The following is a 56,024-nucleotide window of genomic DNA, read 5'->3' on the forward strand; positions in this document are numbered from 1 at the left end:
CGGGCCGCACCCTCGGCCGACCGGGCCCGCCGCGGCAGCCTCCCGGGCCGCGCCTTCACCGACCGGCGCCGGAGCCCTCACCCGATCGGGGGCGGGGCGCCTCAGTCTCCCGGCCGGCGCCTTCACCTGACCGGCGCCGCCCCAGCCTCCCGGGCTGGAGTCTTCGGGCCCCGGCCGGCGCCTCAGTTGACCGGGTTCGGCGCCTCAGCCTCTGGGCCGCGCCTTCACCCGATCGGGTCCGGCGCGCCAGCCGCCCGGGCTGGAGCCTTCAGCCCCGAGCCGGCGCCTCGGCCGACCGGAGTCGGCGCCCCCAGCCTCCAGGGCCGCGCCCTCAGCCGCAGAGCCAGACCCTCCAGCCTCCCGGGCTGGAGCCCGCACCCGACCAGTTCGCAACTCTGAGCTTCCCGGGCCGCACCCTCGGCCGACCGGGCCCGCCGCGGCAGCCTCCCGGGCCGCGCCTTCACCGACCGGCGCCGGAGCCCTCACCCGATCGGGGGCGGGGTGCCTCAGTCTCCCGGCCGGCGCCTTCACCTGACCGGCGCCGCCGCCCCAGCCTCCCGGGCTGGAGCCCTCACTCAACCAGTTCGGAACTCTGAGCCTCCGACCGAGGCCGGTGTCTCGGTCGGTGGGGTGGGCTTCAGGTGGAGGAAGTTGCGCATCATCGTCAGGCCGCCCGTCGTCATCACCGACTCCGGGTGGAACTGCACCCCCTCCACGGGCAGTGTCCGGTGCCGCAGGCCCATCACATAGCCGTGGTCCGCGGCGACGGCCGTGGTGACCAGCTCGTCCGGGAGCGGGTCGGCGACCAGGAGCGAGTGGTAGCGGGTCGCCTCCACGGTGTGCCCGAGGCCCTGGAACAGCCCCGCGCCGTCGTGCCGTACGGTGCTGGTCCGCCCGTGCATCACCTGCTCGGCCACCTCGATCCGCCCGCCGTACGCGAGCCCGATGGCCTGGTGCCCCAGGCACACCCCGAGCACCGGTACCCGTCCCGCGAACTCGTGCACCAGCTCCACGTGCCCGGAGTCGGCGGGATGCCCGGGGCCGGGCCCGAGGACCACGGCGTCCGGTTCGAGCCCCGCCAGGTCGGCGGGCGTCCGGGTCAGGGAGCGGACGACCCGGGTCTCCGCTCCCAGCGTGCGCAGGTACTGGTCGATGATGTGCACGAAACTGTCGTACGCGTCGATCAGCAGAACCTTCATGGGCGCCTCTCCTCTCACAGCAGCTCCTCCCCGGTCAGCGCCCAGTAGGCCGCGCCCATCTTCGCCAGCGTCTCCCGCCACTCGGCCTCCGGATCGGACTGGGCGACCATGCCGGCCGAACTCTGCGTGGAGTACGTCGTGCCGTCGTGCACGATCGTGCGGATGCACAGGGCCAGCTCGGCCCAGCCGCGCACGTCGATCAGCCCCACCGCGCCCGCGTAGGCGCCGCGCCGCTCGTCCTCCAGGCCGTCGATGACCTCCATGGCGCGCACCTTGGGCGCCCCGGTCATCGTGCCGGCGGGGAACGTCGCACGCACCGCCCGCCACACGTCCACGTCCGGCTCCAGCTGCCCGGAGACCGTCGACACCAGGTGGAAGACGTGCGAGAAGCTCTCCACCTCCATGAGCCGCTCCACCGGCTGGGTGCTGGGGCGGCTGACCCGGCCGATGTCGTTGCGGCACAGGTCGACCAGCATGATGTGCTCGGCCTGTTCCTTGACGGACTCCCGCATCTCCTTGACGCGGCGCCGGTTCTCCTCCTCGTCGCGGCAGCGCCGGGCGGTGCCCGCGATGGGCCGCATCACGATCTCGTCGCCCGCCACGCCGTCGGGTTCGATCCGGAAGAACAGCTCCGGGCTCGCCCCGATCAGGGTGTCTCCGGCCCGCGGGATCACGTACATGTACGGCGACGGGTTCCGGTCGCGCAGCCGCCGGTAGACGTCGAGCGGCTCCAGGTCCGTGGTGACGTCGACGCGGTGCCCGATCTGGATCTGGTACAGGTCGCCGACCCGGAGGTGCTCCAGGCAGCGGTCCGCCCAGCCCAGGAACGTCTCCCGGTCGACACTGTCCCGCACCGAGCGGGGCGCGGGCGCACCGGGAGCCTCCCCGGCGACGGCCCCGTCCCCGGCCGCGGCGGCGGCAGCGGCGGCGGCAGCGGCCACGTCGGCACCCGGCCCGGCCTCCGCGAACTGCGGGGCGTGCGCGCGCAGATGACGCGGTGCGCCGCCCGTGACGTCGTACCAGACGGTGTCCCGGAAGAGCGACAGCGTGATGTCCGGGCCGTGCGGCTCCTCGGTCCGCTCCGGCAGCGTCTCCATGTGCCACGCGGACTCGTACGCGAAGGTGGCCAGGAAGCCGAACGCGTAGCCCCGCGCGGGCCCCTCGCCGGTCACCGCGAAGACCCGCTGGGCCCGGCCGAGCGCCGTCCAGAGCATGTCCTGGCCGGTGAAGCGCAGCCGGTACGGGCCTGGTTCCGGGCCTGGTTCCGCGCCGGGTTCCGGGCCCGGTGCCCTGTCCGGGACGAGTCCCGCCGCCCCGGCGGCCCGGGCCAGCGCCGCCGCCACCGCCGGCACCCCGTCGATGTCGAGGTACCGGTCGTACACGCGGATCTCGGCGAGCCGCCCGACGCCGACGACGGCCGAGCGCCGGTCCTCGCCGGTACCGGCCAGGCTCTCCAGGAGGAACACCTCGCCCGAGGGGCGGCCACCGGTCAGCCCGGTGTAGAGCGCGAGCGGTTCGTGCCGGGGGAGAGGGGCGGAGCTGACGCGTACGTCGATGGTTTCCATTCCGGTCAAGACGAACTCCCCACCTTTGTTCTGTCGGCTGTGACGAGAGAGAGTCAATCAACCGGCCGGTGAACGGAGCCAGACCAATTCCGTGGAACCGATGCGGTCCATTTCTGAATTGCTTGACCGGGTGCGTGGGCCGGATATGTAGTGGGCGCACATTCGACGCACGTACGGAAGGCACACGCATGGCCACCGAAGTTATGGAAAAGCCCGAACGGCACACCGTCGATTCCGCCGCGGCCGCGGATTCCGCCGCGGCCGCCGACTCCTGGCGCGCGTTCCCCGCCGCCCAGCAGCCCGACTGGCCCGACCCGGCCGCGCTGCGCGACGTCACCGACCGCCTCGCCACGGCCGCCCCGCTGGTCACCGCCGACGAGTGCGACGCCCTGCGCGGGCGCATGGCGGCCGTCGCCCGCGGCGAGGCGATCCTGCTGCAGGGCGGCGACTGCGCCGAGACCTTCGCGCAGGTGACCGCCGACTCGGTACGGCGCAAACTGAAGACGCTGCTGCAGATGGCGGTCGTGCTCACCCACGCCACCGCGCTGCCGGTCGTCAAGGTCGGCCGGATGGCGGGGCAGTACGCCAAACCGAGATCGAGTCCGGTCGAACGGCAGGGCGGGCTCACCCTGCCGTCGTACCGCGGCGACGCGGTCAACGGCCTGGAGTTCACCGCCGAGGCCCGCACCCCCGACCCGGACCGGCTGCGCACCCTGTACGAGGCGTCGGCGCGCACCCTCGGCCTGGTCCGCTCCCTGACCACCGGCGGCTTCGCCGGCCTGAGCCAGGTCCACGCCTGGAACCGCGGGTTCGTGGCCAGCTCACAGGCGGGCCGGCGGTACGAGGCGCTCGCCGACGAGATAGGCCGCAGCCTGGCCTTCATGCGCGCGTGCGGCATCGACACCCGGGAGCTGGGCACCGCCGACTTCTACGTCAGCCACGAAGGGCTGCTCCTGGACTACGAGGCCGCCCTCGTCCGCACCGACCCGGCGACCGGCCGCGCCTACGCGGGCAGCGGACACCTGCTGTGGATCGGGGAGCGCACCCGCCAACTGGACGGCGCCCACATCGAGTTCTTCTCCCGCCTCAGCAACCCGATCGCCGTGAAACTCGGCCCGGCCGCCACCGCCGACGACGCGCTGAAACTCATCGACCGCCTCGACCCGCGGCGCGAGCCGGGCCGCCTCACGTTCGTGGTGCGCGCGGGCGCCGACCGGGTCCGGGACGTGCTGCCGGTCCTGGTCGAGAAGGTCGGCGCCGAGGGGGCGCGGGTGTGCTGGGTCAGCGACCCGATGCACGGCAACACCACCACGGCGCCCAGCGGTCACAAGACCCGCCGCTTCGAGACGGTGCTGGACGAGGTGCGCGGCTTCGTGGAGGTCCACCGCGCCCTCGGCACCCACCCGGGCGGCATCCACGTCGAGCTGACCGGCGACGACGTCACGGAGTGCGTCGGCGGCGGCAACCCGCTGCTGGCCGAGGACCTGCCGGCCCGGTACGAGACGGCCTGCGACCCGCGCCTGAACCACACACAGTCGCTGGACCTGGCCTTCCTGCTCGCGGAGATGTACCGCGACCGGTGACGGCGGACGCGCCGGGGCGCCGGATCACGGCAGCCCGGCTCCCCCTCGGGGCGCCTCAAGGGCCCGGGCCACCAGCTCGTACGGCGGGGCCTGCTCCAGGTAGAAGTGCTCCCCGGGCAGCGTCCGGAACCGGAACGGACCCCGGGTGACCTCCCGCCAGGCCGCCGACTGGACCGCGGTCACCCGGGGGTCCGAGGCGCCGACCAGCGCGGTGACCGGGCAGTCGAGGGGCTCGGCGGGACCGCGGCCGTACCCGGCGAGCATCCGGAAGTCCGCGCCGATGTAGGGCAGGACCAGATCCACGAACCCCCGGTTGCGCAGCAACCGCGGGTCGGTGCCGCCCAGTTCCAGCAGCGTCCGGACGACCGCGGCCTCGTCCCAGGTGGTCGCCGCCGCGAGGTCCGGCACGTGCAGCTGCGGGGCGCGGGCCCCCGAGGCGAACAGATGGTCCACGGTGCGGCCCGCCGCCCGAAGCGCCCTCGCCGTCTCGTAGGCGACGGTCGCGCCCATGCTGTGCCCGAACAGGGCCAGCGGCCGGGAGTCGTCCATGGCCAGCAGCTCCGCCGCGATCTCCCGTGCCATCGGCGCGAGTTCGGTGGCGTACGGCTCACCGAACCGCTCGGCCCGCCCCGGATAGCACACCGCGTGCACCTCCACCGTGCCGAGCGCCTTGCCCCAGCCGCGGAAGAAGTACGGCGATCCGCCCGCGTGCGGGAAGCACACCAGGCGCCGCTCGGCGAACGGTCTCGGTTCCACCACTTGTGTCCACAGCATCCTGCCCCCAGGGGTCGTCGCTCGCTCACGCACTCACCGGTGCCCCGGCCATGGTCGTGCGCCGCGCTGACACCCCGCTGACACAGCGTCCCCCGCCCGCTCTGTCAGCCGCCTGTCAGGGCCGCTCGTCAGCATGGACGGTACGGGCCTCCTGCCGTCAGCGGCAGGACCCCTGTCCCTCCCCCGACCCACCCCAGGAGCGTCATGCCGCCGGCCACCTCGACGTACCCCTCCATCACCGAGGCCATCATGATGCCGCGCCTCGTCCGGCTCGGCTCCAACCTCTACGGGGCCGTCTTCACCCTGATGAAGCTGCTGCCCGCCCACTACATCCTGCAACGCGCCAGGGACCGGGGCGAGCTGGGGCCCGACACGGTCATCGTGGAGACCACCTCCGGCACCTTCGGGCTGGCCCTCGCCATGCAGGCCGCCCTGCTGCGCCGCAAGCTGATCCTGGTCAGCGACCCGGCGATCGACGCCAACCTGTACCGCAGGCTCACCGACCTCGGCGCCCGCGTCGAGATCTGCCAGGAGCCCTCGCCGGTCGGCGGCTACCAGACGGCCCGGCTGAACCGGCTCGCCGAGGTCCGCGCCGAACTCCCCGACACCTTCTGCCCCGAGCAGTACAGCAACCCCGACAACCCGCGCTCCTACGGCGCCGTCGCCGACCAGCTGCAGCGCACCCTCGGCACGGTCGACTGCCTCGTCGGGCCCGTCGGTTCGGGCGGCTCCATGTGCGGCACCACCCGCGGCCTGCGGGTCCGCACCCCGCACACCGTCGCCATCGGCGTCGACACGCACCGCAGCGTCCTGTTCGGCCAGGAGGACGGCCCGCGCGAGCTGCGCGGCCTCGGCAACAGCCTGTGGCCGTCCAACCTCGACCACAACGTCTTCGACGAGGTCCACTGGCTGTCCGCCGCCGAGGCCTACGCCAGCACCCGCGCGCTGCACACCCGGCACGCCCTGTTCCAGGGCCCGACCAGCGGCGCCGCCTACCAGGTCGCCCGCTGGTGGGCCGAACGCAACCCCGACCGCACCTGCGTCGTGATGCTCCCCGACGAGGGCTACCGCTACCAGGCCACCGTCTACGACGACGCCTGGCTCGCCGCCAACGGCCACGCGACGGCGGACCGCCCGGCCGAGCCGCTGCGGGTCACCGAGCCCCAGGCCGCCGGAGAGCGCTGGTCCCGGCTCGTCTGGCGCCGCCGCGGGTACGACGCGGTGCCGGGCGTCGTCGCGCGCCCCACCGGGGACCAGGCGCCGGCGGACGGAGTGCTGTCATGACCGCCCAGGACTCCCGGGCCGAAGACACCGGCCGCCTCACCCGCACCCTCGCCCCGCGCACCCGCCGCATCGTCTACGGCGAGCAGGGGCCCGAGGAGGTCCGCCGCGAGCTGGAACCCATCACCACGGTCGACCTCGCGCACATCGTGATGCTCGTGCGCAGCGGGCTGCTGCCGGGCACCGCCGGAGCACAACTGCTCACAGCCGTACGCGCGTTGCGCGACAGCGGCTTCCGCGCGCTGGACGGTCTCGACGCGCCGCGGGGCGCCTACCTCATGTACGAGGGGCACCTCTCCGGCACACTCGGCGCGGACGTCGGCGGCAAGCTGCACACCGCCCGGTCCCGCAACGACCTCAAGGCCACCGTCACCGCGATGCGGCTGCGCGAGGAACTCACCGAGCTGCACGGGCAGTTGATGCGCCAGCAGGGCGTGCTGCTCGCACGGGCCCGGGCGCACGCCGATGTCGTGATGCCCCTCTACACCCACTTCCAGCCCGCGATGCCGGTCAGCTACGGCTACTACCTGGCGGGCATCGCCGCCGCCCTGGACCGCGACCTCGCGGCGCTGGCGCACACCGTCGACGAACTCGGCCGCTGCCCGCTGGGCGCGGGCGCCGTCGCCGGCACCGACCTGCCCATCAACCCGGAGCACACGGCCGCCCTGCTCGGCTTCACCGCACCGCCGCTGCACGCCACCGACGCCGTCGCCGCCCGCGACACCCTGCTGCGCGGACTCGCCGTGGTCGCGTCGGCCGCGGTCACCCTCAGCCGGCTCGCCACCGACCTGCAACTGTGGAGCACCCAGGAGTTCGGCTTCGTCGACTTCCCGGAACGGCTCGTCGGGGGCAGCTCCGCGATGCCGCAGAAACGCAACGCGTTCCTGCTGGAGCACGTCAAGGCCAAGGCGGCGATCGCCGTCGGCGCGTGGACGGCGGCGGCCTCCGCCATGAAGTCGACCCCGTTCACCAACTCCATCGAGGTCGGCACCGAGGCCGTCTCCGCCGCCTGGCCCGCCCTGGCCGCCGTACGGGACCAGGTCCTGCTCGGCCAGGTGCTGGTGTCCGGCGCGCGTCCGGTCGCCGAGCGGATGGCGGACCGCGCGCGGGAGGGCTTCGTGACGGCCACCGTGGTCGCCAACCGGATGGTCGCGCAGGGCGTGCCGTTCCGCACGGCGCACCATGTCGTCGGCGCGGCCGTGCGCCGCGCGGTGGAGTCCGGCGAGACCGAACTCACCGGCCTCGACGGCACCGGACTGCCGGGCCTGGACGAGGTCGTCGCGGACCTCGACCGCGGCGGCGGCCCCGGGGAGTGCGCCAAGGTGGTGGACGCCCTGCGCGGCCGGCTGGCCGAGCACGCCCGGTGGGCCGCCGCCCACCGGGCCCGCCTGCGCGAGGCCGCCCGCCGGCTGGACGACGAGGCGGCGGCCGTCGTGGCGCGGCACGCGCCCGGAGGCGCGGGGTGAGCGGCGGCTGGTTCGTGTATCTGTACGGCGCCCTCGCGGGAGCGGGGCGCCGTCCGAGGGAGAGGCGTGCGATGAACGGCAGATGGATGGCGTTCCTGGAGAGCAACACCACCGGCACCGGGCGGGAGTTCTGCGCCGCCGCCCGCGCCCGCGGTCTGCGGCCCGTCCTGCTCGCCCGTGACCCGGGACGGTATCCGTACGCGGCCGAGGACGAGATCGACACCCGGACCCTGGACACCGCGGACCCGGAGGCGGTGCTGCGCGCCCTGACCGGCCTCGCCGACGACGGCGGCCTCGCCGGGGTCACCTCCAGCTCCGAGTACTACGTCGCGGCGGCCGCACGGGCCGCGGCCCGGCTCGGCCTGCCCGGGCCGGACGGCGACGCGGTGGAGGCCTGCCGCGCCAAGGACGTCCAGCGCGCCCGGCACCGTGCGGCGGGCGTGCCGGTGCCGAGGTCCGAGACCGTGACCGACCCCGAGGCGGCCGTCGCCGCCGCACGGTCCATCGGCCACCCCGTCGTGCTCAAGCCGGTGAGCGGCTCCGGCTCGGTCGGCGTACGGCTGTGCCGCGACGCCGACGACACCCGCGCCTGGGCCCACCGGCTCCTTCACGACACCGCGGACGCCCGCGTCCTGGTGGAGGAGGCGGTGTCCGGACCGGAGTTCTCGGTCGAGACCCTCGACGGCGAGGTCGTCACCGTGGTCGCCAAACACATCGGTCCCGCCCCCTACTTCGTGGAGACCGGCCACGACATCCCCGCCGTCCTGCCCGAGCGCACGGCCGAGGCACTGCGGGAGACGGCCGTGCGCGCCGTCACCGCGCTCGGTCTCGGCTGGGGCGCCGCCCACACCGAACTGCGCTGGTCCAGCGGCGGCCCGGTCGTCATCGAGGTCAACCCGCGTCTCGCGGGCGGCATGATCCCGGTCGCCGTCCGGGCCGCCCTGGGCGTCGACCTCGTGGACGCGGTGGTGGCCCGGGCCGCCGGTCTGCCCGCCGCGGACCCGGTTCCCGGTACGGGGCACGCCGCCGTCCGCTTCGTACGGGCCACGGGTGAGGGCCGGGTGAGCCGGGTGCGGGGACTGTCCGCGGCGGCCGCGGCCCCCGGGGTCCTGACCGCGCGGGCGACCACCGCAGTCGGCCGGGAGGTCAGGATCACGCACTCCTTCCAGGACCGCCTGGCCAGCGTGGTGGCCGCGGCCCCCGACGCACCCAGGGCGGCCCGCCGTGCCCTGGCGGCCGCGGACCTCGTCGAGATCGACCTGGACCCGGCTCCCGCCGCCCCGCACCCCACACCAGAGAGGACCCCCGTCCGATGACCGAGACCACCGTCCCCGGCGGGGGCCCCGGGAAACACACCGGCCTCTCCACCCCTCACGTCGAGACCCCGCCCGAGTCCACCGCCACCGTCCCGCGCCGGGACGCCTCCCGGGGCGAGACCCCCGCCCCCGGTGGGCGCCCCGAGGAGCGCACCGCGTTCTCGGCCCCCCGAGCCGGGACCCCGTCCGGGCGGGCTCCGGCCGAGTCCACGGCCGGCGTCCCGCGCCGGGACGCCTCCCGGGGCGAGACCCCCGCCCCCGGTGGGCGCCCCGAGGAGCACACCGGCCTCTCGGGCCCCGTCGAGTTCTCCGCCACGCTCCCGCGCTGGCGCGCCCCCCACGGCGGCGGCCCCGGCACCGCCACCCACCGCGCGTCCCTGCCCCCCGGCCTGACCCACGCCCTGGAGCGCACCGCGCACACCCTCGGCACCGACCTGCCGGCTCTGCTGCTCGCCGCGCACGCCCGTGTCCTGGCCACCCTCGCCTCCGAACAGGGCGTCGTCTCCGGCCACGTACCGGCCGGGCAGGGGAGTGCACCGTACGCCCTGCGCCTCACCGTCGTCCCGTCCACCTGGGCCGAACTGGTCGACGCCGTCGGCAGCGCGCCGCACACGACGGGACCCCACGACGCCGTGCTCGACCTGTCCGGGCTCGCGACCGGCGCGCCCGGCGCGGGCCCGGGCGCCGTGGTGCGGTTCTCCTGGGTGCGCGGCAGCCAGGGACTCACCCTGCACCTGACGCACGACCTCGGCGCCTTCGACGGCGACCACGCCGAGCGGCTCGCCGGCTACCAGCTGGCCGCCCTGCGCCTGCTCGCCGAGGACCCGTCCGCCCGCCACGACCGGCAGAGCCTGCTCTCGCCCGAGGAGACCGCGACGCAGCTCTACGCGCTCGCCGGGCCGCGCGTCGACGCGCCCGCCCACACCTTCGTCGACCTGTTCCGGCAGCGGGCACGGCAGTGCCCGGACGCCCCCGCCGCCGCCCACGGCGTTCGGACCTGGACATACCGGGAGCTGGACGCACGCTCCGACCGCGTCGCCCGTGCCCTGGCGGCGGCGGGTGCCGGGGCCGAGGACGTGGTCGCGGTCGTCATGGACCGCACCCTCGACTGGATCGCGAGCGCCATCGGCGTCCTCAAGGCGGGCGCCGTGTACCTCCCCGTGCCCCCGGACCTTCCGGCGGAGCGGGTGGCCGTCCAGCTGGACGAGGCCGTCTGCGTGCTGGCCCTCACCGACCAGCGCGGCGAGGCCCTCGTCCGCAAGGCCTGCGCCGAACTCGACCACGGGCCGGCCGTCCTGACCGCGCGGCACATCGAGGACGCCCCCGGGCACCCCCTCCCGGAGCCGCCCACCCTCACCCAGGCCGCGTACATCTACTTCACGTCCGGCTCCACCGGCACCCCCAAGGGCGCCCTGTGCGAGCACGCGGGCCTGGTCAACCACCTCCACGCGAAGACCGACGACATGGGGCTCGGCGCGGGACCCGGCCAGGTCGTGGCGCAGACCGCGTCCCTGGGCTTCGACATCTCCCTGTGGCAGTTCGCGGCGCCCCTGCTGGCCGGCGCCACCGTGCGCATCATCGACACCGACGTCCTGCTCGACGTCTCGGGCTTCCTGGACGAGCTGGTCGCCGGCGGCGTCACCGTGGCGCAGACCGTGCCCGCCTATCTCGACGTCCTGCTGCGCCATCTGGAGCGGCACCCGCGCGATCCGGGCCCCCTGCACACCCTGTCCGTCACCGGCGAGGTCCTCGGCCACGAGCTGGTGCGCCGCTGGTTCGCCGCCCAGCCGGGCATCCGCCTCGTCAACGCCTACGGCGCCACCGAGGTCTGCGACGACACCATGCACGAGGTCCTCGACGGCGTCCCCGAGCACGGCTTCGTCCCGCTGGGCCGGTCGCTCAGGAACGTCAACACCTACGTCCTCGACCACAACCTCCAGCTCGTCCCCCTCGGCACGACCGGCGAGATCGCGTTCTCCGGCGTCTGCGTGGGCCGCGGCTACATCAACGACGAGGACCGCACCCGGCAGGCCTTCGTCCCCGACCCGTTCCGCGCCGACACGCGCATGTACCGCACCGGCGACTTCGGCAGGTGGCTGCCCGACGGACGCCTCCAGTTCCTGGGCCGGCACGACGAACAGGTGAAGATCCGCGGCTACCGCATCGAACTCGGCGAGATCGAGCACCGGCTGGCTGCCATGCCGGGCGTGCGGGAGGCGGCGGTCGTCACCGACGGCGACCTGGGCGCCACCCGCGTGCTCACCGCCTTCTTCACCACCGACGGGACGGACCCGGACCTGCCCGACGCGGCCCGGGCCCGCGACTTCCTCGCGGCCCTGCTGCCGGACTACATGGTGCCGACCTACTGCCACCGGCTCGAACGCCTCCCGCTCACCCCCCACGGAAAGGTCGACAAGGCGGCGCTGAGCGAACTCGCCGGCACGCTCGGCCACGGCGGCGCCGCCCGCACCGCCCCGGCGACGGCCGACGAGCGACGTCTCGCCGTGGCCTGGGCCGAGGTGCTCGGCGTCCCGCTGGAACGCATCGGCACCGACGACAGCTTCTTCGCGCTCGGCGGCACCTCCCTGGCCGCCGCCCGTCTCCTCGCCCACCTCGGCCGCCACCTGACCGTCGCCGACCTGGTCGCCCACCCGGTCCTCGCCGACCTCGCCCGCGTCCTGACCCGCCGCCGCGACGGCGAGCCGGGCCGGGCGCGGCGGAGCAGGCTGCTGCATCCGCTGCTGGAGGTGCGCAGCCCGCACCACACCCTGGTGTGCTTCCCGTACGCCGCCGGGAACGCGGTCAACTTCCGGGCGCTCGCGGAGGAGCTGAAGTACGACGGCATCGCCGTGTACGGCGCCGAGCCGCCCGGCCACGACTTCGCCGACCCCGACGAACCCCTGGAGGACGTGCCCGAGCTGGCCCGCCGCGCCCGGGACGAGATCCTCGCCCACGTCACCGGCCCCGTCCTGCTGTGGGGCCACTGCGCGGGCGCCGCGACCGCCCTGGAGACCGCCCGGCTCCTGGAGGAGGCGGGCCGGCCGGTCGAACGGGTCTTCCTCGGCGCCCAACTGCTCCCCACCGCCACCCAGTTGACATCGGAGCTGGCCGATCTCGCGGCGGTGGACCGGCCCACCCTGCTGGGCCGGCTCCGCGGCGGCCGGGCGTTCGTGGAACTGGACGCCTACCAGCCGGAGCGGGCCGCGGTCGCCGACCGCGCCTACCGGCACGACCTCGACACCTCCCACCGGCACCTCATCCGCCTCCAGGAACAACCGGCACCGCGCCGCCTGGCCGCCCCCGTGGACGTCGTCGTGGCCCGCGACGACCCGCAGACCGCGGACGCGGCACGCGCGGCCGGCGCCTGGCGGTCCCTCGCCGAGCACGTCACCCTGCACCAACTGAACGACGGAGGCCACTACTTCGTCGGCACCCGGCCCGCGCTCAGCGCGGCGCGCGTACGGGCGGCGCTCACCCCCGACCCCGTACCCGGGCGCCTGCCCGACCTACGAGAAAGGACGCACACGTGACCACGATCGACCACCGCCGGGTGGCCGCCACCGGCGTCAGCACCGCCTTCGGCACCTTCGGTGAACTGCTGCAGGGCGTGCTGCCCGAGGACGACGGGGACTTCCTGGTCACCCTGCCGGTCGCCCGCTGGTCCACCGCCCGCTTCGAACTCACCCCGGACGAACCGGAGGTGACCGTCGGCCCCGCGCACAAGAAGAAGGCGCTGCGGCTGGCCCGGATGATCCTTGACGACAGCGGATCACCCGGCGGCGGGGTGCTGCACATCGACAGCACCCTGCCCGAGGGCAAGGGACTGGCCAGCTCCTCCGCCGACCTGGTGGCCACGGCCCGCGCCGTCGCCAACGCCCTCGGCGTACCCATGCCGCACCGCCGCATCGAGACGTACCTGGCGCGCATCGAACCCACCGACGGCGTCCTGTACGCGGCGATCGTCGCCTTCCACCACCGCAGCGTGCGGCTGCGCGCCCAGCTGGGCTCGCTGCCCGCGATGACGGTCGTCGGCATCGACGAGGGCGGCGCCGTCGACACCGTGGCCTTCAACACCATACCGAAACCCTTCACCGCGGCCGACCGGCGGCAGTACGCCCGCCTCCTCGACCGCATCACGCACGCCGTGGCCCGCCACGACCTCACCGAGGTCGGCCGGGTCGCCACCGAGAGCGCCCGGATGAACCAAGTGCTGCGGCACAAACGCTCGTTGGAGCCGATGATCCGCATCTGCGAGGACATCGGCGGGCTCGGTGTCGTCATCGGCCACAGCGGCACCTCGCTGGGCATCCTGCTGGACACCGGCGCCCCCGGCCACGTCGGCCGGCTCGCCGCCGCCGCACAACGCTGCCAGGAACTCGAGGGCAACGTGACGATCTACCACACCCTCAGTTTCCACTGATCCGAACGGGGGTCCACCAGGTGGTGGACCCCAGGTTCAACCGGTCGCTGCTGTCGGCGGCACACCCCCCGCGAAGAGCATGGATGCATGAAGAATCTTCCTGTACGCATGGCTCGTTGGAGCGCCGCCCACCCCTGGCGGGGCATCGTCGGCTGGCTGGTGTTCGTCGTCCTCTGCCTCGGCATCGGCATCTCCGTCGGCACCAACGCGGCGACCACCGAGGACTTCCGCATCGGTGAGGCGGGACGCGGCGAGGAGATCGCCGCCGAGGGAGGGCTCCAGCAGCGCCCCGTCGAACACGTCCTGATCACCGCCAAGCCCGGCAGCGCAACGTTCGACATCAGCGCCGCCGACGCGGCCGCCGCCGACGTCGCCGCCCGGATGCGGCATCTCCCCGAGGTCCGCTCCGTCGCCCGACCGGTGCACAACGCGAAGAACACCGCCGTCCGGGTCACGGTCACCCTGAAGGGCCCCGAGCTGGAGGGCAAGAAGCACGTCGACCCGCTGCTCGCCCAGACGGCCGCCGTGCAGAAGGCCAACCCGGGCCTGCGGATCGAGGAGACCGGATCGCCCTCCATCAGCAAGGGCGTCGACGGACTGCGCGGTGACGACCTCTCCCGCACCGAGGTGATCGCCCTGCCGGTCACCCTCATCACCCTGCTGCTGGTCTTCAGCTCGATCGCCATGGCGCTCGTACCGCTGCTGCTCGCCCTGTCCTCGATCGTGGCGGCCGTGGGCCTGTCGATGGTGGCCTCGCACCTCTTCCCCGACGCGGGCGTCGGCACCAACGTCATCCTGCTCATCGGCCTCGCCGTCGGCGTCGACTACACCCTCTTCTACCTCAAGCGTGAGCGGGAGGAACGGGCCCGCGCCGGCGGCAGGCTGAGCCCGCAGGCCGTGGTCGAACTCGCCGCCGCCACCTCCGGCCGTGCCGTCGTCCTCTCCGGTCTCGCCGTCGCCGTCTCCAGCGCCACCCTCTACCTCGCCGACGACGTCATCTTCTCCTCCATCGCCACCGGCGCGATCGTCGTCACCCTCGTCGCCGTCGTCAGCTCCCTGACCGTGCTGCCGGCACTGCTGGCCAAGATGGGCATGCGCGCCGAGCGCCGGGCCGAACGCCGGGCGGCCCGCGGGCTCGCCCCGAAGAAGCAGAAGACGTACAGGAACGGCCCCGGCCGGCTGACCGCCGCCGTGCTGCGCCCCGTCGCCAAGCGCCCCGCAGCCACCCTCACGGTCACGGTGCTCGCCCTGCTCGCCCTGGCCGCCCCGGTCCTCGGTCTGAAGCTCACCGACATGGGCCGCGAGACGCACTCCCGCTCCATCGTCGCCATGCAGGTCTACGACCGCCTCAACGCGTCCTTCCCCGACCTGAAGTCCATGCACCAGGTCGTCGTCCGCGCCGACGCCGACCGCTCGGCCGAGGTCACCGCCGCCCTGCGCGAACTCGCCGCGGACGTCAAGGACGACCCGCGCCTGAGCGGCACCTCCACCCTGACCACCTCGCCCGACAAGCGGATCAGCATGCTCCAGCTGCAGGTCCCGCACTACGTCAGCTCGGACGAGGCCCAGTCCTCGCTCAAGGACATCCGGGGCACCTTCGTCCCCGAGACGGTCGGCAAGATCAAGGGCGCCGAGACCGCCGTGACCGGTGACGTCGCCCGCTACACCGACTACCCGACCCACCAGGAACAGAAGCTGCCGCTCATCATCGGGGCCCTCCTCCTGGTCACCTTCGTCATGACCGTCTGGGCGTTCCGCTCCATCGTCCTCGGCCTGGTCGGCATCGTCCTCAACCTCCTGTCCGCCGCCGCCTCGCTCGGCATCCTGGTCATGGTCTTCCAGCACACCTGGGCCGAGAGCCTCGTGGACTTCACCTCCACCGGATCGATCGGGTCCCGCGTCCCGCTGTTCCTCTTCGTGATCCTGTTCGGCCTGTCGATGGACTACCAGGTCTTCGTGATCAGCCGGATCCGGGAGGCCGCCCTGCGCGGAGTCCCGACCCGCAAGGCCGTCATCGAGGGCATCGGCAGCTCGGCCGGCGTCGTCACCAGCGCCGCCGTGGTCATGGTCACCGTCTTCGCGAGCTTCGCGGCCCTGCACCTGATCGAGATGAAGCAGATCGGTTTCAGCCTCGCCGTCGCCGTCCTCCTGGACGCCTTCGTCATCCGCATGCTGGTCCTGCCGTCCCTGATGCTCCTGCTCGGCGAGGCCAACTGGTGGCCCTCCAAGGGAGTGCGCCGCGCCCGCACCACCACCGAACCGGCCGCCCGCCCCCTGGAGCCCGTCCGGTGACCGCCGCCGCCGATACGATTTCCCAACGCCCTTACAGATGAGGTGAATCAGCGTGTCCCAGTGGCAGCAGCAGCCGAGCGACCGGCTCACCCTGGACCGGATCCGTCGCTGGAACCTGGCGGGCTGGATCCTGCTCGGCCTGCTGCCGACGGCCGTCGCCGTGGCCGACCGGTCCCCGGCCCGCAAGTTCTGGCTGCTCGGCCTGCTCGCCCTGATCGCGCTGTGCCACACCGTCACTCTCGCCCGCCCGCACAACCGGGTCCTGAACCGCCGCGCCTACCTCGGCCTCCTCGCCCTCGTCCTGGGCGCCAGCTCCTACCTCCTCGACGGCGGGGCCGCCTTCTACGTGGTGTCCCTGCCGCAGTTCTGGCTCTTCACCCGGGTGCCCCGCGAGGCGGTCGCGTTCAGCGGAGCCGCCGCCGCCCTCACCGTGTTCGGCGGCACGCTCGGCCAGGGCTGGAGCCCCCAGTTCCTCACCGGCAACGCGGTGTTCACCGTCATCGCCTACGCCGCCGGGGTCGGCCTGGGCCTGTGGATGCACCGCTTCATCGGCCAGAGCAACGAGCGGCAGGAGCAGCTGACCGCCGAACTCGCCCTCACCCAGGAGGAACTGGCCGCCGCCTACCAGCGCCAGGGCGCGGCCGAGGAACGCGAGCGGATGGCCCGGGAGATCCACGACACGCTCGCCCAGGGCTTCGCCTCCATCGTCGTGCTCGCCGAGGCCGCCCGCGCCGCCGTCGGCGCCGACCCCGAACGCTGCGCCCAGCAGCTGGCCTCCATCGAGCAGACCGCACGCGAGAACCTCACCGAGGCCCGGATCCTCGTCGGCTCCGTCCCGGCGAGCGGCGTCGCGCCCGGCTCGGTCGCCACCACCCTGCGCCGGACCCTGGACCGCTTCGTCCAGGACACCGGCCTCACCGTCACCGCCGAACTGCCCGACATCGACCTGGACCAGCGCACCCGCGTCGCCCTGCTGCGCTGCACCCAGGAATCCCTCGCCAACGTACGGAAACACTCCGGCGCCTCCACCGTCGGGGTCGTCCTCACCGCGGTCCCGGGCGGCGTCGAACTGGAGATCACCGACGACGGCAACGGGTTCGTCGTCGAGGAGTCCCGCGGTTTCGGTCTCGACGGCATGCGCCGGCGCCTCGCCGAACTCGACGGTGAACTCACCGTCACCAGCTCCCTCGGGGACGGCACCCGCATCCTCGCCACTCTTCCCACACAGAGCCACGAACACGGCTGAGGACCGGCCCCGGCTCCCGCCGGGCCGTCGTGGCCGACCGACCGCGAAGGACACCAGATGACCGACACCGACAACCACCGGATCCGTGTGGTCGTGGTGGACGACCACGCCGTGATGCGCGCCGGGGTGGTCGCCCTGCTGACCGGCGAGCCCACCATCGAGATCGTCGGCGAGGCGAGCGACGGCCGCGAGGGCGTCGACCTCGTCCAGCGGCTCGCCCCCGACGTGGCCCTCCTCGACCTGCGCATGCCGGTGCTCGACGGTGTGGCCGCCACCACCGAGATCGTCGCCCTGCCGGCGCCGACCCGGGTGCTGATCCTCACCACCTACGACACGGACGTCGAGATCGAACGGGCGGTGGAGGCCGGCGCCGTCGGTTACCTGCTCAAGGACACCACCCGCGAACAGCTCGCGGACGCCATCCGCTCGGCGGCACGCGGCGAGACGGTCCTCGCGCCCAAGGTCGCCGAACGCCTCGTGGCCAGAATGCGCCGCCCGGAACCGGTCGCTCTCACCGCGCGCGAACGCGATGTGCTGCTCGCGGTCGCCGACGGACTGTCCAACGCCGAGATCGGCCGCCGCCTGGTCATCGGCGAGGCCACGGTGAAGACCCATCTGCTGCGGGTCTTCGCGAAACTCGACGTCAGCGACCGTACGCGGGCCGTCGTCGTCGCCCTCGAACGGGGCCTGCTCGCACGGTCCTGAGAACCCGTGTCTTATACACGCATACCTGTGATGTGGGTACAACTCCTTACGTGATCCACATCTCTCTCGCTTATGCTCCGCACGGGTGGCGCTGCGTGAGAGGGGATGCGAACGTGATGTGCCGACACAGATCCTCGCCGGAGGCGACCGAGAGCGCCGGGCAGCCGGAGGCACTGCTCGTCAGGAGCGGCAACCTCCCCGCACCCCGACTGGGCCGGCTCGTTCTCCTCGCCGCGCTGTTGTGCTACTTCAGCATCACCCTGCTCAACATCCTCAGCTCGCACGCCTCGGTGGTCGAGGTCAGCATCGCGGTGCTGTGCCTGCTCGGCATCATGGGGCTCCAGTTGCTGCACTCCAGACCCGGTGCGCATCTGGAGCCGGTGCCCCGGAAATCCGTCACACTCAGCGTCCAGGCGCTGCTCACCTACCTGCCCTTACTCGTCTTCCGGACGCAGTGGGGCTCGATGGCGGGATTCCTCGCCGGCTCCCTGCTGCTCCTCCTGCCCCCGGGCCGGGCCTGGCTGATGTACGCGGTGGTGGGCGCCTCGATGCTCATGCCGCCGCTCCTCGCCGGCCTGCCCCTGGTCGAGACGTTCTACTACGTCCAGTCCACCCTGCTGACCGGCCTCGTGGTCTTCGGCCTCACCCGGCTGGCCGACCTGATCCGCGTCCTGCACGAGACCCGCGGCGAACTGACCCGCGTCGCGGTCACCCAGGAACGCCTCCGCTTCGCCCGCGATCTGCACGACCTGCTCGGCTACAGCCTCTCCGCGATCACGCTCAAGGGCGAGCTGATCCACCGCCTGCTGCCCACGCACCCGACCCGCGCCAAGGCCGAGGTCGAGGAGGTGCTCACCATGTCCCGGCAGTCCCTGGCCGACGTGCGCAGCGTGGCCAGCGGATACCGGGACATGTCCCTTCAGGACGAGATCAGTTCGGCCCAGTCCGTGCTCAGCGCCGCCGATGTGCGCGTCGACGCGCGGGTGCGCGTCGGCGAGCTGGAGCAGGAACTGGACACGGTGTTCGCGACCGTCCTGCGCGAGGCGGTCACCAACGTCCTGCGCCACAGCCGCGCCACCTACTGCGAGATCACCGCCGAACGCACCGCGGAGAGGGTACGGCTCACCATCGTCAACGACGGTGTGGACAGCGGCTATCGGGACTCCTCCCCGCACAGCGGCAGCGGCCTCGGCAACCTGCAGACCCGGCTGAGCGCCGTCGGCGGCACACTCACCGTGCACCAGGGCGACGACGGAACGTTCCGTCTTGCCGCCCGGGTCCCCGAACAGAGGAGATCCGGCACCGCGCTGACCGGCGACGCGGACGACGGACAGTCGGCTGCGTGAATCCCGACCAGTCTGTTGAACCGGTGTAGTTGATAGGGTGACGAGCATAGATCGCTTTGCCAAATGGGGGTGGCGTTGCGGTGATTCGGATACTGCTCGCAGAGGACATGAACATGGTCCGGGGGGCGCTCGTCGCGCTGCTGAGCCTGGAAAACGATTTCGAGGTCGTGAGCGAGCTGGAGCGCGGGGACGAGATCCTCGACGCCGCACTCAAGGTCAAACCCGACATCGCCGTGATCGACATCGATCTGCCCGGCCTGGACGGCCTGAGCGCCGCCACTCAGATCCGTGAACGACTGCCCGGCTGCAGGACGTTGATGCTCACCAGTCTCGGCCGCCCCGGCACCCTGCGCCGCGCCCTCGCCGCTGAGGTCGACGGGTACCTGCTCAAGGACGAGTCGCCGGCCGAATTGGCCCACGCCATCAGGCGCGTGGTCGCCGGCCACCGGGTCATCGACTCCAAACTCGCGCTGGCCGCGTGGAGCGGTACGGAGAGCCCGCTCACGGAGCGGGAGACCGAGGTGCTGCGCCTGGCCGCGGAAGGGTCGGAGGCCAAGGAGATCGCCACCGCGCTCCACCTGTCCACCGGGACCGTGCGCAACTACCTGACGACGGTGGTCGCGAAGCTGAACGCCCGCAACAGAGTGGACGCGATCCGCATCGCCCGCGACGCGGGCTGGCTGGTGTAGCGGGCCGGACCCCGCCGCCGTCACCCGCCGCGGTACGCGCCGTCGTGCTCGGCGTCGTCCACCGGAGCCGCCATTCCGGCCGCCGCGAGATAGCGGATGATGCCCTCAGTCATCTGCGGCGGCAGCGGCAGTGAGGCCGACGCCTTGTCCGGGGTGACGGGCCAGGCCAGCATCGCCACCACCAGCGCCGCCTCCGGCCGGTGCAGCACGACCATGTGGCGTCCGCCGACCGCTTCCAGCGACAGACCCGAGTCGAGCCTGGTGAGGACGACCTGGCGCGGCAGCTGCACGGGACGCTGACCCGGCAGCCAGACCAGCGCGAGCGGGGCGTCGTGCGCCACCGGGAACACCGAGAGGAGCGGACCCCGCAGATCGTCGGCGCTGAGTGTCCGCACCACCAGATGGGAGAGCCTGCTCAGCGCCGGCAGCATCACCGCGCACAGGTCGACGTGCTGCTCGACGGCGTTGGCGAGGGACACGGGACCCAGTTCCATCCGCCGCAGCGCCTCCTGTACCGCGGTGCCGGGCCGCTTCACATAGTCGACCCCCCAGCGGCTCTTCAGCACCACCTGGTCGTTCTCGTCGTCGTGTTCCACGATCACGTCCTCGGACAGTGACCACAGATGGACCGTGACGGCGGCAGCGCGCGTGTCTTGCATGACCTACCCTTTTCCTGTCAGGAGAGCCTGGCGGGCCTGGCGCGCCGGCTACAGCGAGGCCAGAGTGCGCAGCGGAGCGTCGAGATGCGGCTCACCGGCCAGCACCCGGCAGTGCAGCTCCTGGATCCGCCGTGACGGCTCGATCCCCAACTCCCGCACGGATGTCTCCCGCAGCCGGCGGAAGGCCTCCAGCGCCTGCGACGGACGACCGCTGCGGCAGAGGGCCACCATGAGCTGCGCGTGCAGGTTCTCCTGCAGCGGGTGCAGGGTGGTCAGCGCGGTCAGCTCGCTCACCAGACGGGCGTGGCGCCCCAGACGCAGCTCGGCGTCGATGCGCGACTCCAGGGCGGCGAGCCGCATCTCGTCCAGCCGAAGGGCCTCGGCACGCAGCGTCCCCGACGCCCGTACGTCACCCAGCGCCTGCCCTCGCCACATCGCGAGACCCTCGGACAGCAGGCGCACACCCCGGTCGTCCTGACCGTCGGCGATCGCCTGATGACCCTGCTGCACCAGACGCTCGAACTCCCGCGCGTCGACCCGCACCTGAGGCATCTGGAGCAGGTACCCGCTGTGACCGCGGAGAATGATCCGCTTGGGATCGATCCGGGGCGTGAGCCGGGAGGCCGCGGGGGCGATGCGCTGCCGCAGCTGCTTCACGTACGTCTGCACGGCCGCGGACGGGCCGGTCGGCGGGCACCCCTCCCACAGCCCCTCCGCGATCGAGGCCATGCTCACCTCACGCCCGGTGTCGATCGCGAGCAGCGCGAGGAGCCTGCGCTGCTTCGCCGCGGTGGGGACGATGGACGCACCGCCGATGCACGCCGTGAACGGTCCCAGGAGCCCGATGTCCAGATGCGCCATGCCAGTTCCCTTCTCTCCGGATGGCGTGAGCCTGGCACGGGGGGTCGGGCGGCCGACAGTGACGGCCCCACGAGAAGGGGATGAATGTGAAAGCCCGTACATATGAGAACTTCACGTCCGACCGAGCTGCCCCCCGCCGGTCACCCCCGGAAACGTAGGCTGGCCGGTATGAAGATCCTCGGTCTGTGCGGGAGTCTGCGAGCCGGGTCGCTCAACGCGGCCGTGCTGCGCTCGGCGGCCGAACTGACGCTGCCGCCGCGCCGCCTCACCGTCGACCCGGGCCTGGACCGCCTGCCCTTCTTCAACGCCGACGTCGAGCGGACCGCGCTCCCCGAGGCCGTGGCGGAGCTGCGGGCCGCGGTCGGCGCGGCGGACGGCCTGCTCATCGTCACCCCGGAGTACGCCCACGGCACCTCGGGCGTGCTGAAGAACGCCCTGGAGTGGCTGGTCGGCGGCGGCCAGATCGTCGCCAAGCCGGTGGCCCTGGCCAGCGCGTCCCCCGCGCTCACCGGCGGCGACCGGGCCCGGGCCTGGCTGGCGGAGACGCTCACCGTGATGGGTGCCCAGGTCCTCCCGCAGGACCTGGGCATCCCGCAGGCCGCCCGGAAGATCACCGACGGCCGGGTCACCGACGAGCCGGCCCGTCAGGCCCTGGCCGCCCTCCTGGACGGCCTCGCCCGCGCCGCCGTCGAGGCCCGCGAGGCCGACGACAGCCTCGCCGCCTGACGGCAGACGGCGCGGTCTGTCACCGGCAGGTCTCTACTGGCAGGCCTCGCAGGACTCGGAATTCTCCAGGGAGCAGGCGATCACGTCGGGGAGTACGTCGTCTTCAGCCCGGACTTCCAGACGTAGGCGTACATGGAGGAGAGCTTGCCGATGGTCGGGGTCTCCATGAACAGGTTCAGCGACTGGGCCTGGTCGAGGAAGGGGGTGCGGGCGGCGGCCATGTCGATCAGGCCGCGCTGGGGGATCTCCCAGGCCGTGCGGTACAGGGCGCGGACGTCTTCCGGGATCCACGGGAAGTCCTGGACCAGGTAGGAGTTGACCTGGAGGAACTCACCTGATAGGGTTTCGCGCTTGAACAGGTTGGAGACCTGCGGCTCGATGCATTCGTACACCCCCGCGATGGACGCGATGGTCGAGGTGGGGGCGATCGCCAGCACCAGGGCGTTCCGCATGCCGACCGCGGCGATACGTTCCCTCAGCGCCTCCCACCGCCCGGGCCAGGTCAGCTCGGCGTCGTAGTGGTTGGGGTGGAGGACTCCGCGGGCGGTGCGGGTCTGTTCCCAGGCGGGCAGAGGGCCGTTGCGCTCGGCGAGGTCGGCGGAGGCCTCGTAGGCGGCGAGCATGATGCGCTCGGCGATCCGGGTGGACAGCGTCTTGGCTCGGGGGAGTCGAAGGGCAGGCGCGGCTTGAAGAAGACGTCCTGCAGGCCCATCGCGCCCAGGCCGACCGGGCGCCACTTGGCGTTGGAGCGGCCCGCCTGCTCGGTGGGCCAGGCGCGACAAGGGTTCGGCGGGCTCTCCCGCGGTGCCCGTGCAGGGCACACCGACGGGGCGTGGCCGGTCGGCAGGCGGGCTGTGCGGCGCGGGACGGAAGCGGCGTCAGCGCAAAGATGGCCGAAACCTGACGCGCCCGCTCACTCCTCGAACAGCACCTCCTGCTCGCCCTCCTTCTGCCGCCGCAGCCGCCGGTTGCGCGTCCCCACCACCACGGCCGTCGCCGCCGCCGTCACGCCGAGGGCGGCCGGGACCATCCAGCCGCGGTCGAAGACGTGCCCGAGGGCGTGGTCGAGGGAGAGCCGGCCCGGGCCGGTGACGGCGAGTCCGGCCGCGGCCAGGCCCAGGGTCGCCGCGTGCTCGTAGCCGCCCTCCTGGGCGAAGAAGCCGTTGGGCGCGTGGACCGCCGACGCCCCCGCCATCGCACCGGCCGCCGCCGCGCCCGCCGCCGGGGTCGCGAGACCCAGCGCCAGCAGCGTGCCGCCGCCCGCCTCCGCCAGGCCCGCCGCCGTGGCGCTCGCCCTGCCCGGGAGGTAGCCGACGGACTCCATGAACTGGCCGGTGCCCTCCAGCCCGTGCCCGCCGAACCAGCCGAACAGCTTCTGCGCCCCGTGGGCCGCCAGCATCCCGCCGGTGCCCAGCCGGAGCAGCAGCAGGCCCAGATCACGTCGGTCGTAACAGGTCACGGTGACTCCCCGGCAGACAGGCGGACAGGTCCCTCCCGTGTTCCCACCCTCGCACCCGTGACCCCGTCCGGCCCGTCCTGGCTGCCGTTCGGGTGGCGGGACCGGGGGAGCGGTGTGAGCCTGACGCCATGACGATTCAGCCAGCCAAGCTCAGCGACCCGGCCGTCCGGGCCTTCGTCCACGCCGTCAACGCGCACGACCGCGAGGGCTTCATGTCGCTGCTCGCGCCCGGCGCGACCATGGCCGACGACGGCTCCGACCGGGACCTCGCCGAGTGGATCGACGAGGAGATCTTCACCTCCCACGGCCATATGGAGGTCGACAACGAGTCCGACGGCGGCCGCACCCTGCTGGCCCGCTACCGCAACGACACCTGGGGCGAGATGCGCACCCGGTGGAGTTTCACCGTCGAGGACGACGGACGGATCTCGCGGTTCGAGACCGGGCAGGCGTAAGAAGGCCCACGGGGGCTTGTGTTCGCGTGCGCTCCAACTCCTAGCGTCTGCGCCCATGACGACACGGACGCTGGGACGCAGCGGCATCGAGGTGAGCGCACTCGGGTTCGGGTGCTGGGCCATCGGGGGCGAGCACCGGACCGCCGACGGGCAGCCCGTCGGTTGGGGGAAGGTGGACGACGACGAGTCCGTACGGGCCGTCCGCCGGGCGCTCGACCTCGGCGTCACCTTCTTCGACACGGCCGATTCCTACGGCACCGGGCACAGCGAGGAGATCCTGGGCCGGGCCCTGGGCAAGCGGCGCGACGACGTGGTCCTCGCCACCAAGTGGGGCAACGTCTTCGACCCGGACACCCGCACCCTCACCGGCACCGACGACACCCCGGAGTACGCCCGGCGGGCCCTCACCGCCTCCCTGCGCCGCCTCGGCACCGACCGCATCGACCTGTACCAGCTGCACCTCTCCGACGCCGATCCGGCCCGCGCCGCCGAACTGCGCGACGTCTGCGAGGAGTTCGTCCGGGAGGGACTCGTACGCGCCTACGGCTGGAGCACCGACGATCCCGCGCGGGCCGCCGTCTTCGCCGAGGGCCCGCACACAACGGCCGTACAGCACGCCCTCAACGTCCTCCAGGACGCGCCCGGCATGGTGGAGCTGTGCGAGCGGCTGGAGCTGGCGAGCGTCAACCGCAGCCCGCTCGCCATGGGGCTGCTGGCGGGGCGGCGCGGCGGGCCGCTGGACGCCGGGGACATCCGCAGCCGCCCGCCCGCCTGGCTCCCCGGGTACGCGGACGACGGCTCCGGTGCCGATCCCCGGTGGCTGGCCCGGATCGACGCCGTCCGCTCCCTCCTCACCAGCGGCGGCCGGACCCTCGCCCAGGGCGCCCTCGCCTGGCTGTGGGCTCGCAGCCCGCGCGCCGTGCCGATCCCCGGCTTCCGGACCGTGGCCCAGGCCGAGGAGAACGCCGGGGCGATCGCGAAGGGGCCGCTCACCGCCGCCCAGGTGGCCGAGATCGACCGCCTGCTCGGCAGGTGAAGACCAGAGCGGCCTTCTTGCGGCGGCTCAGCTCGCGCTTGAGATAGATGCGAAACATCCCATGTCCCTCGAAAGGTTCTTGGCGCCCGCTGTGGGCGCGGGCACAAGCTAGGGAGGACCTTTGAGGGGCCCTGGGTAGGAGATGTGCAGGGGCTGAGAAAGCGGGGTGACTCATCGGATTCTCATAACGCGGCAAATTCCGGTCCGTCGCGGCCGTCCGGTCGCGAATCCCCTGCTCGAAGCGGTGTACGGTCCCCGGGTGCGCGAATGTTCCCGGCTCAGCCGGCGTGCCGTCCTCGGGCTGACGGCCGCCGCCCTTCCCCTGTCCACGGCCACCGAGGCCGCCGCCGCGACCCCGGTCGTCGGCGGCGAGCGCCTGGCCCGCACCGGCGTCCAGGTGCGCGGCGCCTTTGGACTGCCCAAGAAGCTCACCGCCCAGGCCTGGCTGGTCGCCGACTGCGAGAGCGGGGACGTGCTCGCCGCGTTCAACGCGCACCGGCGGCTCGCGCCCGCGTCCACGCTGAAGATGCTGTTCGTGGACACCGTGCTGAAGAAGTTCGCGCGCACCCAGCGGTACCGGGTCACCGACGCCGATCTCGCCGACGTCCCGGCCGGCTCCAGCCTCGTCGGCATCAAGCCCGGTATCACCTACACCGTCGAGCAGTTGTGGCAGGGCGTGTTCCTGCGCTCCGGCAACGACGCCGTGCACGTGCTGTCCCACATGAACGGCGGCATCGACAGGACCGTCGCCGAGATGCAGGCCAAGGCCGAGGACCTCCAGGCCCTGGACACCCATGTGGTCAGCCCCGACGGCTTCGACCACAAGGGGCAGCTCTCGTCGGCGTACGACCTCACGCTCTTCGCCCGCCACGGCCTGAAGGACGCCGACTTCCGCGGCTACTGCGGTACGAAGACCGCCGACTTCCCCGCGGGCGGCAAGAAGACGTTCCAGATCCAGAACACCGACCGCCTGCTGACCGGGGCATGGGGCCTGAAGACATACGACGGCCTGATCGGTGTCAAGAACGGCTACACCAGTCACGCCGGCAACACCTTCACCGGCGCCGCCACCCGTGGCGGGCGCACCCTGCTGGTCACCGTGATGCACCCCGACTCCGGCGGCAACGCCGTCTACGAGCACACCGCCGCACTGCTCGACTGGGGCTTCACCCACGGGAGTTCCGCCCAGCCCGTGGGCAGGCTGGTCGAACCGCTCAGCGAGGGCGGGGCGAGCGCGAGCCCGGCGCCCGCGCGGAAGACCGTACAGGCGGCGGCCGGCGCGCCCGGCCCGGCGTCCGGGGGCGGCTCGGCGTGGCAGATCGCGGAGGGCACCGCCGGGGCGCTGGCGGTCCTGGGACTGGGCGCCTGGACCCTGCGGCGGCGCAGGGCACGGACGGCGACGGCGCCGGAGGAGAACGGAACCGGACCGCGCGACGCCGTCTGACGTGGTGCGGCGGCCGTTCCAGCGGCCGGCGTGTACCCGCGGTCCGCCGCGAGGTCCACCCCCAACTCCGGCCCGGTGGAACGGCCGCCGCCTCCCCCCTCGGAGTGGCTGCGGAACTTCCGTGCGCCAACTGTGAAGCTCTCGTGGAGAAAAGTTGAGCACATGTCCACGACCGGCCGCAATGGCACGGACGTTCTAATTCCGTTTGTGGTGGGCGCGGAGCGCCGCTCAACCCCGCCCGATGTACGGCATCGTCGTCGCCAACACCGTCGCGAACTGCACGTTCGCCTCCAGCGGCAGCTCCGCCATGTGCCGCACCGTGCGCGCCACATCGGCCACGTCCATCACCGGTTCCGGGGCCACCTCCCCGTTCGCCTGGAGTGCTCCCGTCCGCATCCGGGCCGTCATGTCGGTCGCCGCGTTGCCGATGTCGATCTGCCCGACCGCGATCCGGTACGGCCGCCCGTCCAGGGACAGCGACTTGGTCAGACCGGTCAGCGCGTGCTTGGTCGCGGTGTAGGCGACCGAGTGCGGGCGGGGCGTGTGGGCCGAGATGGAGCCGTTGTTGATGATCCGGCCGCCCTGCGGGTCCTGCTCCTTCATCCGCCGGTAGGCCGCCTGGGCGCACAGGAACGCCCCGTTGAGGTTGGTGTCCACCACGTGCCGCCAGGCGTCGTACGGCAGTTCCTCCACCGGGACCCCGCCGGGCCCGAAGGTCCCCGCGTTGTTGAACAGCAGGTCCACCCGGCCGAACCGCTCCACGGCCGCCGTGAACAGCGCGTCGACGTCCCCGGGCCGGGACACGTCGGCCGGTACGGCGAGCGAGGCCGCCCCCGGCGCCAGTGCCGCCGTCTCCGCCAGCGGCTCGGCGCGCCGGCCGGCCAGCACCACGGACCAGCCGGCGCGCAGCAGCTCCACGGCGACGGCCCGCCCGATGCCCGAGCCGGCCCCGGTCACCACCGCGATCTTCGAGTGCGTGTCAGTCATGGCTCCGCAGCGTAGGCGGAGAGTCCGCCATGCGGAATCCAGTGTCCGCCATACGGTTAACCCGCGAGGGAGGCCACCTTGTCACCCGCCGCGGCGTCCCCGGGATACCGCACCCCGATCCGCTCCCGCACCGCGTCCAGCGTCCGCATCACCGCGAGCGTCCCCTCCAGCGGCACCAGCGGCGACTCCTTCTCGCCCGCCCGCAGCGCCCGCATGACCTCCGCCGCCTCGTGCCGCAGGCTGGTGCGCGGCCCGTCGGCCGGGTCGGCGGCGAACTCCTCGGGGTCACGGCCGTCCCGATGCAGTACAAACCGGTCGGGATGGAAGAAACCGGACGGAATGTCGATCCGGCCGCGTGAACCGGTGACCGACGCGGTGACCGCCGTACCCCCGACGATCGAGCAGTGCACCGAGGCCAGCGCACCGCTCTCCAAGGACAGCACCGCACCCGTCTGGAGGTCGACGCCCTCCGGCGACAGCACCGCGCTCGCGGCGATCCCGTCCGGCTCGCCCAGCAGCAGCTGCGCGAACGACACCGGGTACACGCCCAGGTCCAGCAGCGCCCCGCCGCCCAGCGCCGGATCCCGCAGCCGGTGCGCCGCAGGGAAGGGACCGGCCAGCCCGAAGTCGGCCTGCACCGTGCGCACATCACCGATCGCGCCGTCGTCCACCAGTGCCTTCAGCCGCCGGACCAGCGGATTGCAGTACATCCACATCGCCTCCATCAGGAAGCGGTCGTGCTCCCGCGCCAGCGCGACGAGTTCCTCCGCCTCGCGCAGGTTCAGCGTGAACGGCTTCTCGCACAGCACGTTCCGGCCCGCCTCCAGGCACAGCCCGGCCGCCGCCCGGTGCGCCGCGTGCGGAGTGGCGACGTACACGACGTCGACCTCCGGGTCCGCCGCGAGGGACTCCCAGTCGCCGTACGCCCGCTCCACCCCGAACCGCTCGGCGAACGCCTCCGCCGGCTCCCGGCGGCGCGAGGCCACCGCCACGATCTCCGCATCCGGCAGATCCACGAGATCCGCCGCGAACGCCGCCGCGATCCCGCCCGTCGCCAGGATCCCCCACCGCACGCTCTGCTCCGCCATCCCGCCCCGCCCTCGCTCACATGTGCCTCGGCAGTGTGTACGAGCTGAGAGCATAGGTGCCGGTCGTGTCTACGACACCGATGTCAGACAAGCAACAGCGGAGCAGCAGGGAGGGGCACATGCCGGACCACGCGGCGGCACCGACACCGGAACAGGACCACCAGCCCACCTCCACCTCCGCCCCCGCACCGGCCCGCGGACCGCGCCGCACCGGCCCCCTCGTCACCTTCCTCCTCGGCGGCCTCACCGCGACGACCCCGCTCGCGATGGACATGTACCTACCGTCCCTGCCGGAGGTCACCCGCTCCCTGCACGCCCCCGCCGTCACCGTCCAGCTCACCCTCACCGCCTGCATGGCCGGGCTCGCGCTCGGCCAGCTGGTCGTGGGCCCCATGAGCGACCGCTGGGGCCGGCGCCGCCCGCTGCTCACCGGGCTCGCCGTCTACCTCGCCGCCACCGCCCTGTGCGCCCTCGCGCCCACCGTCGAGACGCTGATCGCCTTCCGGCTGGTGCAGGGCCTCGCCGGCGCGGCCGGCGTGGTCATCGCCCGGGCCGTCGTACGCGACCTGTACGACGGGGTCGCCATGGCCCGCTTCTTCTCCACCCTGATGCTGATCTCCGGCGCCGCCCCCATCGTGGCCCCGCTCGTCGGCGGGCAGATCCTGCGGGTGACGGACTGGCGGGGCGTGTTCGTGGTGCTCACGGCGGTCGGCGCCGTGCTCACCGCCCTGGTCTGCGCGCGGCTGCCGGAGACCCTGCCGCCGGCCGAACGGCACCGCGGGGGAGTGGGCGAGGCCCTGCGCGCGATGCGCGGCCTCCTCGCCGACCGGCCCTTCACCGGCTACACGCTCGCCGGCGGCTTCGCCTTCGCCGCGCTGTTCGCCTACGTCAGCGCGTCCCCGTTCGTGATCCAGGAGATCTACGGCGCCTCACCGCAGACCTTCAGCCTGCTGTTCGGCCTCAACTCCGTCGGCCTGGTCGCCGCCGGACAGATCAACGGCAAGATGCTGGTCGGCCGGGTCAGCCTGGACAAGGTGCTCGCCACCGGACTGACCGTGATCGTGCTGGCCGCCACCGCCCTGCTGCTGATGGCCACGGGCGCCCTCGGCGACACCGGGCTCGTCCCCGTCGCCGCCGCCCTCTTCGTCCTGATGTCGGCGATGGGCATCACGCTCCCCAACGCCCAGTCCCTCGCCCTGCTGCGCACCAAGCACGCCGCCGGCTCCGCCTCCGCGCTGCTCGGCACCTCCTCCTTCCTCGTCGGCGCGGTCGCCTCCCCGCTCGTCGGCGTCGCCGGGGAGCACACCGCCGTACCCATGGCCGTCGTCCAGCTGGCCGGAGCACTGGTCGCGGTGGCCTGCTTCGTGACACTGTGCCGTCCCTGGACGACACGGGCCGCCACCCGTGCGGACACGGAGGGAGACGAGAGCTGAGCGCACCGAGACTGCGCACCGGCACACCGGAACGGGCCGGGCTCGACCCCGACGCCCTCGCCCGCCTGGTCGACGAGGTGCACACCCTCACCGCCGGCGAGCGCCCCTGGGCGGCCGGAGCCGTCGTGCTGGCCGGCCGCGGACCCGTGATCGCCGTCGCCGAGGCGTCCGGCTGGGCGGTGCGCTACTCCTCCTACGACCCCGGGTCCGACGCCGGTGTCGAGCTGCCGCCCGCCGCCCGCGTCCCGGCCACCGTCGACACCCGCTTCGACCTGGCCTCGCTCACCAAGCTGTTCACGTCCGTCGCCGCCGTGCAGCAGATCGAGCGCGGCACCCTCGGCATGGACGCCCGGGTCGGCGACTACCTGCCCGACTTCCACGCCGCCGCCGCGTACCGCGTCACGGTACGGCAGCTGCTCACCCACACCTCCGGCCTGCGCCCCGACCTCCCCCTGTACGACTGCCCGGACGACGCCGGCCGCCTCCGCCTGCTGCGCGCCGAGGCCCCGTCCGCCGAGCCGGGCCACCACCGGTACTCGGACCTCAACATGCTGCTGCTCCAGCACGTCCTGGAGCGCGTCACCGGCCGTACCCTCGACGTCCTCGTCCGGGACGGCATCACCCGGCCGCTCGGCATGACCGCCACCGCGTTCGGGCCCTGCCCCGGCGCCGCGGCCACCGAGGACCAGCGGCGGCCCTGGGCCAAGGCCGACCGGGGGATGCTGCGGGGCGTGGTCCACGACGAGAACGCCTGGGCGCTCGGCGGGATCGCCGGCCACGCCGGACTGTTCTCCACCGCGCCCGACCTCGCCGTCTTCTGCCGCGCGCTGCTCGCGGGCGGCTCCTACGGTCCCGCGCGCATCCTCGGCCCCGACTTCGTGGAGCTGCTGTTCACCCCGCCCGGGCTGGGCTTCGCCCTGGACCAGCCGTGGTTCATGGGCGAACTCGCCGGCCACGGCGCGGCGGGCCACACCGGCTTCACCGGCACGTCCCTGGTCCTGGACCCGGCGACCGACACCTTCCTCGTCCTGCTGGCCAACACGGTCCACCCCCGCCGCCGCCCACCGGACAGCAGCCCACGGGCGAGGCTGGCCACATACCTGGCAAGAGCGGTGATCTGACCCCCGCCTGCGCCGAGGCCCTCCCAGCAGACCGGCGGCGGCGCCGGGCGCCGTAGAATCACCAGGTGAACGACCCCCTCCGCACTGCGCTGGACGCGTTGCTGGACGGCCTGCCCCCCACGGAGCTGGCCGCCGCCGTGGACCGGCTGATCGCCAACTACCGCGGCGACACCCCGACCCACGCCCCGATCCTCCGCGACCGCGCCGACGTGGCCGCGTACGCCGCCTACCGCATGCCGGCCACCTTCGAGGCGGTCCACTCCGCGCTGGAGGCGTTCGCGGCGGCCGTCCCCGACTGGACCCCCGGCAGCCACGTCGACGTCGGCGGCGGCACCGGCGCCGCCACCTGGGCCGTCACCGCCACCTGGCCCGCCGAGCGCAGCGTCACCGTGCTGGACTGGGCCGAGCCGGCCCTCGCCCTCGGCCGGCAGATCGCCGCCGCCAACCCGGCCCTGAGGGACGCCCGCTGGCAGCGCGCCCGGATCGGCAAGGACCTCACCCTGGACGCCACCGACCTGGTCACGGTGTCGTACGTCCTCAACGAACTCGCCGAGGCCGACCGCGCCGCCCTCGTCGACGCCGCCGCCGGCGCCGCGCAGGCCGTCGTGATCGTCGAGGCCGGCACCCCGGCCGGCTACCAGCGGATCATCGAGGCCCGCGACCGGCTGATCCGGGCCGGCTTCCACATCGCCGCCCCCTGCCCGCACAGCGCCGCCTGCCCCATCGCGCCCGGCACGGACTGGTGCCACTTCTCCGCCCGGGTCGGCCGCTCCTCCCTGCACCGCCAGGTCAAGGGCGGCTCGCTGGCGTACGAGGACGAGAAGTTCAGTTACGTCGCCGCCACCCGGCTGCCCGCCGAACCGGCCCCCGCCCGGGTGGTCCGGCGCCCCCAGATCCGCAAGGGCCAGGTGCTCCTCGACCTGTGCGAGGCCGAGGAGCAGCTGCGCCGGACGACGGTCACCAAGCGCCACGGCGACCTGTACAAGGCGGCCCGGGACGCCGACTGGGGCGACGCCTGGCCGCCGTACGACTCCGCGTCGTAGCCCGCCTCCCCGGCTTGTTACTTTCGACCCCATGGTCGACAAGTCCGCCCCCGACGCCACCCGCCGCAGCGAGAAGTCCCGCCGGGCGATCTACGCCGCCGCCCTCGCCCTGGTCGGTGAGGTCGGCTACCCGAAGACCACCGTCGAGGCCATCGCCGCCCGCGCCGGGGTCGGCAAGCAGACCATCTACCGCTGGTGGTCGTCCAAGGCGGACGTCCTGCTGGAGGCGTTCCTGGACCTCGCCGAGCAGGCGGCCCAGGCGGCGGGTCAGGAGCCGGACGCCATCCCGGACACCGGCGACCTGGCCGCCGACCTGAAGGCGGTGCTGCGGGCCACGGTGGACGAACTGCTCGACCCGCGCTTCGAGGCGCCGTCGCGGGCGCTGGCCGCGGAAGGCGTCGTCAACGAGCAGCTCGGCCGCGAGTTCGTGGGCAAACTCCTCGAACCGCAGCTCCAGCTGTACGTCACCCGCCTGCGCTCGGCACAGGCCGCCGGGGCGGTCCGGGCCGACGTCGACCCGCGGATCGCGCTGGAGTTGTTCGTCTCCCCGCTCGCGCAGCGCTGGCTGCAACGGACGGGACCGATCTCGTACGACTACACGGACACCCTGGTCGAGTACGCCCTGCACGGCATCGCACCCCGGTGACGTGTCCGCCCGTACAGGCCCTGCGGCCCCCCGAAGTACGCGAAGATGGGACGATAAGGCATGCTGTCCGCACACCAGCGAGGCGACCACGGGACCGAGGGGATAGATGAGCGCGACGTTCGGCGGCCGGAGCGGCCGGCAGGGCAAACTCTCCCAGTGGCTGCTCGGACGCCGCACGAAGGAGGCCGCCGCGGACGACGGCGGCCGTGAGACGCTCCTGCTGGCCGCCGCCGCGGCGGGACTGCCCCTCGCGCCCGCCGCCCACCCCGCCGACGGCTACCGCTGTTCCTGCGACCGCGTGGGCTGTCCCACCCCGGCCCGGCACCCCGTGTCGTTCGCCTGGCAGACCCAGTCCACCACCGACCGCGCCCAGATCGAGCGCTGGGCCCGGCACCAGCCGCAGGCCAACTTCATCACCGCCACCGGCATGGTGCACGACGTGCTGGACGTGCCCCTGGCGGCCGGCCGGGAGGCCCTGGAGCGGCTGCTCGGCTCCGGCGTCGAGGTCGGACCGGTCGCCGAGAGCGACGACGGCCGCATGCTGTTCTTCACCCTCACCCGCGGCACCCCCGAGGACGAGGACGAGTGGTGGCCCTGCGAACTGGACTGCCACCCGGAGACGATGGACGAGCACCCCGGTCTGCGCTGGCACTGCCGGGGCTCCTACGTCCTCGTACCGCCCGCCCGGCTGCCCGGCGTCGACGACCAGCAGGTGCGCTGGGTGCGTGGCCCCGAACACCCGCTGCCCGACCCGCTGAGCCTGCTGGAGGCGCTCACCGACGCCTGCGCCCGGCACGCGGGCGCCGAGGCCGGCCACCACGGCACGGCCTGGCCCCTGCACCACTGAGCGGGCCGCCTACTCGCCCTGCGCGGACGTCAGGCCCCACGCGCGCCCCAGCATCCGCACCGGGCCGCTGCCGGCCGGGTCGACCACGGCCTCGTTGGCGATCGACTCCATCGTCAGGGACTGCTTCACCTCGCCCTTGACCAGGGCCTGCACGTCCTTGTTCGGGACCGGCACGGTGCCGCCGGTGTAGGCGGTCCGCTTCTCGTAGTGGTGGGTGGCGAAGAACACCAGTGCCCCGCCGTCCGCCGTGCGCAGCGCGAGCGGCGCGTAGGCGCCGTGGGTGAGCGGTTCGTCGATGAACTGCCGGACCAGGCCGGGCTTCTCCGCTTCCTTCTTGCGGGCCGCGCGCAGCCCGCTGGTGTCGCGGCCGTCCGCGAAGGTCTTCCCGCCGCTCTTCAGGTAGGACGCGTACGTCGTGCTCAGCTCGTCCGGCCGGACGGCCAGTTGCGTGGTGTTCGCCGGCACGGCCTCGGCCCAGCCGTCCTCGTCCTTCTTGAACTCCGGTACGGTCCCCGGGGTCATGAGCGTCAGGTAGCTCACCTTCCAGCGCTCGCCGAGGTCGGCTCGGGTGAACACCATCACCCAGCGGAAGTCGCCGCCCTTGTTGCCCTGGGCGTCCGCGACGAACCAGCGCGGCCAGCCGGCCTTCTTCGGGATCGTGATCTTCACGTCCGTCAGGGTCAGCGGGACGTGGCCGGGGTTCCCGGACGGGCTGTTGACGTGCCCGGCCTTCAGCCGGGCCGCGTCGATGTCGGCGAGGGCGCCGGTCACATAGGGCGCGTCCAGGGAGCTGTCGTAGGCCTTGTCGGCCTTGTTGTACGCGTCCGTGAACGCGGTGAGCGCCTTTGCGGCCTCGGCGCGGGTGGCCGCGGGGAGCACCTCGCGCTCCCCGTGCACCACCACGCATCCGCTCGCGGTCAGCGACAAAGCGGTCAGCGAGGCCGCTATGAGTGCGTTCCGGTCACGCCTGCGAAGCCGTCGAGGGCTGCGTTCCCTGGTCATCGGGCTCCTTCACCTTCCCCTTTCCGGAGGCGAACCCTACCGGGGAGAGGAACAGCGCGAGCACCGGGACCAGGTACAGCGCCCACACCGTGATCTGAACGACCGTCGGATCGGGCTGGAAGTTGAACACGCCCTTCAGCAGCGTCCCGTACCAGCTGTCCGGCGGGATGGTGCCGCTGATGTCGAAGGCCAGCTCGTTGATGCCCGGGACCCAGTCGGCCTCCTGCAGGTCGTGGAAGCCGTACGCGAGCACGCCCGCCGCGACCACGACCAGCATGCCGCCGGTCCAGGTGAAGAACTTGGCCAGGTTGATCCTCAGGGCGCCCCGGTAGAACAGCCAGCCCAGGAGGACCGCCGTGGCAAGGCCCAGGGCGACGCCGACCAGCGGACGCGGGGTGCCGTCGCTCGCCGCGTGCACCGACGCCCACACGAACAGCGCGGTCTCCAGACCCTCCCGGCCGACGGCGAGGAAGGCGGTGGCGACCAGCGCGCCCGTGCCGAGCTTCAGGGCCGCGTCCAGCTTGCCGTGCAGCTCCGACCTCAGGTGCCGGGCGGTGCGCCGCATCCAGAACACCATCCAGGTGACCAGGCCCACGGCGACGATCGACAGGGAGCCGCCGAGGGCCTCCTGCGCCTGGAAGGTCAGCTCCTGGGAGCCGAACTCCAGGGCGCAGCCGAAGCCCATGGCGATGGCGATCGCGATGCCGATGCCGATCCAGATCGGCTTCAGGGCGTCCCTGCGGCCGGTCTTGACCAGGTAGGCGATCAGGATGCAGACGACGAGCGACGCCTCCAGACCTTCCCGCAGGCCGATCAGGTAGTTGGAGAACACCGGCTACGCCTCCTTCGAGAACAGCGTGCGGCCCCACCAGTCGTCTGCGTCCCGGACCCCCGGAGGCACCGCGAAGACCGCCGAACCCACGTGCTGGATGTACTCGTTGAGCGCGTCGTGCGCGGCGAGGTTGCGCTGGAGCGGGATGAAGCCCTTGCGCACGTCCCGCTGGTAGGCGAGGAAGAACAGGCCCGCGTCGAGCCGGCCCAGGCCGTCGGTGCCGTCGGTGAAGGAGTAGCCCCGGCGCAGGATGGTGACCCCGTTGTTGGAGTCGGGGTGCGCGAGCCGCACGTGCGCGTCCGGCTTCATCGCCTTCAGGAACGGCTCGTCGTGCTCCTTGGCCTTGCCGACCGGGGCGCCCTCGCGCTTGTCGCGGCCGAACACGTCCTCCTGCTCCTGCAGCGAGGTACGGTCCCAGGTCTCGATGTTCATCCGGATCCGCCGGGCGACCAGGTACGACCCACCGGTCATCCAGTCCGGTCCGTCGCCCTCGCCGACCCACACGAACTTCTTCAGCCGGTCGGTCTCGGTGCCCGCGATGTTGCGGGTGCCGTCCTTGAAGCCCATCAGGTTGCGCGGGGTCTGCGCGTCCGGGGTGGTCGAGGAGGTCTTGCCGAAGCCGAGCTGGGACCAGCGGATGGCGACCTTGCCGAAGCCGATCCGGGCGAGGTTGCGGATGGCGTGCACGGCGACCTGCGGATCGTCGGCGCAGGCCTGGACGCACAGGTCGCCGCCGGTGCGGGACTTGTCCAGATTGTCGCCGGGGAACTTGGGCAGGTCGACCAGGGCCTGTGGCCGCTGGTCCTTCAGCCCGAACTTGTCGAACAGGGACGGCCCGAACCCGATGGTCAGCGTCAGCCGGGACGGCTTGAGCCCGAGCGCCTCACCGGTGTCGTCCGGCGGGGCCTCGGCGAGCCCGCCGTAGGCGCCCTCGCCGACCGCCTTGCCCGCGGTCATCCGGCGGGCCGCCGCCGTCCAGTCCTTCAGCATCCGGACGAACTCTTCGCGGTCCTCGGTCTTCACGTCGAACGCGGCGAAGTGCAGCCTGTCCTGCACCGGCGTCGCGATGCCGGCCTGGTGGGTGCCGTGGAACTCCACCGCGGCGCCCGTCTCGGCGGCGGCCGGGTCCATGTCGTCGCCCGTCCTGGCCATCGCCACGGCCCCGCCGGCCGCGGCGGCCCCGAGCGCGAGCCCGGCACCGCCCCAGCCGATCAGCGCCCGACGCGACGGATTGCTCCCCTGGGTCTCGGTCATCGCCCTTGCCCCCCTGCTTACTTCACTACCGCGGCGGCGAGCTTGGACAGCGGCTCGGCGAGCGCGTTCACCGCGTCCGACAGCTCCTTGCGCTGGTCCTTGGTGACCTTGTCGTAGGAGACGAAGTCGTACGACGTCTTGTCCGAGCGGTACTTGTCGAGCAGCGTGTCCAGCGCCGCGAACTGCTTGTCCAGTTCCTTGGTCAGCGCCGGGTCGTTCTTCGCGGCGACCGGCTTCAGCAGCTCGTAGGCCTTCTGGGCGCCCTCGACGTTGCCCTTGAAGTCGACCAGGTCGGTGTGGGCGTAGCGGTCCTCCTCGCCGGTGACCTTGCCGGTGGCGACCTCGTCCAGCAGCTCCTTGGCGCCGTTGGCCATGGAGGTCGGGGTGATCTCGGCCTTGCCGACCCGGCCCTGCCAGTCCTTGAGGTCCGTCAGCAGCTGGCCGGCGAGGGTCTTCTCCTCGGCGCCGATCTTCTTGTCCTGCCAGAGGGCCTTCTCCAGCCGGTGCCAGCCGGTCCACTTCTGGCCCTCCTCCAGGCCGTCCTCGCGGAAGTCGACCTTCGGGTCGATGTCACCGAAGGACTCGGCGACCGGCTCGGTGCGCTCCCAGCCGAGGCGGGACACGGCGTAGGCCTTCTTAGCGGCCTCCAGGTCGCCGTCCTTGACCGCCTTCACGAAGACCTCGGCCTTCGGCAGCGTCTCGTCGGCCTGGTCCTGGGCGTACTGGCGGTAGTCGGCGACGGCCTTGTCCAGCTTCGGGTCGCGCTTGGCGGTGCTGCCGCCGCCGGTCACGGTCAGCTTCTGCCGCACACCGTGGCCCTTCATGCCGGGCCGGCAGGCGATCTCGTACGATCCGGCCTTCACCTCGGCGGTGAGCGTGTACTTGGTGCCCGGGCCGATGTTCTCCTTCTCGGAGACGATCCGGTCGTCCGGGAACAGGATCTCGACCTCGGTGGCCTTCGAGCCCTTGTTCTCGATCTTCAGCGTGACCTGCCCGGCCGGCACGGACGTGGTGGAGGTGTCGCACTTCGAGTCGGCGGCCGTGACCTGGATGGCGTCGCCGTCCTTGGCATCGCTCTTCGCGGTGCAGGCCGAGAGGGCGGTCAGAGCCGCCGCGGTGGCGGCGGCGGTGACGGTCAGTCGGACGGCTCGCATGCAGGGCTCCAAGCGGATCTGGTCTGGTGAGGCTGGCCTAACTTACATGAGGCTTACCTCACCCATACCCCTCCGTGCCGTGATTCAGCTCTCACCGTGAGATCACAGACACGGCTTGATCGCGATGGCTCAAAAGAGACGGCAATAAACGGCAAAGGCGAGGTCAAGCAGTGGGAGGGTGGGTCCATGGGGAGCGCGCGCAGAGAACTGCTGGGGCCCGACGGCCTGGTGCTGGACGTGCGGAACCGGCCGGGGCCGCCGCCGTTGCGCTTCGAGACGGCCGACGGCGGTCGCATGCTGCTGCGGCAGGACGAGCGGGTGCTGCTGCTGGCCCGGGTGGAGGAGGCGAACCAGGGCGTGTACGTCAGCCGGTACGCCGGCTACCGCCCGCCCCTGCCGCCGATTCGCTCCGCGCTGATGCGCGACCCGGGCAACTGGGTGCACGCCTACGCCCGATGGCTGGAGGACGCCGGCCAAGGCCCCCTGCACGACTCCCGCTGGCATCTGCGGACGCGCACGGTGTTCCCCCCGTACGTCTGGCACGCCGACGACTTCGTCCGCGCGTGGCCCCACTGCCACCTCGACTGGTCCGGATACGGCTGGCACGGAGTCGTGCCCCTGCGTCCGCTCTCTCCCGAGGATGCGCCCCGGGTGCGCGCCTACCGCAAACACGCCCGCGACGGCACCCTGGCGCCGGTGCTGCTCTGGTGGGTCACCGCCCTCGACGGCTGGCTGCTGCTCGACGGCCACGACAGGGCCGTCGCGGCGCTCGCCGAGGGGTGCACCCCGCCGTGCGTGGTGCTCGCCCGGGTGCCGGACGAGGAGGACTGGCGGCGGGACGTCCGCGAGGCGACCGAAGCCCATCGAGCGCTGTCGGCCGACGCGGGCACCGAGCGGCAGCGCGAGACGCTGGTGCGGGCCTACGCCGACACCGTCTCCTGGCTGCCGTACGAGGAGGCCCGCACCCGGTACTGGCCCCTGTCCGGCGGTGTCCCCGCCTGGGAAGCGGTCGCCGGTGCCGCGATGTTTCAATTCCCCGGTGACTGACTACGACGTACTCCGCGTCTTCTGCGGACCGAACGGCGGCTACGGCAACGAGCTGGGCGTCGTCCGTGAGGGCTCGGTGCTGCCCGAGCGGAGCGACCGGCAGGCGCTCGCCGCCAAACTCGGCTTCAGCGAGACCGTGTTCGTGGACGACCCCGAGCGCGGAGTGATCGACATCTACACCCCCACCCTCAGGCTGCCCTTCGCCGGTCACCCCTGCGTAGGCACGGCCTGGCTGCTCGACGTACCCGAACTCATCACCCCGGCCGGAGTGGTCGGCGCCCGGCTGGACGGTGAGTTCAGCTGGATCGAGGCCCGCGCGGAGTGGGCGCCGCCGCGCACCCTGCGCCAGTACCCGAGCGCCGCCGAGGTGGACGCGCTCCAGGTCCCGCCGCCGGGGGAGTGGATCTACGCCTGGGCCTGGGAGGACGAGGCGGCCGGGCGGATCCGGGCCCGCGCCTTCCCCGGCCGCGACGACGGCATCGAGGAGGACGAGGCGACCGGCGCCGCGGCCCTGCTCCTCACCGACCTGCTCGGCCGGGCCCTCAACATCACCCAGGGCCGGGGCTCGCAGATCCTGACCGCACCACAGCCGCACGGGTGGATCGAGGTCGGCGGGCGCGTCCACCTGGAGCGCTGACCGGTACGGCGTCCGGGTGATCGTTCGAGCCCCCGTCCGGGTGGATTCGCGTGTGCGCGCGAGGGCGAGCGGGGACCAGTGGGCGTGACCACTCCGCCTCCCCGAGAGGAGCACCATGCGCATCAGATCAGTCGTGGCCGCGGCCTGTCTCGCCGCCGCTCTCGCCGCCGCCGGCGCGACGACGGCCGGTGCCACCAACTACGACACCAAGGACGACGACGAGCCCGTCTGCAGCCCGTACGCCGGCTCACTCACCTCGCTGGAGAACCACGTGACCTGGTCCGGCGCCCACTGCCGCAACTACCTGCGCTGATGCGACCCGGGTCCCCCTGCCGCAGGCGGTGCGGGGGACCCGGTCGTCCAGGGCTCACGCGCTCAGCGGGAACTCCTCGCCCAGGGCCCGGAACACCGCCGTGTTCAGCGCGAAAGCCCGCTTGCACTCCGCGACGACCCGCTGCTTCTCCAGGTCGTCCACCCGTGTCCGGTCCAGCAGTTCGCGGTAATCCCGCTTGAACGCGGCCGGGTTGGGGATCGCGTCGAAGACGTAGAAGCGCACCCCGTCGCCCTTCCTGGCGAAGCCCCACGTCTTCTCCGCCCTGTCCCGGATGACCTGGCCGCCGGAGAGGTCGCCCAGATAGCGGGTGTAGTGGTGCGCGACGTATCCGCCCGGCCAGCGCTCGGCGCACTCCCGCACCCGCTCGGCGTACGCCCGGGTCGCGGGCAGCGCGCTCAGGCCCGCCCGCCAGCCCGGTCCCCGCAGATGTGCCAGGTCCCGCTCCAGCGCGGGCAGCCGCAGGAGTTCCGGGCGGATGAAGGGGCCCGCCACCGGATCCGCCGCCAGCCGTCCGGCCGTGCCCTCCAACGCCTCGTAGACGAACCACAGTTGCTCGGTGTAGCGCGCGTAGGCCGGCACGCCGAGCCGGCCGCCGAGGAGATCCCTCATGAACGTCGAGGTCTCGGCCTCGGCGTGCTGGGCGTGCGAGGCGGTACGGATGAGGGACGAGAAGGAGTCCATGAGCACGTCCTCTTTGCCGACAGCCTGTCGGTAAAAGCGTACAAGACAAAGCCCGCCCCCGGGCAGGGAGCGGGCTCGCCGCAGGTCACGCGGTGCTCAGGGGAGGGTCAGGATCTCCGCCCCGGTGTCCGTCACCACCAGGGTGTGCTCGAACTGCGCGGTCCGCTTGCGGTCCTTCGTGACGACCGTCCAGCCGTCGTCCCACATGTCGTACTCGTGGGTGCCGAGCGTCAGCATCGGCTCGATCGTGAACGTCATCCCCGGCTGCATCACCGTCGTCGCGTGCGGGCTGTCGTAGTGCGGGATGATCAGACCGGAGTGGAACGACGTGCTGATGCCGTGGCCGGTGAAGTCCCGGACCACGCCGTAGCCGAAACGCTTGGCGTACGACTCGATGACCCGGCCGATGACATTGATCTGCCGGCCCGGCTTCACTGCCTTGATCGCCCGGTCGAGCGACTCACGGGTGCGCTCCACCAGCAGCCGCGACTCCTCGTCCACCTCACCGACCAGGTAGGTGGCGTTGTTGTCGCCGTGCACCCCGCCGATGTACGCCGTCACGTCCAGGTTGACGATGTCGCCGTCGCGCAGGACGGTCGAGTCCGGGATGCCGTGGCAGATGACCTCGTTGACGGAGGTGCACAGCGACTTCGGGAAGCCCCGGTAGCCGAGCGTGGAGGGGTAGGCGCCGTGGTCGCACATGTACTCGTGGGCGACCTTGTCCAGCTGGTCCGTGGTGACCCCGGGCGCGATGATCTTCGCGGCCTCCGCCATCGCCCGCGCGGCGATACGGCCGGCGATCCGCATCGCCTCGATGGTCTCGGGGGTCTGCACCTCCGGCCCGGTGTACGGCGCCGGCGCGGGCTTGCCGACGTACTCGGGGCGGCGGATGTTTCCGGGAACCGAACGGGTGGGAGACAGCTCCCCTGGTACGAGCAGCGACTGGCCAGACATGTCAGCGAGTCTAACCAGCGGACATGGGGGAACATGACGGTGGCGAGAGGAGCAGTCCATGGCCCTGTTCAAGAAGCGCACCGCCGGCAAGCCGGGCGAGTGGTACTACTGCCTGGAGCACAAGAAGGTCGAGGAGGGCCCGGACTGCCCGGCCAAGGACCGCTTCGGGCCGTACGCCTCCCGGGAAGAGGCCCGGCAGGCGATGGAGACCGCCGCCGAACGCAACCTCCAGTGGGAGAACGACCCCCGCTGGCACGACGCGCCTGCCGGCGGCACCACGGAAGAGAGCTGAGCGGATCCGAGGTGCTGCCGGCCGACCGGGTCACCAAGGGGCAGGCGGTGGGGCCGTCAGTGCCTCCGTCCAGCGGGCCAGGCGGTCCCTGAAGCCCCGCCGCACCCTCGGAGAGCCCGCGTTCTCCCCGGCCGCCGCGCTGACCAGGTGCTGCACGGTGTCCAGGTCCAGCTCCGCCCCCTGAGGCACGGCCAGCGTGTCATGGGCCATCGCCGCCAGCTCGCCCCCGCCCGCGCCCAGCGCCAGCACCGTCACCCCGGCGCGCCGGGCGTCGTGCACCCGCTCCAGCAGCGGCGCCGGCTCCCCGGGCGCCACGACCAGCAGGGTCTCACCGCGCCGCGCCGCCGTGAGCCGGCCCGGCCCCACCGCCAGATGCGCGGGATCCGAGGGGCGCGCGTGATGGCGTACCAGCGTCGGCGCCAGCTCGGGCGTGCCCGACCAGGCCGCCTCGTCCACCAGGTGCGCGGCCAGGTGCCAGGGCTCGTACTCCGGCGTGCCCACCAGCAGCAGCCCGCCCCCGTGCGCCACCACCGACCCGCGCAGCACCCCCGCGAACCTCCGGGTGGCCCCCAGCCACTCGGTCCCGGCGAGCACTTCCCGCAACAAGGCGACCCGTACGGCGTCCATGCGACCGCATCCTGCCGCAACCGTTCACTCGTGACGCGGAGTTCACCCGGAATTCGCCCGACCCGGGGATGGTGGCGGCCCGTCCGCAGGCCTTCAGGAGCCGCCCGATGACCGACGTGACCGTCCCCTTCCGCGCGGGCCGCGAGGGATACGCGAGCTTCCGCATACCGGCCGTCGTCGCCGGCCGGTCCGGCACCCTGCTCGCCTTCTGCGAGGGCCGCGTCGACTCCGCCGCCGACCACGGGCACATCGACATCGTGCTGAAACGGTCCACCGACGGCGGCCGTACCTGGGGCCCGCTCCAGGTCGCCGCGAGCAACGGGACGGACCTCGCCGGCAACCCCGCCCCCGTCGTCCTGGACACCGGCCGGATCCTGCTCGTGCACGTGCGGGCCGCCGCCTCCGCCACCGAGGCCGCCGTCCTGCGCGGCCAGGTCGAGGACGCCGACGGGCGACGGGTGTGGGTGCAACACAGCGATGACGACGGTCTGACGTGGTCCGAACCCAGGGAGATCACCGGGCAGGTGAAGCGGCCCGGCTGGCGCTGGTACGCCACCACCCCCGGCCACGCCCTCCAGCTCACCTCCGGCCGCGTCCTCGTCCCGGCCAACCACACCCTGCCGCCCACCGGCACCGACACCGGCGCCGAGGCGAAGTACAACAGCGGGCACTGCCTGCTCAGCGACGACCGCGGCGAGACCTGGTACCTCGGCTACCTGGACGAGAACACCGACGGTTACGTCAACGTCAACGAGACCACCGCCGCCGAACTCCCCGACGGCCGCGTCTACCTCAACACCCGCAACGACTCCCCCTCGCCCGGCAACCGCGCCGACGCCCACTCCCAGGACGGCGGGAAGACCCTCGTCAAACCCTTCCGGCCGCAGGCCGGACTGACCGCGCCGGTCTGCGAGGCCGCCGTGCTCCAGCTCCGCGACCCCGACCTGCTCCTCTTCTCCGCCCCCGCCGACCCCGGCGGCGCCCGCGCCCTGATGACGATCCGCACCTCCCGCGACGGCGGCACCACCTGGCGCACCGCGTACACCGCCGACGGGCTGCCCGCCGCCTACTCCGACCTCGTCCGCGTCGACCCGCACACCGTCGGCCTGCTGTACGAGACGGGCGACTTCGGCGCCTACGAGACGATCACCTTCCGCCGGGTGCCCGTGCACCGGCTGACCTGAGCCGGTACCGGCCCGGCGGCGGACGTAGAGTCGGCCCATGACCTCAACCGACAGCGCACAGACCCCTGCCAAGGCCCCCGCCAAGGACCCCTGGGACCTGCCCGACGTCTCCGGGTACGTCGTCGGCGTGCTCGGCGGCACCGGACCGCAGGGCAAGGGCCTCGCCTACCGGCTCGCCCGGGCCGGCCAGAAGGTGATCATCGGCTCCCGCGCCGAAGAACGCGCCCGCGCCGCCGCCGGCGAACTCGGCCACGGCATCGAGGGCGCCGACAACGCCGAGACCGCGCGCCGCAGCGACATCGTGATCGTCGCCGTACCGTGGGACGGCCACGGCGACACCCTGAAGTCGCTGCGCGAGGAGCTGGCCGGCAAGCTCGTCGTGGACTGCGTCAACCCGCTCGGCTTCGACAAGAAGGGCGCCTACGCGCTCAAGCCGGAGGAGGGCAGCGCCGCCGAGCAGGCCGCCGCGCTGCTGCCGGACTCCCGGGTCACCGCCGCCTTCCACCACCTGTCGGCCGTCCTGCTCCAGGACTCGGCCATCGAGCAGATCGACACCGATGTGATGGTGCTCGGCGAGGAGCGCGCCGACGTGGAGATCGTGCAGGCCCTCGCCGGGCGCATCCCCGGCATGCGCGGCGTCTTCGCGGGCCGGCTCCGCAACGCCCACCAGGTCGAGTCGCTGGTGGCGAACCTGATCTCCGTCAACCGCCGGTACAAGGCGCACGCCGGGCTCCGCGTCACCGACGTGTGAGCCGCGCAGGGCGATGGGGGACACTGGTCGGCGAAGCAGTTCCCGAGCAGTGTCCCCGACAGGAGCCCACCGACCATGCCCCGCATCGCCCTCTACACCCTCGTCGTCTGTCTCCTCGCCGTGGCCGCCGCGGTCGTCTCCTTCACCCGGGGCAGCTGGCTGGGGATCGTCTGGGTGCTGCTGGCGGGCCTGTCCTCCAACATGACCTGGTACTACGTGAAGCGGGCCAGGGACGAGAAGTCCGTCACCGGCTGAACGAGCAGATCTCCGGGGTGTCCTGCCAGAAGCGGTAGTGCGCCTCGCCGCAGTAGCGGGAGAAGTCGTCGACGTTCAGCGCCCGCATGATCGAGTCGATCACGTCGAAGAACGCGTTGTTGACCGACGGCAGCCACAGCAGCGCGAACACGAACAGCAGACCGAACGGAGCGAACGGCTCCACCTGCCGCTTCACGTTGTACGACAGCCAGGGCTCGATCACGCCGTAGCCGTCCAGGCCCGGCACCGGCAGGAAGTTCAGCAGCGCCGCCGTCACCTGCAGCAGCGCCAGGAACGCCAGCGCGAACCGGAACTCCACGGGCACGCCGTCCAGCGCGTCCAGCCAGAAGGGGGCCGTGCACACCGCGGCGAACAGCACGTTCGTCAGCGGGCCGGCCGCCGAGATCAGGCTGTGCCGCCAGCGGCCCCGGATCCGGTTCCGCTCGATGAACACCGCGCCGCCGGGCAGACCGATCCCGCCCATGATCACGAACAGCACCGGGAGCACGATGCTCAGCAGCGCGTGCGTGTACTTCAGCGGGTTCAGCGTGAGATAGCCCTTCGCGCCGACCGTGATGTCCCCGCTGTGCAGGGCGGTGCGCGCGTGCGCGTACTCGTGCAGGCACAGCGAGACGATCCAGGCCGCCGTCACGAACAGGAACACCGCGATACCCGGCTGCGCGGCGAACCCGGTCCAGGTGGCCCAGCCGGTCACCGCCGTCACGGCCAGTATGCCGACGAACACGGGACTGATCTGCCGGTCGCCGCGACGGCTGGTGGCGGTGGTCATGGGCAGGCTCCTGGTCTGCGGGGACGGTCGGGAACTGCGACCGTACCGGCCGCGGACACCTGGGGAAAACGTCTCGCGACCGCCGCGCGGTTCCGGGAAGGTGAAGGAATGCCACGGATGAGGGTGTTCTACGCGGACTGGCAGATGGAATGCTGCGGCACGCCGTTCGCCGTCGGGGACGCGGTCGCCTGGCGGCTGGTCCCGACGACCGACCAGGAATGCCGCTACGGCGAGACCGCCCTGGTGGAGAACCACGGCGGCCCGGACCGGGAGACGCTCGGCCGGGTCCGCGCCATCGACCTGGTGCACCAGGAGTACCTTGCCCACCACGACCCGGACGCCGTCCGACCCCCCGCCGGGGAACCCGGCGAGGTGATCCTCATGGGGGCCGGGCGCGCCCTGGAGCCCGTGCCCGGTGCGTCCACCCTGGAGCCCGTCGACGCCTGCCCGAAGTGGTTCGACACGTTCGAGCAGGAGGAACAGCCGTCGCGAGCGGTTCCGTACCGCGTCCGCCGCGCCGTCGGCGTTCTCGTCACCCTGGAGACACCCACCACCGGTCACCGTCCCTGACCGCTCCGGAGAGAATGGACCCCGTGCGTTATCGGCTGCTCGGCACCACCCAGGCAATACGTCCCGACGGTACGGCCGTCCCGGTCGGCGGGGCGCGGTTGCGTGCTCTGCTGAGCGTGCTCGCGCTGCGGGCCGGGCGGACCGTGCCCGCGCCCGTGCTGGTGGACGAGGTGTGGGGCGCCGACCCGCCCGCGGACGCCGCCGGTGCCCTCCAGGCGCTCGTCGGCCGGCTCCGCAGGACCCTCGGCGCCGACGCCGTCGCCTCCGTCGACGGCGGCTACCGGCTCACCGCCGCCCCCGACGACATCGACCTCGGCCGCTTCGACCGGCTCACCGGCGACGGCCTCGCCGCCCTCGCCGACGGCGACCCGGCCAAGGCCGCCGCCGTCCTCGACGACGCCCTCGCCCTGTGGCACGGACCCGCCCTCGCCGACCTGCCCGACCGCACCGCCGAGGCGGCCCGCTGGGAGACCCGCCGGCTCGACGCCCTGCGCGCCCGGCACACCGCCGCCCTCGCCCTCGGCGAGGCCGAGCGGTCGCTGCCCGAACTGACCGCCCTGTGCGACAGCCACCCCCTGGACGAGCAGCTCCAGGCGCTGCGGCTGCGCGCCCTGCGCGACGCCGGCCGCCCCGCCCAGGCCCTCGCCGCCTACGAGGACGTACGACGCCTGCTCGCGGACCGGCTCGGCTCCGACCCCGGCCCCGACCTGCGCGCCCTGCACGCCGAGCTGCTGCGGGAGGAACCCGCGCCGAGCCGCCCCGCGGCCCGCCCGGGCAACCTGCCGGCCCGGCTCACCTCCTTCGTCGGCCGGGAAACCGACATCCAGGCCATCGGCGCCGACCTCACCGCGGCCCGCCTGGTCACCCTGCTCGGACCCGGCGGCGCCGGAAAGACCCGGCTGTCGCTGGAGGCCGCCGAGGCGGTACGGCCCACCCTCCGGGACGGGGTCTGGCTCGCCGAGCTGGCCCCCGTGGACGACCCGGACGCCGTACCGCAGGCCGTGCTCACCGCGATCGGCGCCCGCGAGACCGTACTGCACGGCGCCGGCGTGGACGGCATGCGCGCGGTCTCCGACCGGCACGGCGACCCCGTCGAACGGCTCGTGGAACACTGCGCCCGGCGCCGCATGCTGATCATCCTGGACAACTGCGAGCACGTCGTCGACGCCGCCGCCCGGCTCACCGAGCGGCTGCTGGCCCGCTGCCCCGAGCTGACCGTCCTCGCCACCAGCCGCGAACCCCTCGGCGTACCGGGGGAGCTGGTACGGCCCGTGGAGCCGCTGCCCGAGCCGGTCGCGCTGCGGCTGCTCGCCGACCGGGGCGCGGCGGCCCGCCCCGGCTTCCGGACCGAGGACGACCCCGAGGCCTGCGCCGAGATCTGCCGCCGCCTGGACGGACTGCCCCTCGCGATCGAGCTGGCGGCGGCCCGGCTGCGCATGCTTACGCCCCGCCAGATAGCGGACCGGCTGGACGACCGGTTCCGGCTGCTCACCTCCGGCAGCCGCACCCTGCTGCCCCGCCAGCAGACCCTCCGAGCCGTCGTGGACTGGTCCTGGGACCTGCTGGACGCCGGCGAACGCGACGTCCTCGCCCGGCTGTCCGTCTTCGCCGGCGGCTGCGACCTGGCCGCCGCCGAGGCCGTCTGCGGCCCGGCCGCCCTGGACGCCCTCGGCTCCCTGGTCGACAAATCCCTGGTGGTGGCCGCCCCCGCGGCCGACGGCGGGATGCGCTACCGGCTGCTGGAGACCGTCGCCGAGTACGCCGCCGAACGCCTCGCCGAGACCGGCCGCCGCGGCGAGGCCGAACGCGCCCACCTGACCCACTACCGGGAACTCGCCCGCACCACCGACCCGCTGCTGCGCGGCCCCGAACAGCGCGCCGCCATCGACCGGTTCCAGCTGGAGTACGAGAACCTGCGCACCGCCTTCCGGCACGCCGTCGCCGAACGCGACGAACAGGAGGCCCTCTGCCTGGTCCTCTCCCTGCTGTGGTTCTGGCAGATACGCGACCAGCGCATCGAGACCCGCACCTGGTGCCGGGAGGTCATGGCGCTCGGCCCCGACCCGTTCGCCGAACCGATCCGCCGCGCCGCCCCCGTGTGGCAGCGCTGCACCGACACCCCGCCGCCGTACACCGGCGAGATCCTCGCCGAGGCCCGGCGCGGGGTCCACCTGGCCCACCTGGCCTGCATCGACACCGAGATCGACACCTGGCAGACACCCGCGGCCCAGGCCAAGCTCCGCGCCGTCACCCAGGTCTACGAGCCCGGCCTGCCGCAGACCTGCCGGCCCCCGGGCATGCTGTGGTTCTTCGCCGAGCTGCTGACCGGCGGCGGGAAGCGGCTGCGCACCATCGTGGACGCCTGCGTGCGCACCTGCCGGGACACCCCGGGCTACGAGTGGGAGCTGGCCGGCGCCCTCCACCTGCGCGCCAACTTCCTCGCCAACCGCACCGCCTGGGCCGGCGACGCCACCCGCGACGCCGACGAGTCCCTGGAGATCTACCGCCGTCTCGGCGACGCCTGGGGCGCCACCGAGGCCCTGTCCGCCCGCGGCGAGGCCCACGAACGCAAGGGCGCCCACCGCGAGGCCGCCGCCGACTACCGGGCCGCCATCGAGCACGCCGAACGCCTCGGCGCCCGCGCCCAGGTGGCCGTGCTCCGCGCCCGGCTCGGCAACGTGCTCATGGAGGCCGGCGAGATGGACCGCGGCGAGCGGATGCTCCGGGACGTCATCGCCGGCCAGGACGGCACCCGCAACGAGGCGATGCCCGCCGCCCGGCTCTTCCTCGCCGTCTGGCTCAGCCTGACCGACCGCACCGCGGAGGCCCGCGAGCAGCTGCGGCTGCTGCGCGAGGAGATCGCGATCGCCCACTTCATCGTCTTCGACGCCGTCATCGTCTGCCAGGAGGCCTGGCTGGACGCCGTGGACGAGCGCACCGAGGAGGCCCTCGCACGGGCCCGCAGGGCGCTCGGCCTCGCCGCCGACCCGCTGACCTCGGCCGTCACCCCGCATCTGCACTCCATCGCCCTGACCGTCGCCGCGATGGCCCTCGCCCGCGCCGACGGCGGCAGCCGCGCCGCCGACGCCGCCCGCTGCCTGGCCGCCGCCGGCGCGCTGCTGCCGCCCGGACACGTGGTCTCCGGCGTGGAGCGGCGCAGCCGCGAGCTGACCGAGGCCCGCATCCGTGAGGTCTTGGACGCGCGGTCGTACGACACCGCGTACGCCGAGGGCGGTGGCCTCTCCCTCGTGGAGGCCACCGCCCTGGTCCGAGCGCCGGAGAGCGCCGGCTCTTCGTGACGCCGTTCCTTCGTGACGTCAGCTCTTCGTGCGGAACTTGTGGATCGCGACCGGCGCCATGACCGCGGTCAGCCCGATCGACCAGATCAGCGTCACCCACAGGTCGTGCGCGACCGGGCCGCCCTCCATCAGACCGCGCGCGGTGTCGGCCAGCGTGGACAGCGGGTTGTAGTCGGTGAACGCCTGGAGCCAGCCCGGCATGGACGCGGGCGGCGCGAAGATCGACGAGCCGAACTGCAGCGGCATCAGCACCAGGAAGCCCATCGCCTGCACCGACTGGGCGTTCTTCATCACCACGCCGAGGGTCAGGAACACCCACATCAGCGCGGAGCCGAACACCGCGGACAGCCCGACGGAGGCCAGCAGTCCGGCCCAGTTCTTGATGTCGTAGCCCACGAGGAGGGCCACCACCATCAGCACCGCGGTCGCGAACAGCATCCGCATCAGCTCCACCGCGATCTTCGCGAAGAGCACCGAGCCGCGGCCGATGGGCAGGGACCGGAAACGGTCCATGACACCGGAGTTGAAGTCCTGGTTGAAACCGGTGCCCACGCCCTGGGCCATGTTCATGCCCATCATGGCCATGAGCCCGGGGACGACGTACTGGACGTACCGCTCCTGGCCGCCGCCCAGCGACTGCCCGATGGAGCCGCCGAAGACGTACACGAACAGCAGGGTGAAGACGACCGGGAACAGGATGGCGTCGAACATCGACTCCGGGTCCTGCCGGATCCACAGCAGGTTGCGGCGGATCAGCGCGCCGGTGTGCCGCAGATGGGCCCGCAGCGGGATCGGGGTGTCGCCCTTCGCGGCGGCGGGGGAGAGGGTGGCGGAACTCATACGGCGACCTCCTGGCGGTCGTCGGCGGGCATGGCGTCCTGCGGGGCACTGGCGCGGTGGCCGGTGAGGGACAGGAAGACCTCGTCCAGGCTGGGCAGTTCGGTGGTGATGGAGGAGAGCGTGATACCGCGCGCGGTGACCGCGCCGACCACGGCGGTCAGCTGCTCGTCGCTCAGGATCGGCACCAGCAGGGTGCCGGTCTCGGTGTCGACGGTGGTGGCCGCGAGCCCGGTGATGCCCAGCTCGTCCAGCATGCCGGCGAGGGGGCGCAGCTCCAGCGGGTCCACCGGCCGCACCCGGAGCGTGCGCCCGCCGACGCGGGCCTTCAGCTCCTCGATGCCGCCGTTCGCGATGACCTTGCCGCGGTCCACCACGGTCAGCTCGGAGGCGAGCTGCTCGGCCTCTTCCATGTACTGGGTGGTGAGCAGCACGGTGACGCCGTCGCCGACCATCGCCTTCACCTCGTCCCACACCTCGTTGCGGGTGCGGGGGTCCAGGCCGGTGGTGGGCTCGTCCAGATACAGCACGGCGGGCCGGCCGATCATCGAGGCGGCCAGGTCCAGCCGCCGACGCATACCGCCGGAGTACGTGCTCGCCGGGCGCCGGGCGGCCTCCGTCAGCGAGAACCGCTCCAGCAGCTCGTCGGCGCGGGCGCGGGCGTCCTTGCGGGACAGGTCCAGCAGCCGGCCGATCAGGTACAGGTTCTCCCAGCCCGGCAGCTTCTCGTCCACCGAGGCGTACTGCCCGGTCAGCCCGATCACCCGGCGCAGCTGACGGGGCTGCCGTACGACGTCGTAGCCGGCCACGGTGGCCTGCCCGGCGTCGGGGGTGATCAGGGTGGACAGGATCCGTACGAGGGTGGTCTTGCCGGCGCCGTTCGGCCCGAGCACACCCATCACGGTGCCCTCGCGCACGTCCAGGTCGACACCGTCCAGCGCCTTGGTCTCGCCGTAGTGCTTGACCAGTCCCCGTACGGTCACGGCGGAACGTCCGCCGGCGGGGTTGTCATCGATGCGTGTCATGTCGATGACAGTGCCAGGGCCCACCGACAAACCACCGACAGCCGGCCGACAGCCCCCGGGGGCGCCGCAGAAAGGCGGCAGCCCGCCGACGGGGGATGATCGGCGGGCTGCCCGGTGGTGCCGCAGTGGCTCAGTGGACGGAGTGTTCCTCCAGCGGGAACGTTCCGCCGACGACGTCCTCGGCGAACGCCTTCGCCGCGTCGCCCATGACCTCACGGAGGTTCGCGTACTTCTTCACGAACTTCGGTACGCGACCGGACGTCAGGCCCAGCATGTCGGTCCACACCAGCACCTGCGCGTCCGTCTCCGGCCCGGCGCCGATGCCGACCGTCGGGATGTGCAGGACCCGCGTCACCTCGGCCGCCAGCTCCGCCGGTACCAGTTCCAGGACCACCGCGAAGGCGCCCGCGTCCTGCACGGCCTTGGCGTCCCGCAGCAGCTGCTGCGCCGCTTCCTCGCCGCGCCCCTGTACGCGGTAGCCCATCGCGTTGACGGACTGCGGGGTCAGCCCGATGTGGGCCATGACCGGGATGCCGGACTCCACCAGCAGCCGGATCTGTTCGTGCGACCGCTCGCCGCCCTCCAGCTTGACCGCGCCGACCCCGGCCTCCTTCACCAGCCGGGTCGCCGAGCGCAGCGCCTGCACCGGACCCTCCTGGTAGGAGCCGAAGGGGAGGTCGCCGACGATCAGGGCGCGCTGCGTGCCGCGGACCACGGCCGCCGACAGCATGGTCATCTCGTCGAGGGTGACGGGCACGGTGGTGTCGTACCCGAGATGGCAGTTGCCCGCCGAGTCGCCGACCAGGATCACCGGGATCCCGGCCTCGTCGAAGACGGACGCGGTCATCGCGTCGTAGGCGGTGAGCATGGGCCACTTCTCGCCCCGCTCCTTGGCGAGGGCGATGTCGCGGACCGTGATGCGGCGGGTGCCCTTCCCCCCGTACAGCGCCTTGCTGCCGTCGGAAGGCTTGTTCTGGGCAGCCGAAAGCTGCGTCATGGCAACGGCTCCTTCAGTCATCTCGAAGCGCCCTTACGGCGTCTCCGGACCGACTCCATGGTGGCACCTCGTGCCATCGGGGGCCAGGGGTACCCCCTGTGATCCCCCGCCAAGGGCGGGAACCCGGGGCCGGACAGGCCCCGGCGAGTAAGGCCTCGGTAAAAAAATAAGATACGAGACGGTTCCGTATCGGAATGATCGTAGGCTCGAACACATGACAAGTCCCGCCCCTGCCCCCCGAATACCGGAAGCGGTCCACCGGCGCCGCTGGGCGATCCTCGGCGTGCTGATGCTGAGCCTGCTCATCGTCGTGCTCGACAACTCGATCCTGAACGTCGCGATCAAGACCATCGCGACCCCCGCGCCGACCGGCCTCGGCGCCACCCAGAGCGAGATCGAGTGGGCGATCAACGCCTACACCCTCGTCTTCGCCGGCCTGCTGTTCACCGCCGGCCTCGTCGGCGACCGGATCGGCCGCAAGAAGGTGCTGCTCGGCGGCATCGCCGTGTTCGGCATCGGCTCCGCCCTCGCCGCCGAGTCCGGCTCGCCCGGCCAGCTGATCGCCTTCCGCGCCCTGATGGCCCTCGGTGCCGCCTTCGTGATGCCCGCCACCCTCGCCGTCCTCATGAACGTCTTCGAACGCGAGGAGCAGCCCAAGGCCATCGGCATCTGGGCAGGCGGCGTCGGCCTCGCCATCGCCATCGGCCCGATCACCGGCGGTGCGCTCCTCGACCACTTCTGGTGGGGCTCGGTCTTCTTCATCAACGTGCCCATCGTGATCGTCGCGCTCGTCCTGATGGCCTGGCTGGTGCCCGACTCCCGCGACCCGCGGCCCGGCCGCCTCGACCCGGTCGGCGTGGTCCTGTCCGTCGTCGGCCTGGTGCTGCTGGTCTACGGCATCATCAAGGGCGGCGAACTGGCCGACTTCACCGACGCCAAGGTGCTGGCCACGATCATCGCCGGCCTCGCCGTCCTGACCGCCTTCGTCGTCTTCGAGAAGCGCAGCGACCACCCCTCGCTGGACGTGACCTACTTCCGCAACAAGGTCTTCTCGGCCGCCATGAGCGCGATCGCGCTGGTCTTCTTCGCGCTGATGGGCGTCACGTTCTTCGGCGTCTTCTACACCCAGAGCGTGCGCGGCTACTCGCCGCTGGAGTCCGGCGTGCTGATGCTGCCGCTCGCCGCCGCCCAGCTGATCTTCGCGCCGCGCGCCCGGCTCGTGGTCGACCGGTTCGGCAACAAGGCCACCACCACCGGGGGCCTGCTGCTGATCGCGGCGACACTGGCCGCGTTCGCCGCCTTCGAGGCCGACACGCCCATCTGGCTGCTGGAGGTCGTCTTCTTCCTCATGGGCGCCGGCATGGCGCACATCATGACGCCGACCTCCGTCGTCATCATGCAGGCCCTGCCCCGCGAGAAGGCCGGCTCCGCCTCCGCGCTCAGCAACACCTTCCGCCAGGTCGGCGGCGCCCTCGGCATCGCCGTCCTCGGCTCGGTGCTCGCCACCTCCTACCGCAACGGCATCGAGGACAAGCTCGGCCTGCTGCCGCCCGGCCTGCGCGCCACCGCCGGCGAGTCCATCGAGGCCACCCTCGGCGTCGCCGAGAAGCTCGGCCCGCGGGGCGAGACCCTGGTCACCCCCGCCCACGACGCCTTCCTGCACGCCATGCACATCACCGCCCTGTGCGGTACGGGTGTCGCGCTGATCGGCGCCGTGGTGACCGCCCTGTTCCTGCCGGGCAAGCCGCCGGCCGGCCGGCCGGACAGCAAGGAAGCCGAACTGGTCGCGGCAACCGACTGACCGACCGCGCCGTCCGCCGGCGGGTCCCCGGCGGAGGGAGGCCGCTGCGGGACAATTCCCGCAGCACAGTGAGAGGACGGAACGACGTGAGCCTTGCCGACCAGCGGTCGCGCCCGGACGGACCCGCCCGGGGACGCCCGCGCAGCGAAGCCGTGGAACGCGCCATCCTGGAAGGCGTGATGAAGCTCCTGGAGGAGGGCGTGCCCCTCGCCGAGCTGTCCATCGAGCGGGTCGCGCGCACGGCCGGGGTCGGCAAGGCCACCATCTACCGCCGCTGGAGCGGCAAGGAGGAACTGTTCGTCGACGTCGTACGCGCCGCCGAACCCCCCGACCCGCAACTCCCCGGCACCTCCGTGCGCGACGACCTCGTGGTGCTGCTGGAGGCCCTGCGCCAGCGCGGACTCGTCAGCCGCTCCTCGGCGATCCTGCACAACGTGTACGCCCAGATGAAGTCCGCCCCCAGGATCTGGGCGGCGTACCACGCGAGCGTCATAGCGCCCCGGCGCGTCCTCGCCCTGGAAGTGCTGCGCCGCGGGCAGGAGAACGGCGAGATCCGCGCGGACGTCGACCTGGACCTGGCCAACGACATGTTCGTCGGCCCCATGCTCGTCCGCTCCGTGATGCGCCCCGAGGCCGACCTGCCCGAGGGCCTCGCGGAGCAGATCGTCGACGCGGTCCTGGAGGGCCTACGACCCGTCAGGTCCACAGCCTCGTAGCGCTCATGTGCGCGTTTCGTCACAGACCCCGCCAGTCCCGGGGCAACCGGAACTACCCGCCCCGGCTCGATCGTCCTCGTCTTCCGTACGGCCGTCATGGGACGGCGGGAACGGAGCCGATCATCCCCTAGGGTCGGAAGAGCACGGGGGCGAACGGTGTGCACGGCAGGCAGTGAGGCAGACGGTATGGCGCAGCAGGCGTACATGACGGAGACGGTGGGCGGCGGCTCGGAGCCCGAGCGACCGGGATCCCGGCTTCGGCGCCTCGCGCACCGCCTGTCCGCCGGCTGGCGGAACGATCCGCGGATCTGGCGGCGCGGCCTCGTCCTGGCCGCCTTGGCCCTGCTGCTGGCCCTGGTGATGCTGGTGCACGCCCACATCCCCAACGCGGTGGGCAACCTCGGCTCACTCACCGAGACGTTTCTGCCCTGGCTGGGCCTGGCCATCCCGGTGCTGCTGGTCCTCGGCCTGATCCGGAAGTCGGCGACCGCGCTGCTCGCGGTCGTCCTCCCCGCGATCGTCTGGCTCAACCTCTTCGGCGGGCTGCTGACCGACAAGGCGGGCAGCGGCGGCGACCTCATGGTGGCCACCCACAACGTCAACGCCGACAACCCCGACCCGGCCGCGACCGCGCAGGACGTGGCCGCCTCGGGCGCCGACGTCCTGGCGCTGGAGGAACTCCCCGCCTCCTCCGTCCCCGTCTACGAGAAGGCGCTCGCGCCGACGTACAAGTACCACGCGGTGGTCGGCACGGTCGGCCTGTGGAGCAAGTACCCGATGACCGGCGTCGAGGCCGTCGACATCAAGCTCGGCTGGAAGCGGGCCATGCGCGCCACGCTCGCCACGCCCGAGGGCCCGATCGCGGTCTACGTCGCCCACCTGCCCTCGGTGCGGGTGAAGATGGAGGCCGGGTTCACCGCCCGGCAGCGGGACAAGAGCGCCGACGCGCTGGGCGAGGCCATCGCCGACGAGCCGCTCAAGCGGGTCGTCCTCCTCGGCGACCTCAACGGCACGATGAACGACCGCTCGCTCAACGCCGTCACCTCGCAGCTGCGCTCCACGCAGGGCGCGGCGGGCAGCGGCTTCGGGTTCAGCTGGCCGGCGTCGTTCCCGATGGCACGCATCGACCAGATCATGGTCCGGGGCGCCGAGCCGGAGAGCAGCTGGACGCTGCCGCGCACCAACAGCGACCACCTGCCGGTGGCGGCGCGTGTGAAGCTCGACACGTCCTCGTAACCGGTTGGAATACCGGGCCCGGGAGACTTTGTTCCGCAGGTGAACATACGCTGTAACGGAAC

At 72.7% G+C, this 56,024-nt stretch carries 51 protein-coding genes and 1 pseudogene; 32 read left to right on the forward strand and 20 right to left on the reverse strand.

The window, feature by feature from the left end; all coding sequences use genetic code 11:
• Positions 1-575: 575 nt before the first annotated feature.
• A complete protein-coding gene (locus tag ACZ4U1_RS31650) occupies positions 576-1,199 on the reverse strand; it encodes an anthranilate synthase component II (protein WP_467907592.1) in 624 nt (207 codons plus the stop codon).
• A gap of 14 nt (positions 1,200-1,213) precedes the next feature.
• Positions 1,214-2,764: an anthranilate synthase component I family protein gene (locus ACZ4U1_RS31655; RefSeq protein ID WP_467907767.1), complete on the reverse strand. Its 1,551-nt coding sequence runs from the start codon at positions 2,762-2,764 to the stop codon at positions 1,214-1,216.
• A 203-nt stretch (positions 2,765-2,967) separates the two neighbouring features.
• Here ACZ4U1_RS31655 and ACZ4U1_RS31660 point away from each other — a divergent pair, with 203 nt between their 5' ends.
• Entirely contained in the window at positions 2,968-4,347 is a 1,380-nt protein-coding gene (locus tag ACZ4U1_RS31660; protein WP_467907768.1) for a class II 3-deoxy-7-phosphoheptulonate synthase, read from the forward strand.
• Positions 4,348-4,371: 24 nt separating this feature from the next.
• Here ACZ4U1_RS31660 and ACZ4U1_RS31665 read toward each other — a convergent pair whose 3' ends face one another.
• A complete protein-coding gene (locus ACZ4U1_RS31665) occupies positions 4,372-5,103 on the reverse strand; it encodes a thioesterase II family protein (protein ID WP_467907593.1) in 732 nt (243 codons plus the stop codon).
• A gap of 222 nt (positions 5,104-5,325) precedes the next feature.
• On the opposite strand from ACZ4U1_RS31665, the gene ACZ4U1_RS31670 reads away from it, so the two are divergent.
• The 10 genes from ACZ4U1_RS31670 (at position 5,326) to ACZ4U1_RS31715 (ending at position 19,882) form a co-directional block, all read left to right on the forward strand.
• Entirely contained in the window at positions 5,326-6,405 is a 1,080-nt protein-coding gene (locus ACZ4U1_RS31670; protein WP_467907594.1) for a pyridoxal-phosphate dependent enzyme, read from the forward strand.
• Positions 6,402-7,868: an argininosuccinate lyase gene (argH, locus tag ACZ4U1_RS31675; protein ID WP_467907595.1), complete on the forward strand. Its 1,467-nt coding sequence runs from the start codon at positions 6,402-6,404 to the stop codon at positions 7,866-7,868. Before ACZ4U1_RS31670 ends, argH begins: the two co-directional genes overlap by 4 nt.
• 71 nt (positions 7,869-7,939) lie before the next feature.
• On the forward strand, positions 7,940-9,184 hold the full coding sequence (locus tag ACZ4U1_RS31680; protein WP_467907596.1) for an ATP-grasp domain-containing protein: 1,245 nt from the start codon (positions 7,940-7,942) through the stop codon (positions 9,182-9,184).
• The gene (locus tag ACZ4U1_RS31685; RefSeq protein ID WP_467907597.1) at positions 9,181-12,714 is read left to right on the forward strand and encodes an amino acid adenylation domain-containing protein; all 3,534 of its coding nucleotides are present in this window, start codon (positions 9,181-9,183) and stop codon (positions 12,712-12,714) included. Before ACZ4U1_RS31680 ends, ACZ4U1_RS31685 begins: the two co-directional genes overlap by 4 nt.
• A complete protein-coding gene (locus ACZ4U1_RS31690) occupies positions 12,711-13,604 on the forward strand; it encodes a GHMP family kinase ATP-binding protein (protein ID WP_467907598.1) in 894 nt (297 codons plus the stop codon). Before ACZ4U1_RS31685 ends, ACZ4U1_RS31690 begins: the two co-directional genes overlap by 4 nt.
• Before the next feature lie 87 nt (positions 13,605-13,691).
• A complete protein-coding gene (locus ACZ4U1_RS31695) occupies positions 13,692-15,896 on the forward strand; it encodes an MMPL family transporter (RefSeq protein ID WP_467907599.1) in 2,205 nt (734 codons plus the stop codon).
• Between the two features lie 52 nt (positions 15,897-15,948).
• Positions 15,949-17,142 (forward strand): sensor histidine kinase, encoded by a 1,194-nt coding sequence (locus ACZ4U1_RS31700; protein WP_467907600.1) that lies wholly within the window; start codon positions 15,949-15,951, stop codon positions 17,140-17,142.
• A gap of 57 nt (positions 17,143-17,199) precedes the next feature.
• Positions 17,200-17,847 (forward strand): response regulator, encoded by a 648-nt coding sequence (locus ACZ4U1_RS31705; RefSeq protein ID WP_467907601.1) that lies wholly within the window; start codon positions 17,200-17,202, stop codon positions 17,845-17,847.
• Between the two features lie 116 nt (positions 17,848-17,963).
• On the forward strand, positions 17,964-19,193 hold the full coding sequence (locus ACZ4U1_RS31710; RefSeq protein WP_467907602.1) for a sensor histidine kinase: 1,230 nt from the start codon (positions 17,964-17,966) through the stop codon (positions 19,191-19,193).
• An 80-nt stretch (positions 19,194-19,273) separates the two neighbouring features.
• Positions 19,274-19,882: a response regulator transcription factor gene (locus tag ACZ4U1_RS31715; RefSeq protein ID WP_467907603.1), complete on the forward strand. Its 609-nt coding sequence runs from the start codon at positions 19,274-19,276 to the stop codon at positions 19,880-19,882.
• A 20-nt stretch (positions 19,883-19,902) separates the two neighbouring features.
• Here the strand turns inward: ACZ4U1_RS31715 and ACZ4U1_RS31720 are convergent, their stop codons facing one another.
• A complete protein-coding gene (locus ACZ4U1_RS31720) occupies positions 19,903-20,541 on the reverse strand; it encodes an NADH oxidase (protein WP_467907604.1) in 639 nt (212 codons plus the stop codon).
• Between the two features lie 48 nt (positions 20,542-20,589).
• The gene (locus tag ACZ4U1_RS31725) at positions 20,590-21,402 is read right to left on the reverse strand and encodes an AfsR/SARP family transcriptional regulator (RefSeq protein ID WP_467907605.1); all 813 of its coding nucleotides are present in this window, start codon (positions 21,400-21,402) and stop codon (positions 20,590-20,592) included.
• Positions 21,403-21,570: 168 nt separating this feature from the next.
• Between ACZ4U1_RS31725 and ACZ4U1_RS31730 the strand changes: the two genes are divergently transcribed.
• On the forward strand, positions 21,571-22,128 hold the full coding sequence (locus ACZ4U1_RS31730) for an NADPH-dependent FMN reductase (protein WP_467907606.1): 558 nt from the start codon (positions 21,571-21,573) through the stop codon (positions 22,126-22,128).
• A 33-nt stretch (positions 22,129-22,161) separates the two neighbouring features.
• On the opposite strand, the pseudogene ACZ4U1_RS31735 reads toward ACZ4U1_RS31730, so the two are convergent.
• Together ACZ4U1_RS31735 and ACZ4U1_RS31740 are read right to left on the reverse strand one after the other, a co-directional pair.
• Positions 22,162-22,900, reverse strand: a pseudogene (locus ACZ4U1_RS31735) (ribonucleoside-diphosphate reductase subunit alpha); the annotation flags it as partial.
• Between the two features lie 141 nt (positions 22,901-23,041).
• Positions 23,042-23,587, reverse strand: coding sequence for a DoxX family membrane protein (locus ACZ4U1_RS31740; RefSeq protein WP_467907607.1), 546 nt, complete (start codon positions 23,585-23,587; stop codon positions 23,042-23,044).
• 128 nt (positions 23,588-23,715) lie between these two features.
• Here ACZ4U1_RS31740 and ACZ4U1_RS31745 point away from each other — a divergent pair, with 128 nt between their 5' ends.
• From ACZ4U1_RS31745 to ACZ4U1_RS31755, 3 genes are all read left to right on the forward strand, one after another.
• Positions 23,716-24,042 (forward strand): nuclear transport factor 2 family protein, encoded by a 327-nt coding sequence (locus ACZ4U1_RS31745; protein WP_467907608.1) that lies wholly within the window; start codon positions 23,716-23,718, stop codon positions 24,040-24,042.
• 55 nt (positions 24,043-24,097) lie between these two features.
• Positions 24,098-25,078: an aldo/keto reductase gene (locus ACZ4U1_RS31750; RefSeq protein ID WP_467907609.1), complete on the forward strand. Its 981-nt coding sequence runs from the start codon at positions 24,098-24,100 to the stop codon at positions 25,076-25,078.
• Positions 25,079-25,337: 259 nt separating this feature from the next.
• The gene (locus ACZ4U1_RS31755; RefSeq protein WP_467907610.1) at positions 25,338-26,522 is read left to right on the forward strand and encodes a D-alanyl-D-alanine carboxypeptidase family protein; all 1,185 of its coding nucleotides are present in this window, start codon (positions 25,338-25,340) and stop codon (positions 26,520-26,522) included.
• Positions 26,523-26,750: 228 nt separating this feature from the next.
• On the opposite strand, the gene ACZ4U1_RS31760 is transcribed toward ACZ4U1_RS31755, so the two are convergent.
• Together ACZ4U1_RS31760 and ACZ4U1_RS31765 are read right to left on the reverse strand one after the other, a co-directional pair.
• On the reverse strand, positions 26,751-27,509 hold the full coding sequence (locus ACZ4U1_RS31760; protein ID WP_467907611.1) for an SDR family oxidoreductase: 759 nt from the start codon (positions 27,507-27,509) through the stop codon (positions 26,751-26,753).
• Between the two features lie 56 nt (positions 27,510-27,565).
• Positions 27,566-28,597 (reverse strand): Gfo/Idh/MocA family protein, encoded by a 1,032-nt coding sequence (locus tag ACZ4U1_RS31765; protein WP_467907612.1) that lies wholly within the window; start codon positions 28,595-28,597, stop codon positions 27,566-27,568.
• Positions 28,598-28,716: 119 nt separating this feature from the next.
• Here ACZ4U1_RS31765 and ACZ4U1_RS31770 point away from each other — a divergent pair, with 119 nt between their 5' ends.
• From ACZ4U1_RS31770 to ACZ4U1_RS31790, 5 genes are all read left to right on the forward strand, one after another.
• Positions 28,717-30,030, forward strand: a complete 1,314-nt coding sequence (locus ACZ4U1_RS31770) for a multidrug effflux MFS transporter (RefSeq protein WP_467907613.1) — start codon at positions 28,717-28,719, stop codon at positions 30,028-30,030.
• Positions 29,970-31,151: a serine hydrolase domain-containing protein gene (locus ACZ4U1_RS31775; RefSeq protein ID WP_467907614.1), complete on the forward strand. Its 1,182-nt coding sequence runs from the start codon at positions 29,970-29,972 to the stop codon at positions 31,149-31,151. Before ACZ4U1_RS31770 ends, ACZ4U1_RS31775 begins: the two co-directional genes overlap by 61 nt.
• 65 nt (positions 31,152-31,216) lie before the next feature.
• Positions 31,217-32,194, forward strand: coding sequence for a small ribosomal subunit Rsm22 family protein (locus ACZ4U1_RS31780; protein ID WP_467907615.1), 978 nt, complete (start codon positions 31,217-31,219; stop codon positions 32,192-32,194).
• 31 nt (positions 32,195-32,225) lie between these two features.
• Entirely contained in the window at positions 32,226-32,840 is a 615-nt protein-coding gene (locus ACZ4U1_RS31785) for a TetR/AcrR family transcriptional regulator (RefSeq protein WP_467907616.1), read from the forward strand.
• 106 nt (positions 32,841-32,946) lie between these two features.
• Positions 32,947-33,687 (forward strand): bifunctional DNA primase/polymerase, encoded by a 741-nt coding sequence (locus tag ACZ4U1_RS31790; protein WP_467907617.1) that lies wholly within the window; start codon positions 32,947-32,949, stop codon positions 33,685-33,687.
• A 9-nt stretch (positions 33,688-33,696) separates the two neighbouring features.
• Here ACZ4U1_RS31790 and ACZ4U1_RS31795 read toward each other — a convergent pair whose 3' ends face one another.
• From ACZ4U1_RS31795 to efeO, 4 genes are read right to left on the reverse strand one after another with little or no spacing between them, the layout of a single operon-like run.
• Entirely contained in the window at positions 33,697-34,689 is a 993-nt protein-coding gene (locus ACZ4U1_RS31795; RefSeq protein WP_467907618.1) for an SCO2278 family lipoprotein, read from the reverse strand.
• Positions 34,649-35,521, reverse strand: a complete 873-nt coding sequence (efeU, locus tag ACZ4U1_RS31800; RefSeq protein WP_467907619.1) for an iron uptake transporter permease EfeU — start codon at positions 35,519-35,521, stop codon at positions 34,649-34,651. Before efeU ends, ACZ4U1_RS31795 begins: the two co-directional genes overlap by 41 nt.
• 3 nt (positions 35,522-35,524) lie before the next feature.
• Positions 35,525-36,775, reverse strand: coding sequence for an iron uptake transporter deferrochelatase/peroxidase subunit (gene efeB, locus ACZ4U1_RS31805; RefSeq protein ID WP_467907620.1), 1,251 nt, complete (start codon positions 36,773-36,775; stop codon positions 35,525-35,527).
• 17 nt (positions 36,776-36,792) lie between these two features.
• Positions 36,793-37,929: an iron uptake system protein EfeO gene (efeO, locus tag ACZ4U1_RS31810; protein ID WP_467907621.1), complete on the reverse strand. Its 1,137-nt coding sequence runs from the start codon at positions 37,927-37,929 to the stop codon at positions 36,793-36,795.
• A gap of 186 nt (positions 37,930-38,115) precedes the next feature.
• Here efeO and ACZ4U1_RS31815 point away from each other — a divergent pair, with 186 nt between their 5' ends.
• The 3 genes from ACZ4U1_RS31815 to ACZ4U1_RS31825 all read left to right on the forward strand — a co-directional run bounded on the left by ACZ4U1_RS31815 (position 38,116) and on the right by ACZ4U1_RS31825 (position 39,926).
• On the forward strand, positions 38,116-38,976 hold the full coding sequence (locus ACZ4U1_RS31815; RefSeq protein WP_467907622.1) for a hypothetical protein: 861 nt from the start codon (positions 38,116-38,118) through the stop codon (positions 38,974-38,976).
• Positions 38,969-39,613, forward strand: coding sequence for a PhzF family phenazine biosynthesis protein (locus tag ACZ4U1_RS31820; RefSeq protein ID WP_467907623.1), 645 nt, complete (start codon positions 38,969-38,971; stop codon positions 39,611-39,613). Before ACZ4U1_RS31815 ends, ACZ4U1_RS31820 begins: the two co-directional genes overlap by 8 nt.
• A 115-nt stretch (positions 39,614-39,728) precedes the next feature.
• The gene (locus tag ACZ4U1_RS31825) at positions 39,729-39,926 is read left to right on the forward strand and encodes a hypothetical protein (RefSeq protein WP_467907624.1); all 198 of its coding nucleotides are present in this window, start codon (positions 39,729-39,731) and stop codon (positions 39,924-39,926) included.
• Positions 39,927-39,980: 54 nt separating this feature from the next.
• On the opposite strand, the gene ACZ4U1_RS31830 is transcribed toward ACZ4U1_RS31825, so the two are convergent.
• Positions 39,981-40,628: a biliverdin-producing heme oxygenase gene (locus tag ACZ4U1_RS31830; RefSeq protein ID WP_467907625.1), complete on the reverse strand. Its 648-nt coding sequence runs from the start codon at positions 40,626-40,628 to the stop codon at positions 39,981-39,983.
• A 96-nt stretch (positions 40,629-40,724) separates the two neighbouring features.
• Entirely contained in the window at positions 40,725-41,582 is an 858-nt protein-coding gene (gene map / locus ACZ4U1_RS31835) for a type I methionyl aminopeptidase (protein WP_467907626.1), read from the reverse strand.
• A gap of 58 nt (positions 41,583-41,640) precedes the next feature.
• Between map and ACZ4U1_RS31840 the strand changes: the two genes are divergently transcribed.
• Positions 41,641-41,874 carry a hypothetical protein gene (locus ACZ4U1_RS31840; RefSeq protein ID WP_467907627.1) on the forward strand — a complete coding sequence of 78 codons (234 nt, stop codon included), beginning with the start codon at positions 41,641-41,643 and terminating at the stop codon, positions 41,872-41,874.
• A gap of 30 nt (positions 41,875-41,904) precedes the next feature.
• Here the strand turns inward: ACZ4U1_RS31840 and ACZ4U1_RS31845 are convergent, their stop codons facing one another.
• Entirely contained in the window at positions 41,905-42,501 is a 597-nt protein-coding gene (locus ACZ4U1_RS31845; RefSeq protein WP_467907628.1) for a hypothetical protein, read from the reverse strand.
• 107 nt (positions 42,502-42,608) lie between these two features.
• Between ACZ4U1_RS31845 and ACZ4U1_RS31850 the strand changes: the two genes are divergently transcribed.
• The 3 genes from ACZ4U1_RS31850 (at position 42,609) to ACZ4U1_RS31860 (ending at position 44,691) form a co-directional block, all read left to right on the forward strand.
• Positions 42,609-43,685, forward strand: a complete 1,077-nt coding sequence (locus ACZ4U1_RS31850) for a sialidase family protein (protein ID WP_467907629.1) — start codon at positions 42,609-42,611, stop codon at positions 43,683-43,685.
• A 37-nt stretch (positions 43,686-43,722) separates the two neighbouring features.
• Positions 43,723-44,436 carry an NADPH-dependent F420 reductase gene (npdG, locus tag ACZ4U1_RS31855; protein WP_467907630.1) on the forward strand — a complete coding sequence of 238 codons (714 nt, stop codon included), beginning with the start codon at positions 43,723-43,725 and terminating at the stop codon, positions 44,434-44,436.
• A 75-nt stretch (positions 44,437-44,511) separates the two neighbouring features.
• Positions 44,512-44,691 carry a hypothetical protein gene (locus tag ACZ4U1_RS31860; protein ID WP_467907631.1) on the forward strand — a complete coding sequence of 60 codons (180 nt, stop codon included), beginning with the start codon at positions 44,512-44,514 and terminating at the stop codon, positions 44,689-44,691.
• On the opposite strand, the gene ACZ4U1_RS31865 is transcribed toward ACZ4U1_RS31860, so the two are convergent.
• Complete coding sequence (locus ACZ4U1_RS31865; protein WP_467907632.1) at positions 44,681-45,481, reverse strand: site-2 protease family protein; 801 nt, start codon at positions 45,479-45,481, stop codon at positions 44,681-44,683. The two genes, ACZ4U1_RS31860 and ACZ4U1_RS31865, sit on opposite strands and share 11 nt — an antisense overlap.
• Before the next feature lie 117 nt (positions 45,482-45,598).
• Here ACZ4U1_RS31865 and ACZ4U1_RS31870 point away from each other — a divergent pair, with 117 nt between their 5' ends.
• Together ACZ4U1_RS31870 and ACZ4U1_RS31875 are read left to right on the forward strand one after the other, a co-directional pair.
• On the forward strand, positions 45,599-46,051 hold the full coding sequence (locus ACZ4U1_RS31870; RefSeq protein ID WP_467907633.1) for a DUF6578 domain-containing protein: 453 nt from the start codon (positions 45,599-45,601) through the stop codon (positions 46,049-46,051).
• A gap of 14 nt (positions 46,052-46,065) precedes the next feature.
• Positions 46,066-49,350 carry a BTAD domain-containing putative transcriptional regulator gene (locus tag ACZ4U1_RS31875; RefSeq protein WP_467907634.1) on the forward strand — a complete coding sequence of 1,095 codons (3,285 nt, stop codon included), beginning with the start codon at positions 46,066-46,068 and terminating at the stop codon, positions 49,348-49,350.
• Positions 49,351-49,368: 18 nt separating this feature from the next.
• On the opposite strand, the gene ACZ4U1_RS31880 is transcribed toward ACZ4U1_RS31875, so the two are convergent.
• The 3 genes from ACZ4U1_RS31880 to panB all read right to left on the reverse strand — a co-directional run bounded on the left by ACZ4U1_RS31880 (position 49,369) and on the right by panB (position 52,209).
• The gene (locus tag ACZ4U1_RS31880; RefSeq protein ID WP_467907635.1) at positions 49,369-50,190 is read right to left on the reverse strand and encodes an ABC transporter permease; all 822 of its coding nucleotides are present in this window, start codon (positions 50,188-50,190) and stop codon (positions 49,369-49,371) included.
• Positions 50,187-51,212: an ATP-binding cassette domain-containing protein gene (locus tag ACZ4U1_RS31885; RefSeq protein WP_467907636.1), complete on the reverse strand. Its 1,026-nt coding sequence runs from the start codon at positions 51,210-51,212 to the stop codon at positions 50,187-50,189. The genes ACZ4U1_RS31880 and ACZ4U1_RS31885 overlap by 4 nt, the downstream gene beginning before the upstream one ends.
• A gap of 130 nt (positions 51,213-51,342) precedes the next feature.
• The gene (gene panB, locus ACZ4U1_RS31890) at positions 51,343-52,209 is read right to left on the reverse strand and encodes a 3-methyl-2-oxobutanoate hydroxymethyltransferase (RefSeq protein ID WP_467907637.1); all 867 of its coding nucleotides are present in this window, start codon (positions 52,207-52,209) and stop codon (positions 51,343-51,345) included.
• A gap of 214 nt (positions 52,210-52,423) precedes the next feature.
• Here panB and ACZ4U1_RS31895 point away from each other — a divergent pair, with 214 nt between their 5' ends.
• From ACZ4U1_RS31895 to ACZ4U1_RS31905, 3 genes are all read left to right on the forward strand, one after another.
• The gene (locus ACZ4U1_RS31895; RefSeq protein ID WP_467907638.1) at positions 52,424-54,010 is read left to right on the forward strand and encodes an MFS transporter; all 1,587 of its coding nucleotides are present in this window, start codon (positions 52,424-52,426) and stop codon (positions 54,008-54,010) included.
• Positions 54,011-54,096: 86 nt separating this feature from the next.
• Positions 54,097-54,726 carry a TetR/AcrR family transcriptional regulator gene (locus ACZ4U1_RS31900; protein WP_467907639.1) on the forward strand — a complete coding sequence of 210 codons (630 nt, stop codon included), beginning with the start codon at positions 54,097-54,099 and terminating at the stop codon, positions 54,724-54,726.
• A 186-nt stretch (positions 54,727-54,912) separates the two neighbouring features.
• Positions 54,913-55,962, forward strand: coding sequence for an endonuclease/exonuclease/phosphatase family protein (locus ACZ4U1_RS31905; RefSeq protein WP_467907640.1), 1,050 nt, complete (start codon positions 54,913-54,915; stop codon positions 55,960-55,962).
• The last annotated feature ends 62 nt before the right edge of the window (positions 55,963-56,024 follow it).

It is taken from the genome of Streptomyces sp. NPDC028928 (assembly GCF_055564915.1).

Bases quoted from the DNA above. Each gene is read 5' to 3' on its own strand.
- ACZ4U1_RS31650 (WP_467907592.1), bottom strand. From the start codon at position 1,199: ATGAAGGTTCTGCTGATCGACGCGTACGACAGTTTCGTGCACATCATC.
- ACZ4U1_RS31655 (WP_467907767.1), bottom strand. From the start codon at position 2,764: ATGGAAACCATCGACGTACGCGTCAGCTCCGCCCCTCTCCCCCGGCAC.
- ACZ4U1_RS31660 (WP_467907768.1), top strand. From the start codon at position 2,968: ATGGAAAAGCCCGAACGGCACACCGTCGATTCCGCCGCGGCCGCGGAT.
- ACZ4U1_RS31670 (WP_467907594.1), top strand. From the start codon at position 5,326: ATGCCGCCGGCCACCTCGACGTACCCCTCCATCACCGAGGCCATCATG.
- argH (WP_467907595.1), top strand. From the start codon at position 6,402: ATGACCGCCCAGGACTCCCGGGCCGAAGACACCGGCCGCCTCACCCGC.
- ACZ4U1_RS31680 (WP_467907596.1), top strand. From the start codon at position 7,940: ATGAACGGCAGATGGATGGCGTTCCTGGAGAGCAACACCACCGGCACC.
- ACZ4U1_RS31685 (WP_467907597.1), top strand. From the start codon at position 9,181: ATGACCGAGACCACCGTCCCCGGCGGGGGCCCCGGGAAACACACCGGC.
- ACZ4U1_RS31695 (WP_467907599.1), top strand. From the start codon at position 13,692: ATGAAGAATCTTCCTGTACGCATGGCTCGTTGGAGCGCCGCCCACCCC.
- ACZ4U1_RS31705 (WP_467907601.1), top strand. From the start codon at position 17,200: ATGACCGACACCGACAACCACCGGATCCGTGTGGTCGTGGTGGACGAC.
- ACZ4U1_RS31710 (WP_467907602.1), top strand. From the start codon at position 17,964: ATGTGCCGACACAGATCCTCGCCGGAGGCGACCGAGAGCGCCGGGCAG.
- ACZ4U1_RS31720 (WP_467907604.1), bottom strand. From the start codon at position 20,541: ATGCAAGACACGCGCGCTGCCGCCGTCACGGTCCATCTGTGGTCACTG.
- ACZ4U1_RS31725 (WP_467907605.1), bottom strand. From the start codon at position 21,402: ATGGCGCATCTGGACATCGGGCTCCTGGGACCGTTCACGGCGTGCATC.
- ACZ4U1_RS31730 (WP_467907606.1), top strand. From the start codon at position 21,571: ATGAAGATCCTCGGTCTGTGCGGGAGTCTGCGAGCCGGGTCGCTCAAC.
- ACZ4U1_RS31745 (WP_467907608.1), top strand. From the start codon at position 23,716: ATGACGATTCAGCCAGCCAAGCTCAGCGACCCGGCCGTCCGGGCCTTC.
- ACZ4U1_RS31750 (WP_467907609.1), top strand. From the start codon at position 24,098: ATGACGACACGGACGCTGGGACGCAGCGGCATCGAGGTGAGCGCACTC.
- ACZ4U1_RS31760 (WP_467907611.1), bottom strand. From the start codon at position 27,509: ATGACTGACACGCACTCGAAGATCGCGGTGGTGACCGGGGCCGGCTCG.
- ACZ4U1_RS31765 (WP_467907612.1), bottom strand. From the start codon at position 28,597: ATGGCGGAGCAGAGCGTGCGGTGGGGGATCCTGGCGACGGGCGGGATC.
- ACZ4U1_RS31770 (WP_467907613.1), top strand. From the start codon at position 28,717: ATGCCGGACCACGCGGCGGCACCGACACCGGAACAGGACCACCAGCCC.
- ACZ4U1_RS31785 (WP_467907616.1), top strand. From the start codon at position 32,226: ATGGTCGACAAGTCCGCCCCCGACGCCACCCGCCGCAGCGAGAAGTCC.
- ACZ4U1_RS31790 (WP_467907617.1), top strand. From the start codon at position 32,947: ATGAGCGCGACGTTCGGCGGCCGGAGCGGCCGGCAGGGCAAACTCTCC.
- ACZ4U1_RS31795 (WP_467907618.1), bottom strand. From the start codon at position 34,689: ATGACCAGGGAACGCAGCCCTCGACGGCTTCGCAGGCGTGACCGGAAC.
- efeB (WP_467907620.1), bottom strand. From the start codon at position 36,775: ATGACCGAGACCCAGGGGAGCAATCCGTCGCGTCGGGCGCTGATCGGC.
- efeO (WP_467907621.1), bottom strand. From the start codon at position 37,929: ATGCGAGCCGTCCGACTGACCGTCACCGCCGCCGCCACCGCGGCGGCT.
- ACZ4U1_RS31815 (WP_467907622.1), top strand. From the start codon at position 38,116: ATGGGGAGCGCGCGCAGAGAACTGCTGGGGCCCGACGGCCTGGTGCTG.
- ACZ4U1_RS31825 (WP_467907624.1), top strand. From the start codon at position 39,729: ATGCGCATCAGATCAGTCGTGGCCGCGGCCTGTCTCGCCGCCGCTCTC.
- ACZ4U1_RS31830 (WP_467907625.1), bottom strand. From the start codon at position 40,628: ATGGACTCCTTCTCGTCCCTCATCCGTACCGCCTCGCACGCCCAGCAC.
- map (WP_467907626.1), bottom strand. From the start codon at position 41,582: ATGTCTGGCCAGTCGCTGCTCGTACCAGGGGAGCTGTCTCCCACCCGT.
- ACZ4U1_RS31840 (WP_467907627.1), top strand. From the start codon at position 41,641: ATGGCCCTGTTCAAGAAGCGCACCGCCGGCAAGCCGGGCGAGTGGTAC.
- ACZ4U1_RS31845 (WP_467907628.1), bottom strand. From the start codon at position 42,501: ATGGACGCCGTACGGGTCGCCTTGTTGCGGGAAGTGCTCGCCGGGACC.
- ACZ4U1_RS31850 (WP_467907629.1), top strand. From the start codon at position 42,609: ATGACCGACGTGACCGTCCCCTTCCGCGCGGGCCGCGAGGGATACGCG.
- npdG (WP_467907630.1), top strand. From the start codon at position 43,723: ATGACCTCAACCGACAGCGCACAGACCCCTGCCAAGGCCCCCGCCAAG.
- ACZ4U1_RS31860 (WP_467907631.1), top strand. From the start codon at position 44,512: ATGCCCCGCATCGCCCTCTACACCCTCGTCGTCTGTCTCCTCGCCGTG.
- ACZ4U1_RS31865 (WP_467907632.1), bottom strand. From the start codon at position 45,481: ATGACCACCGCCACCAGCCGTCGCGGCGACCGGCAGATCAGTCCCGTG.
- ACZ4U1_RS31870 (WP_467907633.1), top strand. From the start codon at position 45,599: ATGAGGGTGTTCTACGCGGACTGGCAGATGGAATGCTGCGGCACGCCG.
- ACZ4U1_RS31875 (WP_467907634.1), top strand. From the start codon at position 46,066: ATGGACCCCGTGCGTTATCGGCTGCTCGGCACCACCCAGGCAATACGT.
- ACZ4U1_RS31880 (WP_467907635.1), bottom strand. From the start codon at position 50,190: ATGAGTTCCGCCACCCTCTCCCCCGCCGCCGCGAAGGGCGACACCCCG.
- ACZ4U1_RS31885 (WP_467907636.1), bottom strand. From the start codon at position 51,212: ATGACACGCATCGATGACAACCCCGCCGGCGGACGTTCCGCCGTGACC.
- panB (WP_467907637.1), bottom strand. From the start codon at position 52,209: ATGACGCAGCTTTCGGCTGCCCAGAACAAGCCTTCCGACGGCAGCAAG.
- ACZ4U1_RS31895 (WP_467907638.1), top strand. From the start codon at position 52,424: ATGACAAGTCCCGCCCCTGCCCCCCGAATACCGGAAGCGGTCCACCGG.
- ACZ4U1_RS31905 (WP_467907640.1), top strand. From the start codon at position 54,913: ATGGCGCAGCAGGCGTACATGACGGAGACGGTGGGCGGCGGCTCGGAG.